The organism is Cryptosporangium japonicum, from assembly GCF_039524755.1.
GTDB classification, from domain to species: domain Bacteria; phylum Actinomycetota; class Actinomycetes; order Mycobacteriales; family Cryptosporangiaceae; genus Cryptosporangium; species Cryptosporangium japonicum.
Map to the genome: position 1 here is coordinate 209349 of NZ_BAAAGX010000009.1, position 50403 is coordinate 259751.

A 50403-nucleotide genomic window follows, 5' to 3' on the forward strand; every position below is an offset into this window, starting at 1 on the left:
CGAGCAGGTGGCCCGGGTTGACCGGTTGGATGTCCATGATCGCCAGCACCTGCTCGTCGGCGTGCACGACGCTGGCCGGGCTCGCGCCGGCCACGATCTCGCAGAAGACGCACCTGTCGGCCATCACCCCGTACTACCAGGGGACGACACCGTTGTCGTCGAAAAAGCCGCCGGTCGGGCCGTCGTCGGGCAGCGTCGCGAGATGGATGCCGATGGCCGCGCCCTGCGTCGGTGTGCGGTGGCCCCGGAAGCCGTTCAGATCGGTCGCGGTGAAGCCGGGGCAGCCGAGGTTGATCAGGATGTTCGTGTCGGCCAGCGCCTTGGCGTACTGGACGGTGACGGCGTTGAGGAACGTCTTGGACGGCGCGTAGGCCATCGACAGCGGCCCGGTCGCGTCGGTGCCCTGGCTCTGCCGCGCCAGCGAGCCCACGCTGCTGGACATGTTGACGATCCGCGGTGACGCGGACGCACGCAGCAGGGGCAGGAACGCGTCGGTGACACGGATGACGCCGAGCACGTTGGTCTCCACAGCCGTCCGCACGGTGTCGAGGTCCGCTCGTCCGGGTTCCTGGGCCATGCCGCCGGTGATGCCGGCGTTGTTGATCAGCACGTCCAGTCGCTCGAACTGCGCGACCGCGGCGGCGACGCTCGAATCCGACGTCACGTCCAGCGCGACGCCGAACGCGTCCGCGCCGCCGGCCCGCAACTTCTCGACGGCTTCCTCGCGGCGGGCGTCGTCGCGCGCACCGACGCCGACGCGCCAACCGAGGGCTCCGAGCCCGACCGCGATCTCGTAACCGATCCCCTTGTTCGCGCCGGTGACCAGCGCAATTGTCTGCTCGCTCATGCTTTTGATCGTCGCGCCGACCCGGCGGGGGCGGCCAACACCGATCAGGTGCCCGGCGATACCCGTAAGGTATGGATATGGAGACCCGGGAGCTCCGCTACTTCGTCGCGGTGGCCGAGGAACTGCACTTCGGCCGCGCCGCCGAGCGGCTCGGCATCGCCCAGCCGCCGCTGTCCCGCGCGATCCAGCAGATCGAGCGGCGTCTCGGCGTCACCCTGCTGGAACGCTCGAGCCGCGCCGTGGCGCTGACCGAGGCCGGATCGGTTCTGCTCCGGGAAGGCCGGGCCGCACTCGATTCGGTCGACGCCGCCGAGCGGCGCACCCGGCGCGCGGCGTCGAGCCGCGCCGGGTTGGTGCTGGTCACCAAGGCCGGGGCGTCGAGCGAGCTGCTCGCGAAGTTGCTCGACGCGTACGCCGCCGAGCCCGATTCGGTGGACGTCGAGGTCGTGCTGTGCGCGGTGACCGAGCAGGAGCACTACCTGCGTGACGGCCGGGCCGACGTGGCGCTGCTGCACCGCCCGTTCGACTCGACGGTGGGGCTGGACACCGAGGAGCTGTCCACCGAGGGGCAGGTGGTGCTGCTGCCCGCCGGCCATCCGCTGAGCACACGCCCGCACGTCCGGCTGGAGGAGATCAGCGCGTTGCCCGGCCTGCCGTTGCCTCGCTGGCCGCGCGCCGACGGCACCTGCCCGGACGGCGAGGGCCCGGTCGTGCACGACTCCGTGCAGCTCCAGCAGCTGATCGAGCTCGGGCGCGCGATCGCGGTGCTGCCCGAGTCCGTCCGCACGCACCTGCGTGGCGGCATCTCGATCGTGCCCGTGCTCGACGCCCCGCATGTGACGACCGTCATCGCCTGGCCGCCGCACAGCCGCTCCCGCCACCTCGCTCACTTCATCCGCGTCGCGACCCAGCTCTGAGGTAGGCCTCCCGGCTGGCCTCGATGTGCGGCACGTGCTCGATGGCCCACCCGGCCAGCGCGAGCGCGGGTGCGATCAGGCTCTTGCCCACCGCGGTCAGCGCGTACTCCACCCGCGGCGGCACTTCCGCGTGCACGGTCCGGGCCACCAGCCCGTCCCGCTCGAGGTTGCGCAAGGTCAGCGTCAGCATGCGCTGGGAGATGCCCGGTATCTGATGGTGCAGGTCGGTGAAGCGCACGGTGCCCTGATCGAGGGTCGCGACGACGAGCAGCGTCCACTTGTTGCAGATCTGGTCGAGGATCGCGCGGAGCGTCTTGCCGCCGTCGCCGCGGATCATGCAGGTGTGTTCGTACTCGGACACCGCTCCCCCTTGGGCACACGCCTGTGCCTTTTGTAAGCCCTCCAATAGTGACGCATGATTCGGCTACTTACTGCTCGTAACCATCGAGGTCACCATGGAAATCGCCTACTGGATCGTCGCCGGCTTACTCGCGCTGTTCTACGCCTACGGCGGCGGCGTCAAGGTCGTACGCAGCAAGGAAGCACTCCAGCCGATGATGGGCTGGGTCGACACGATTCCGATGCCGCTGGTCCGCACGATCGGCGTCCTCGAAGTGCTCGGGGCGATCGGCCTGATCCTTCCGCCGCTGACCGGCATCGCGCCCGCGCTGGCCGTCGCGGCCGCGATCGGGCTGGTGCTCGTGCAGCTCGGCGCGATCGTCGTGCATTCCTCGCGCGGCGAGTACCGGGACCTCTGGCTGAACGGCGTCCTGCTGGTGCTCGCCGCCGTCGCCGCCTGGCTCGCCACCACCTGGCTCTAGGCCTGTTTCACAAGCCGCCGAGCAGATCCCAGCGGTTGCCGGCGATGTCGAGGAACACCACCACCCGGCCGTAGGGCTCGGCGCGCGGCTCCCCCACGAACCGCACGCCGGCGTCACGCATCCGCTGGTAGTGCGCGTCGAAGTCGTCCACCCGCAGGAAGAAGCCGACGCGCCCGGCCAGCTGGTCCCCCACGGCTGCGGCCTGGCGTTCACCGTCGGCGCGAGCGAGCAGGATCCCGGTGCGCGCACCGGGCGGGCGCACCACGACCCACCGCTTCGGTGTGCCGTGGTGCGTCGACACCGCCGGCGAGTCCTCGGTCAGCTCGAACCCCAACACCTCGGTGAAGAACTCGATCGCCGGGTCGTACTCGTCGACGATGATCGTCGTCAGTTCCAAGTGCATGCGGTGGAAGCTATCCGGGCCCGCGCCGCCGCCACCAACGCGGGATCGGCGGCCAGCAGCGGCAGCCGCACGTCGGGCGTCGGGATCCGCCCCTCCGCGTGCAGCACCCCCTTGATCACGGTGGGGTTCGGCGCGGCGAACAGGGCCGCCGACAACCGGCTCAACGGGCGGCCCAGCGTCCGCGCCTCGTCCACCAGACCGTCCCGCCACGCCGACACGAGCCGCGCGTAGTCGCCGGTCAGGCAGTGCGCCGACGCCGTGATCGCACCGGTGGCCCCCATCGCCAGCAGCGGCCCCAGGAAAGCGTCGTCGCCGCCGAGCACCGCGAAGTCCGGCGGCGGGTCGGCCAGCAGGCCGACGGTGTCCGCGGTGATCCCGCCCGGAGCGTGCTTCACGCCCACCACGCCCGGGATCGTCGCGAGCTCGCGCAGCGTCGCCGCCGAGAGCGGCTGACCGGTCCGGGCCGGCACGTCGTAGACCACCAGCGGCACCGGGCTCGCCGACGCGAGCGCCCGGAAATGAGCGATCACGCCCGCCTCACCCGGCCGGACGAACGGCGGCACGACGGTCAGCGCGGCCCGGACGTCCGTCCCGCCGAGCGCGGCCAGCGACGCCGCCGAGTCGGCGCCCACCAGCAGCGGGCACCCCACGCCGGCGACCACCTCCACCACGAATCGCCGCTCGGCCCCGGTCAACGCCGAGACCTCCGACGTCGTCCCCAACGCGACGAGGCCGCTCGCCCCGGCGTCGACACAGGAGTGGGCGAGCCGCTCGAGCGCGGCACCGTCCACCGAGCCCGAGCCGTCGAACGGCGTGATCAACGGGACGAAGAGACCGGTGAGCGTCATGACCTCAGCCTGGAACCCCAGGAACCCTTAGCGCCAGTTCCGATTCCTACCCCAATACCTAAGCTGAGCTGATGCTTGACGTCCGGCGACTGCGCCTGCTCCGCGACCTCGCGCACCTCGGCACGATCTCGGCCGTCGCCGAGGCGCACACCTACACCGCGTCGGCGGTGTCCCAGCAGCTCGCGGCTCTGCAACGGGAGGCCGGCGTGCCACTGCTCGAACGCTTCGGCCGACGCGTGCGGCTGACCGCCGCCGGCGTCGCACTGGTCGAGCACACCGAGGTGCTGCTCGGCGCCCTCGAGGCCGCCGACGCCACGCTCGCGGCCGCGCGCGGTGGCCTCACCGGTCCGCTGCGCATCGGCGCGTTCCCCAGCGCCGTCCGGACATTGCTGCCGGCCGCGCTCGCCGCACTCGGCCGCGACCACCCGCACCTGGACCTGCACGTCTCCGAGCTCGACCCGGTCGACGTGCCGGCCGCACTGCGGAAGCGGCGCCTGGACGTCGCGCTCGTCCACGACTACGACCTCGTGCCGGCCGACCCCGACCCCACGGCCGAGTCGCTGCGGCTGCTCGACGAGCCGGTGTTCCTCGCGGTCGCCGACGAACACCCCGGGACCCTCGCGGACGCCGCCGACTCGCACTGGATCGTCGGCAGCCCGGGAACGCTCTGTCACACGCTGGCGCTACGGCTGTGTCACGACGCCGGGTTCAGCCCCCGAGTACGCCACCACGCCGACGATTTCACCGCTGTGCTCGCGCTCGTCGCCGCTGGTCAGGGCGTCGCGGTGGTGCCACAGCTGGGGGTCGAGCACCTGCCGGCGCCGGTGCGACTGCGTACGTTGCCGATCCGTCGCCGCACGAGCATCGCGTTCCGACGCGGTTCCGGCTCGCACCCGGCCGTCGCCGCCTGTGTGACCGCCCTCAGTTCAGCTGCGTCTGGTAGCGGACTTCGGCCAGATTGAAGTTCTCGCGTTCGACGCGCCGGCCGCCGTCGGCCTTCCAGCCGTAGCGCTCGTAGAACAGCCGGGCCCGAACGTTCGCCTCGAACACCCACAACACCGCGCTCCGACGACCGGCACGCGCCAGTTCCGCGCTCGCCTCGCCCAGCAACCGGCCGCCGGTGCCGCGTCCCCACATCCGGGGATCGACGTACAGCGCGTAGACCTCGCCGGTGAGGACCGGTAACTCCCGATCGATCGCGGGCCCGAACGCGATGAAGCCCTGTGCGCACGGCCCCTCCTCGGCCAGCAGCACCCGGCCGGCTCCACCGGCGAGGATCCGCCGCCAGACCTCGTAGCGCGCGTCGACCGACAACGCGTTGAGGTACGCGTCGTCGATCAGGTCCCGGTAGCCCGCGCGCCAGCCAGCGACGTGAATCTCCGCGATGGAACGAGCGTCGCTGTCCGCGGCGGGGCGTAGTGCAAGACTCACCTTGCCGGTTCTACCCCGTGGCACCGTCTCGACACAGTGCTTTCGATAAGTCGCTCAGGGTGATTACCGGGCACCGTACCGATGCGACGCTTGACCTGAAGTCGGCTTCAGTTCCTACGGTCGGCGGCATGAACACCGACATCGAAGCGATCCAGCAGGTCGTCGCCACCGTCGAGCGGTCCCAGAACAACGAGGACGTCGACGAGTTCCTCACGCTCTTCCGCGACGACGCGATCTGGACGACGGGCCACGGCAAGCGCCTGTTCGGCCTCGACGAGATCGCCGCGTTCACGCGCCAGGTGCTTCCCGGCGGGATGAAGGACGCGACCGTGACGTTCGAACTCGAACACGTTCTCTTCATCCGGCCGGACGTCGCCGCGGTCAAAGTGCGCCAGCTCTACCGCACGGCCGAGGGCCCCGACGTCGGCACTCCGCTGTGGGTGCTGGCCAAGGAAGACGGGCGCTGGTTACTGACCGCCTGCCAGAATACGGGCGCGCCCAACGACGATCCGGCCCGCCCGATCTTCGCGCCCAGTACAACCAGTGGTCACTCGGACCTCACAACGGAGGCTTAGCGTCTGGCGCGCTGGATCCGCCCGGGAAAGGACGACGTCATGCGCACGGCCGCTCTGCTCACGTCCGCACTGACCGCGGCCGCGCTGGTCACGGTCGCCCCGCCGGCCCGGGCCACCGAGCCCGTCGCGCTCGACTTCCTGGGCGCGACCGTCCTGCCCAACGCCGAGCAGTTCCAGGGCACGACGGTCGGCGGGCTGTCGGCGATTAGCTACGACGCCCGCTCCGGCCAGTACTACGTGATCAGCGACGACCGGTCGGCGAAGAACCCGGCGCGGTTCTACACCGCACGCATCAAGGTCTCGACGACTGGCGCACCGGAAGTGACCCTGACCGGCACGAAACCCTGGCTCCGGCCGGACGGCACGGTGTTCCCGCCGACCGCGGGAACCACCGTCGCCCCCGACCCCGAGGGCCTCGCGGTGGACCCACGCAGCGGACAGCTCTTCTGGAGCAGTGAGGGCGAGCGCGCCCTGCCGAGCACGATCGGCGACCCGTGGATCCGCATCGCGTCCCGGGACGGTGCCTACCGCGGTGAGGTGACGCTGCCGCCGCACTTCACAATGAGCACCGAGCCCACCGGCCCGCGACAGAACCAGGTGCTCGAGGGCCTGTCGTTCACGCCGGACGGTCGCCGCCTCTACGCCGGCACCGAGGACCCGCTCTTCCAGGACGGCCCGGTGCCCTCCCCCGCCGCGGGCGCGCTGACCCGCGTCACCGAGTTCGACCCGCGGACGCGCAGGGCGGTCGCCGAGTACGCGTATCCGCTGGAGAAGCTGTTCGCGACGCCGCCGAACGCGGGCTCGACCGACACCAACGGCCTCACCGACGTGCTCGCGCTCGGCCACGGCAAGCTGCTGATCACCGAGCGGGCGTCGATTTTCTCGACGAACACCTGGAAAGTGCGCCTGTACCTCGCCGATACGCACGGCGCGACGAACGTCCTGCACCGTAAGGCGTCAGCAGGCACGCCGATGCGCAAGAAGCTGCTGCTCGACCTCTCCGACGTCCCCGGGCTGAAGCTCGACAACTTCGAGGGCGCGACGCTCGGCCCGCGCCTGCCCGACGGGCGCCGCAGCCTGATCCTGGTCACCGACGACAACTTCAACGCCGCCGAGGTCACCGAATTCGCGACGTTTGCGATCTCCGGTGTCTGACGTCCCGCTGCCGATCCGCCCCCGGGGCCCGGTGAACCTGACCATCGCCGCGTGCCTGGTCGGCGCCGCCGCACCGCTGGTACTGCTCGCCTGGTCGCCGACCGGTGCGATCGTCGCCGCGCTGGTGGTCTTCGCAGCCCTGCTGCTCGGGCCCGACCTGCTCGACCGGCGCTTGGCCGACTTCGACCGCGCCGACCGGCTCGCCGCCGCCTGGGTGCGCGCCGAGCCGGACCCGGACGAGGTCGAGCTGCTGGTCCACGGCCCGGAGCGGGTCGCCGATCCGGCTCGGGTCTGGCGGTCACTGGCCCGGGCCGGGCTGTTACGCCCCCGTTCCTCCCACGCCGAACTGCCCGCGGTCTACGCCGGTGCGCTCCTGGGCGTCGGGTTCGGGCTGGTCAGCGTCGTCGGTGTCGTGGTGATCGACGCGGTTCAGGCGCAGTCGCCGACGCTGGCGGCGTTATCGGTCGCCGGGGTCATGCTGGTCTTCGCCGGGGTGCAGTTGGTCGCACGCTGGGGCGCGGCCCGGGCCGGCGAGCGGCTGGCCTGGCTGGACGTCGGCGACCCCCGGACGCTCGCCGGCCGCCGTGCGCTGCACCTGCTCCCCGCCGATCAACGCGGCCCGCACTGACCGGCGATCCCGTCCAGGACGCAGGTGAGCCCGCGTTCGAACCGGTCGTCCGGCCCGAAGTCCTCGGCCTCACGCATCATCCGACGCAGGCGCGGATAACCGTCGATGACCTCCGCGAGGTACGGGGCCACCTCGGCGCGCCACTCGGACTCGCCGAGGCCCGCGCGCTGGGTCTCGGCCGTCTCCCGTGCGGCCGCGCCGAGCACGTAGGCCAGTAGCGTCTCGACCGCGCTGCTCGCCGACGTGGGGTCCTCGGTGAGCCCGGCGACGGCGGCGAGCGCGTGCTCGTGGTGGCTGAGCGCGTTCGGCCCGATCGCGGGGCGCCCGGCGAGTTCGGCCCCCAGCCAGGGGTGGCGGCGAAACAGCGCGCGCCGGTTGCGTGCGAGCGCGCTCAGGTCCGCCCGCCAGTCGCCGCCGGCCGGTGCCGGGATCGCCTCGCCGAGAACGGCGTCGACCATCCGCTCGACGATCTCCTCCCGGCTCTCGACGATCCGGTAGAGCGACGCCGTCCCGGATCGCAGCGCGGTGGCGACCCGGCGCATCGAGACCGCTGGGAGCCCTTCGGCGTCGGCGATTCCGATGCCGACGTCGACGACCTCGCGCAGGCCGGGCGCGCGGGTCGGGGTCGGCTTGGACCAGGTGATCATGGCTACAGTGTAGCCAACCTGGTTACAGTGTATCCATGGACACTCTCATCAGCCGGTACTTCGCCGCGGTGGACGACAAACGCCTGGACGCCGCCACGGTGGCCGCGACCTTCGCCCCCGACGGCCTGATCCGCCGTCCGGACGGCTTCGAGCTCGTCGGCCACGACGTGATCCTCGAGGAGCAGAACGCCAGCTTCGCCCGCTTCCGGGCGACCCATCACATGTTCACGAACGTCCTGGTGGAGCCGGACGGCGACACCGCCCGGATCCGCGCGAACATGCAGGCCGTGCACATCTGGGACCCCGAGCGGAACGATCCGCTCGAGCTGAACACGCACTTCGTCGGCGGTGGTGTGCTGACCGGGATCGGTGTCCGCACCCCGGACGGCTGGCGCCTGCGCGAGATGGGCATGCGCCTGGTCTGGCGCACCGGTTCGGTGCTGCCGATGCTCAAGGGCCTACGGCGCTGACCGGACGCGCCGCCTGAGCGTCGCGTCCGCGCTCCGGTAGTCCATCGTCTTGTCCATGGTCACGTTCTCCCTCCATCCCGCCGTCGCCGAAGCCTTCCCGGACGCCGTCATCGCGGTGCTCACCGCGACCGAGCTGCGCAACCACGGGCCGTGGGCCGCCACCGACGGGGCCGTCGCCGCGCTGCAGCGCGCGCTGGCCGACGGCACCTGGCGCCCCGCCGACGAGACCGACCCGCGCATCGCGGCCTGGCACACGGCCTACCGGGCCTTCGGCACCAACCCGCGTCGCATCCGCCCGAGCGTCGACGCGCTCGGGCGGCGGCTGGCCAAGCAGGGCTCGCTGCCGCGCATCAACCCGGCGGTCGACTCGTACAACGTCGTCTCGGTCCGCCACGCGCTGCCCGCCGGCGCGTTCGACCTGCGCCACGTCACCGGCGACGTGGAGATCCGCTTCGCGGTCGGCGACGAGTCGTTCACGCCGCTCGGCGAGCCCGACGTCGTCGAGCACCCCAAGCCGGGCGAGGTCATCTACACCGACAGCACCGGTGTGCTGACCCGGCACTGGAACCACCGCGACGCGCACCGCACGCGGGTCACCGAGGACTCCACCGACGTCGCCTTCCTGCTCGAATCCCTGCACGGCCCGGTGCAACCGGCCGTCGAGGAGCTCGAAGCCCTCCTCCAGCGGCCGGTTTCACAAACGATCATTTGCGCAAAGGATCTTTTGGGTTAGGGTGGTGCCCGTGATCTCGCACCGCGTGGGGGTGCTGCGGCGGGCCGGGCTGGTCGAGCAGCGGCGCAGCTGGGACGACCGGCTCGACGCTCTCGAAGGGCACCTGCGGTGACCGCGGACGAGTTGATCGCCCGGCGTCAGCTGCGGGCGGCCGCCGAGCGGGTCTGGACCGCCTTCACGACCCCGGACGGCATCGCGGCGTTCTGGGGCGGCTCGCACGCCACCGTGCCACCCGCGTCGGTGCGTGTCGATCTGCGCCGGGGCGGCGAGTTCTCGCTCGACACCCGCGGCCCGGACGGGGCGTCCCGCCGGCTGCGCTTCGTGTACGTCAGCATCACCGCCCCGCACGAGCTCGTGTTCGACGAGCCCGTCACCGGCCTGCGCACCACCGTCACCATCCGCCCGAACGGCGAGGGCACGGACCTGACCGTGCACCAGCGCCGGGTTCCCCCCGAGCTGCGCACCACGCAGGCCGCGAACGGGCTCGCCGCGATTCTCGACGCACTCGCCCACCACCTGGAGAGATCATGAGCAGCCAGCGCGAACTCGTCGCCGGGTACTTCGAGGGCTTCCGCCGCAGCGACCACCAGCGGATCCTCGCGACGCTCACCGACGACGACCTTTCACCTCCCGCGACGGCCTCGTCGCCCGCGTCGACTCCTACGTGGTTCCGCTGCCCTAGGGCGCGACCCGGCGGTAGCACCGGGTGGCCCAGGTCAGCGTCAGCACCGTCAGCGCGCCGATCACCAGCACGCCGACCCCCACCCGGGAGAGGTCCACCACGCCGTCCGACAGCGCCCGCGCCGCCTGCACGGCGTAGTACAGCGGGTCGGCGTACGCGAGCCCGCGCAGCCAGCCGGGCGCCAGCGAGAGCGGCAACAGCACGCCGGAGAGCAGCGTCAACGGCAACTGCAGGCCGGTGACGACGGCCGCGAGCCCGCCGATATCGCGGAAGATCAGCCCGAGCGCGCTCGACCACGCCGACGTCGTCGCGGTCACCAGGCACAGCAACCCCAGCAGCCCGAGCACGCCCGGGACCGAGGGGTCGTACCCGAACGGCACCGCGATCAGCACGACGATCGTCGCCGGCACCAGGAACGCGACGACGTCACGCAGCACCCCGCCGAACAGCAGCGCGAACCGGCTCGCCGGCGTGACGCGCAGCCGCTCCACCACGCCGGTCTGCAGCTCGGCGATCACACCCCAGCCGGCGCCCATCCCGGAGCTGAACGCCAGCAGCGCCAGCAATCCGGGCAGGAACACGTCGAGCACCTCGCCGCGCGGGAACGCCGCGCTGCCGGCCAGCCGATCCAGCAACGGCGCGAACAGGAGCAGGTAGAGCAGCGGCGTGGTCAGCCCGCTGATCACCCAGACCGGCTGCCGGATCGTCTCGAGCATCTTGCGCCACCACAGCAGTCCGACGTCACTCATGCGACATCACGTAGCGCGCGCCCGGTGACCCGCAGGAACACCTCGTCCAACGACGGCTCCACCAGCGTCAGCGCCGCCAGTTCGACCCCGGCGCCGCCCAGCACGTCGAGCAGCTCGGGCAACGCGTCCGGCCCGTCCGGCACCGCCAGCCGCAACGCGTCCCCGTCGAGGACCACGTTCCGCACGAACGGCTGCGCATCGAGCAACGTGCGGACGGCCGGGACGTCACCGCGCGGCCGCAGCGTCACGGTGTCACCGGCCAGTTGCGCCTTCAACGCCCGGGGCGCGCCCTCGGCGACCACCCGCCCGGCGTCGACGATCGCCAGCCGGTCGGCGAGCGCGTCCGCCTCCTCCAGGTAATGCGTGGTCAGCACGATCGTCGTGCCGTCGGAACGCAGCGCACGCAGCTGGTCCCACAGGTTCGCCCGGTTCTGCGGGTCCAGGCCGGTCGTCGGCTCGTCCAGGAACAGCACCCGCGGACGATGAGCGAGTCCCAACGCGATCTCGAGGCGCCGGCGCTGGCCACCCGAGTACGTGCCGACCCGGCGATCGACGAACGCACCGAGCGCCAGCGCCTCGATCAGCTCGTCGGCGCGCCGCCGCGCGTCGGACCGGGACGCCCCGTACAGCCGGCCCTGGAGCAGCAGGTTCTCCCGCCCGGTGGCCGGTAGGTCGGCCCCGCCGATCTGTCCGACGTACCCGATCCGGCGGCGCACGGTACGCGGGTCACGAGCGACGTCGGCACCGGCGACGACGGCGGTGCCGGCGTCGATCGGCAGCAGCGTGGTGAGCATGCGCAGCGTCGTGGTCTTGCCGGCGCCGTTCGGGCCGAGCAACCCGAACAACTCGCCAGCGGCGACGCGGAGGTCGAGCCCACGAACGGCCTCCACGCCCGGGAACGACTTGCGTAAGTCCTGAACTTCGATGACGTCAGCCATGCGAGCCACTATCAATCGTCTATTGAACTTTGTCAATCAAATGGTTGATTAGACGCCGCCTAAGATGGCGGGGTGCCTCGCCGTGCGCCCGACCCCGAAGAGCGGCAACGCGACGCCGACCGGTCGCGTGAACGCCTGCTCGCCGCCGCGGCCGACGAGTTCGCCGCCGCCGGGTACGCCGGCGCCCGGGTGAGCTCGATCGCTTCGCGCGCCGGACTGAACCCGCAGCTGATCAGCTATTACTTCGGTGGCAAGGCCGGGCTCTATCGGGCGCTGAGCGAGCGCTGGCTGGCGTTCGAGCAGGAACTCGAGCCCGAGTCGAAGGACCTGCCGGAACTCATCTCCGCCTACACCCGCACGGCGCTCGAGGACCCGCGTGGCGCGCGGCTACTGCTGTGGAACGGCCTCACCGACACCGAGGAGTCCGCTGCCGGCGACGAGCCGTCCACGCAGCCCGACGACGCGGTGGCGATGACCAGACGGCAGCACGACGGCGAGATCGCCGACGACCTGGACCCCCGCCTCGTCCAGCTGGCGCTGATGGGTGCGAGCCTGGCCCCGGTCGCGCTCCCCCAGGTGCTCCGCCGCCTGACCGGCGAGAACGCGGACGACCCGGAGTTCATCGAGCGCTACCTGGACGTGATCCGCCGCCTCACCGAGCGTCTGCGCTGAACCCGGCTCACGCTCGGACGGCGAAGATGTCGGCCACGGCGTGGCCGCGGGCTACGCCCCGGGCCTCGTACTTCGTCACCGGCCGCCACGCCGGACGCTCGACCGGCCCGCCGTGCTCCAGCTCGAGGCCGGGCTCGGCGGACAGCACCGCCACCATCTGCTCGGCGTAGTGCTCCCAGTCGGTGGCGCAGTGCAGCCGCCCGCCCGGCGCGAGCCGATCCGCCACCAGCGCCGCGAACTCGGCGTCGACCAGACGCCGTTTGTGGTGGCGCGCTTTGGGCCACGGATCGGGGAAGTACACCCGGATCCCGGCCAGGCTGCCCGACGGGATGCGTTGACGCAGCAGCGCACCCCCGTCGCCGTTGAGCACCCGGACGTTCTCGAGCTCACGCTCGTGCAAACCACGCAGCAGCGCGCCGACGCCGGGAGTGTGCACGTCCGCGGCGATCAGACCGGTGCCCTGGTCCGCCTCGGCCATCTCCAGAGTGGTGCCGCCCATGCCGAACCCGATCTCCAGCACCACCGGCACGTCCGCGCCGAACAGCGCGCCCAGATCGAGCGGGCCGTCCCCCTCGGGCACCGCGAACCGGTCGGCCAGTGTGCCCAGAGCGAGCCGCTGACCAGGCGTGATCCGCCCCCGCCGGAGCTTGTAGGTCTGGGGGGCAGAGTTGACGGTCACGCCCCATTGTGCGACACGGCACCGAGGAGGAACTGGCGGAAGGTGGTGGGGGTGGTGTTCTCCGGCGTCCGGACGACGCCGTTGTCCAGCCCGTCGTTCTTGGCCAGCGACATGTCGATCCGCGCCTGCCCGATGGCCGTGTCGGCCGCACCGGGCACCTGCTGCTCGTAGCGCACCGGCCGGCCGAGCACCTCGGAGAGGATCGCGGCCATCCGGTCGTAGGTGAGGTCCTCGGGGCCGAGTACCGGCACCTCGGCGAACCCGGTCCACTCGCCGTCGCGCAGGACGCGTGCGGCGACCGCGGCGATGTCCCTGGTCGCGACCAGAGGGGCCGGGTTGTCGGGCCGGTACGGGCCCTGGAAGACGCCGCGTTCCCGGATCGAGTCGAGCTGACGCAGCGTGTTCTCCATGAACGACGGCGCGGTCAACGCCCGGTACGGCACCCCGGTGGAGGCGATCAGGTCGTCCATGGCCAGGGTCGCGGTGACGTGACCGGCCCGCCCGGCCACTGGCGTTCCACGGCCCAGCGCCGACACCGCGACCACCCGACCGGCCGCGCGCAGGGCCCCGAGCACCGGGCGCGCGAAGCCCGAGTACGCCTCGTCGGCGCTCGTCGCCGCCACGACCGGCGGCACCAGCCAGAACACGGCGTCGGCGCCGTCGAACGCGGTCGCCGCGACGTCGGGATCGCCGTGCGACCCCGCCACCACCTCGACGCGCTCGGCCACACCCGGTGCGAGCCGGGCCGGATCACGCACCACGACACGCACCGGCGCACCGGCCGCGAGCAAGTCCTGAACCACCTGGCTGCCGATCTGGCCGGTCGGCGCGGTCACCACGATTGTCATGCGTCCGAGTCAATGCCGGTACGCGCCGAACGAGAAGGACCGATGCCGTCCCGATTGATACCGTGGCGATATGAGTGACCTCGAGACCAGGCAGCTGCGGTACTTCGTGGCGGTGGCCGAGGAGCGCCATTTCGGGCGGGCGGCCACCCGGCTGGGGATGGCGCAGCCGCCTCTGTCCCGCGCGATCCGCGACCTGGAGCGTCAGCTCGGTGTGCAGTTGCTGGTCCGCACCACCCGCCAGGTCTCGCTCACCCCGGCCGGCGAGACGCTGCTGACCGATGCACGCACCGCACTCGACGCGGTGGCCGCCGCGGAGCACCGCGCCCGCAGTGCCGGCCGGCCGCAGCCCACGCTCCGGCTGGCCCTCAAAGCGGATTACGACGGCGGGCTGCTGCCCACGATCCTCGACGCGTACCAGGCCCGGCCGGTCGAGCTGCTGCTCGGCGGCCGCGGCGAGCAGGTACCGGCGTTGCGCGAGGGGCGGGCCGACGTCGCGATCCTGCCCGAGCCGCACGACGACCGCGGGCTGGACCTCGAACCGCTGCTCAGCGGACCGATGCTGGTGGCGCTGTCGGCGACCGACCCGCTCGCGGCGCGGACGTCGCTACGACTGTCGGACCTCGCCGGGCGCGAGCTGCCCGACGGCCGGCCGGCCGGGAACGGCGGAGCCGAGCCGCCGCGCTCCCGGAGCCGGGACCTTTCGCAGATCTTCAACCTGGTCGAGGTCGGCAGCTGCGTCTGGTTCCTGCCGGAGTGGGTGGCCCGGCGCTTTCCCCGGCCGCACCTGGCGTTCCTCCCGGTGGAGGACCTGCCCCCGACGACGCTCGTGGTGGCGTGGCCGGCCGACTCCCGCTCCGCCGCGGTGGCCGAGTTCGTTCGCGTGGCGAAGGAGATCTCCGGCGAGGGTCCAGCGGAGCCCGGCGTTCTCGCCGGCGGGGCCCCGGCCGGAGACCGACCGGGGTGAGCCCGCGTCAGAGGCTGTGCGCCTCGATGTCGCCGTAGGCGGTCGTCGCGCGGATCGCGAGCCCGATCGCGCCGTCGTTCTTGAGCGAGTTCACGATCCGGCCGGAGGACGTGCCGGCGTCCAGGGAGGCCGAGACGCCGCCGGCCACGCCGACCGTGATCCCGCCGGCCTCGGTACGCAGCTCGACCTGGCCACTCACCGCCTCGGCGACCCGGAGGTCACCCTTCGAGGTGCGGATCTCGCCGGAGCCGTTGAGGCGGCCGACCTCGACGTCACCGGCCTGCGTGGTCAGGCGCACGTTCGCGGCCTCGTCGATCGTGATCGAGCCGTGCGAGCCCTGGTAGGTCACGTCGCCGACCCGGCCGACGACCCGGAAGTCCGCGCTGGCCGCCGTCGCCTCGACCCGGGAGTCGGCGGGCAGCTGGACGGTGACCTCGATCGACCCGGACGGGCCGAACAACTGCTTCTCGGCCGCGGTCCGGATCCGCAGCACCCCGTCGACGAACTCCACCGACGTCTGCTCGGCGACCTGCACGTCGCGGTCCTTGGCCGCGTTCGTGGGCCGGACCTCCACCGCGGTGTCGCTGCGGTCGGTCGCGATGAACTGCACCCGACCAGCGGGGATGGTGAGGACGGCGGCGATCGGGGCGGGGGTGTCGAAGGTGTGCATGATGCTCTCCCGTGGTTGTTTGCTCCGTTGTTTCGAACACCGCAAACGCTACGTTGCGTTCCAGATTTGAACAACGCATTCGTTGCACTAGAACCGTAAAAGTGCAGTTCACAGCGTTTAAATCGTTGCATTGATCGTGAATTCAACGCAACAGGCGTTGCAATGGATAACGGGTAAACGCTATCGTCGGACGAGACGGAGGAGGTCGTCGTGCCGGGTGGCAGGCTCAATCAGCAGGAACGTCAGCAGATCGCCGCGGGTCTGGCCGACGGTCTCGCGTACGCGGAGATCGCGCGTGGCCTCGGCCGCCCGACCTCGACGATCACCCGCGAGGTGACGCGGAACGGCGGCCCCACCGGCTACCGCGCCGATCTGGCCCACCTCGCCACCGAGCGCCGGACGCACCAGCGTCGCCGGGCCAAACCACGCAGCACGCCGTCGCCCACCCAGCCCGACGGGCGGGACGCCGACGCCGTGCGCGACTACGCGGAGATGTGGACCGCCGTCCTCGTGCAGCAGGGCCTGCCCAAGATGATGTCCAGGGTGCTGGCCTGCCTCTACACCACCGATTCCGGCAGCCTCACCGCGGCTGAACTCGTCCAGCGGCTGGGGGTCAGCCCGGCGTCGATCTCGAAGGCGATCACGTTCCTGGAGAGCCAGCAGCTCGTCCGCCGGGAACGCGACGACCGGCGGCGGGAACGGTACGTGGTCGACCCGGAGCTCTGGCACCAGTCGACGATCGCCAGCGCACGCGCGAACGACCAGCTGATCGAGGTGGCGCGGCAGGGCGCCGCCGTGCTCGGCCCCGGCACCCCGGCCGCGGTGCGGCTCGAGAACACCGCCCGGTACCTCCGCTTCGTCAGCGAGGGCCTGCTCCGCGCCGCCGAGCAGGCGCGCGAGGTGCTGCACATGACGTCGGTCACCGGAGAAAAAGCGTGAGCGATCCTCCGTGCAGCCGCCACGCCCGCCGTGTCGGTTCCGGTCAGCCGAGCGAGGCCAGCTTCAACGCGAGCAGGCTCTCGGCCGTCTCCACGATCGTGGTCCCGACCGGCCGCGGGCGCCAGCCGAGCTCGTCGCGGGCCCGGTCGTTGTGGATGATCGGGCGCGGCAGATCGTCGCCCGGCGCCTCCTCGGTCGGCGCCTTCTCCGCACCCAGCCGCGCACGCAGCACGGCGGCCACCTCGAGGAAGCTCGTCGTCGGCCCGTCGGCGACGGCCAGGAACCGCCGCCCCGCGGCCGCGGGCGCCGCCATCGCGCGAACGTGCAGGTCGGCGACGTCACGAACGTCGACCACTCCCATCCGGGCCCGCGGCGCAACCGGCATCGTGCCCTCCATCAGCCCTTTGATCAGGTACGCCGAGGAGCCCAGCCGAGTCGTCAGCGTGGGTCCCAGGACGAAGGTCGGGTTGACGACGACCAGCTCGGTGTCGCCGCCCTCCTTCTCGACGAAATCCCAGGCCGCCCGCTCGGCGACCACCTTGGAGCGCGGATAGGGAGCCAGGCCGGGCATGTCGGGGTCGGTCCAGTCCGCCTCGCTGAACTCGGCGCCCGGCTTGGGGGTGTAGCCGATCGCGGCGAACGACGACGTCAACACCACCCGTCGGGCGCCGGCGTTCCGGGCGGCCCGGAGCACCCGGAGCGTGCCCTCCCGGGCCGGGACGATCAGGTCGTCCGGATCGTCGGGCTGCGCCACCGGGATCGGCGAGGCCACGTGGTGGATCTCCTCGCATCCGGCCACGGCGGCGCCCCACCCGTCGTCGGCATCCAGCGAAGCCCTGACGATCCGCAGGCGCGCGTCGTCGGCGCCACCCCGACGCATGGCGGCGCGCAGTTCCGCTTCGCCGGCCGACGAGCGCACGGTCGCCCGCACGTCCCGGCCGGAGCGCAACAGCGCCGCGACCAGCTGCGTACCGACATATCCGGATCCACCGGTAATCAGAACAGTGCTCATGGACCGAATGCTGCGCCGCCGCCCGGAGCCCGGCGAGAGGCCCGCTTTTCCTAGGACTGCCGGGGCACTGCTCGCAGCGCGATGTCGATCACGGCGTTCAACCCGGCGCGATCGACGCCGGCCGCCGCGTGCACGGCATTTCCCTCGCTGACGACCATCACGTACCGGGCCAGCCCGGCCGCATCCGTACCGGCCGGCAGGTCGCCGTCGGCCACCGCCCGCTCGAGGCGCTCGGCCAGCGCGTTCTCCCCCGCGAGCCGGCTGGCGGCCAGGAACTGGGCGACGTGCCCGTCGTCGCTGCCCGCCGCCAGGCCGCCCTGGATCGAGAGACACCCGGCGGGCCGGTCGGTGCGGGTGAGCGCGTCGGCGTTCGCGCGCAGGAAGCGCTCGATCACTTCGTAGCCGGTGGGCCGGGCCAGCGCGTCGCGGGCGTAGGCCATGTCGATCTCCGCGTAGCGGGCGACCGCCCGGCGGAACAACTCGTCCTTGTTGCCGTAGGCGGCGTACATGCTCGGCCGGTTGATGCCCATCGCCGCGGTGAGATCGGTGAGCGACGTGCCCTCGTAACCCTGCCGCCAGAACACCTCGACGGCCCGGTCGAGCGCGGCGTCGGCGTCGAAGCTGCGGGGTCGGCCGCGTTCCCGTGTCGTGGTCGTCACACAAATCATCATACCGATCGGTACAGAAATCGAGTAGCGTCCTCAATTACATACCGAGCAGTACAGAAATGGAGACCCCGATCATGGGACAGCTCGACGGCAAGACCGCCCTCGTCACCGGCGCCACCTCGGGTATCGGCCTGGCCGCCGCCCGCCGCCTGGCCGCCGAAGGGGCGCACGTCCACCTCACCGGCCGACGCCAGGACGCGCTGGACGCCGCGGTGGCCTCGATCGGTGACCGCGCGACCGGCATCCGCGCCGACGTCAGCGACCTCGCCGACCTCGACCGCGTGATGGCGTCGATCGACGAGCTCGACGTGTTGTTCGCCAACGCCGGTGGCGGCGAGTTCGCCGCGCTCGGCGACATCACCTGGGCGCACTACGCCGACACGTTCAACACCAACGTCGGCGGCACGATCTTCACCGTCCAGAAGGCCCTGCCGCGGCTCAAGCGAGGCGCCTCGGTGATCGTCACCAGCTCGAACATCGACACGAAGGGCGCCGCGGCCTTCAGCGTCTACGCCGCGAGCAAGGCGGCGCTGCGCTCGCTGACCCGCAGCTGGGCGGCCGAGCTGGTCGACCGCGGCATCCGGGTGAACAGCATCGCGCCCGGTCCGATCGCGACACCGGGGCTCTCCGGTCTGGCTCCCGACCCGGAGGGCGCCGAGCAGCTGCTCAAGGGCCTGGCCGCGGGCGTGCCGATGAACCGGCTCGGCCGGCCGGAGGAGATCGCCGACGCGGTGCTGTTCCTCGCGTCCGACAGCAGCACGTTCATGACCGGCGCCGAGATCTACGTCGACGGTGGCGCCAGTCAGGTGTGAACGGCCGGGCGCTGTGACACCGTTGAGCGATGCCGGATCCGATCTTCGATCACCCTCGGCTGGTCGGCGTCTACGACGCCCTGGAAGGCGAACGGCACGATCTGGACGCCTACGAGCGGCTCGTCGCGGAGCTGGGCACGACGCGGATCCTCGACGTTGGCTGCGGCACCGGTGTCTTCGCGACCCGGCTCGCCGCAGCCGGTCTGGGCGTCACCGGTGTCGACCCGGCGCCGGGCTCGATCCGGTACGCGCGGGACCGCCCCTCCGGGGAGCTCGTCAACTGGATCCGCGGCGACATCCAGGACGTCCACGACAGCGGCTTCGACCTGGCGACGATGACCGGCAACGTGGCCCAGGCCATCGTCGATCCGAACAAGTGGAACCGGACGCTCACCGGCGTGCGTCGGGTGCTCCGGCCGGGCGGGCACCTGGTGTTCGAGACCCGCGACCCGGCGCACCGGGCCTGGGAGCTGTGGACCGCGGAGCTGACCGACCGCACCGTCGACGTCGAGGGCGTCGGCCCGGTGCGGACGTGGACCGAGGTGGTGGACCTGGCCGGGCCGCTGCTCACGTTCCGCACGACCTGGGTGTTCCCCGATCGGGCCGTCCTGACCTCGCACTCGACGCTGCGTTTCCGCACCCGCCGCGAGATCGAGTCGTCGCTGCGCACCCACGGTTACGACCTGCTCGAGGTCCGGAACGCCCCCGACCGCCCCGGCCTCGAGTGGGTGTTCCTGGCCCGCAAGCGCTAGTCGGTCGCGGCCATGCCGTTACGCAGGGCACGCAACGCGTAGTGCGCCCGGGACTTCACGGTGCCCACCGGCACGTCCAACCGCTGCGCGACCTCCTCGGCCGGGATCCCACGCATGTGCAGATCCACCAGCACGTTGCGGTGCGCGTCGCTCAACCGCCCGAAGGCGTCGCGCATCGCGTCGTTGACGAGTGCCGCCTCGGTCGTGTCCTCGACCCGGGCGATGTGTTCGAAGTCGACGATCGCCGTCTCCACCGGCCGGATCTGCCGGGCCCTGACCGTGTCGATGAACAGCCGGCGGGCCACCGCGAACAGCCACCGCCGCTGGTTGCTCTCCTGCTCCGGCAAGCTGTCGGCGTGCTGCCACGCACGCAGCATCGTCTCCTGCAGCATGTCCTCCGCGGTCTGCCGATCGCCCCGGTTGAGCTTGAGCAGATAGCGCATCAGGCTGCCCGCGTGTACGGAGTGTAATGAATCGATCTGGGGCATGTGCCCGACGCTAGAAAGGCTTACTGCGTTCTAACTGACACAGAACTGACACGGCGATCTGGGGATCCGGTCGGCCGACGAACGCGAAATCGTTACGCTGAGCAACGTGCCGGCCGAGACGAGACCAACGGTGTACTTCACCGTTCTCGGTCCCGTCCGTGTTTTCCGCAACGGCGAGGAGCTCACCGTCGGGCCGGGCCAGGAGCAGGCCGTGCTCGCTCTGCTGCTCGCTCGCGCCGGACACCCCATCTCGGTAGGCACTTTGATCGATGCATTGTGGGGGGACGCCCCGCCGGCGAGCGCGATGAACGTCATCCAGCGGTCGGTCGGACGGATCCGCCGCCTGCTGGAACCGGAGCTCCCGCATCGGGCGAGCGGGCAGTGGCTGCTGCGTACCGGCAACGCGTACCGGCTCGTTCTCACCGAGAACGAGTGCGATCTCCTGCACTTTCGGGCACTCGTTCGGCGCGCGAGGGAAACCACGCATCCCTTACGGGCCACCGTGCTGCGCACCGAGGCGCTCGCGCTCTGGGACGGCCGGGCCGCCGCGGGCATCGAGACGTCGGTGGAGGCGGCGACGGTGTTCCGGGCCATCGACGCCGAACGCTCCCAGGTGGCGATCCAGGCCGCCGAGGTGGCCGCCGCGTACACCGGCGCCGAGCCCTCCTACGAACTGCTCCGGGTGCTGCGTGCCACGGTCGCGGCCGACCCGCTGAACGAGCTGCTGCACGCCGCGCTCACCCGCTGTCTCACCGCGGCCGGCCACCGCGCCGAGGCGCTCGGCACGATCCGGGCTCTCCGGCAGCGGCTGGCCGACGAGCTCGGCATCGGCCCCGGTCCGGCCCTGCGCCAGGCCCACCTCGAGATACTCCGGTCCGACGACCAGGCGATGCAGGTGGCCCCGGCGGTCCGCCCCGCGATGGTGCCCGCCGAGCTGACCACGTTCTCCGGTCGCGCCGCCGAGATCGAGCACATCGACACGTTCGCCGCCGACCGGCCGGACGCGGCGATCGTCGTCATCCACGGCATGGGCGGGGTGGGCAAGACGACGCTCGCGGTGCGCTGGGCGCGCGCCAACGCCTACCGGTTCCCCGACGGGGAGCTCTTCGTCGACCTGCGCGGTTTCGGCCCGGAGGGGCGGCCGATCCCGGCCGGGGAGGCGCTGTTGCCGCTGCTGACCGCGCTCGGTGTTCCCGCCGACGAGATGCCGGCGAGCGCGGACGAACGGGTGGCGCTCTACCGGTCGCTGCTCGATCGCCGGCGGGTGCTGCTGATCGTCGACAACGCCCGCGACGAGGAGCACGTCCGCCCGCTGCTGCCGCCCGGCCCCGGTTCGCTGACCGTGGTGACCAGCCGGAGCCGGCTGACCGGGCTGGTCGTGGCCCAGGGTGCGACCCCGGTCGCGTTGAACGTTCTGTCCGACGCCGAGGCGCGCGCCATGCTGCTGCGCCGGATCCGTCCGCCGGTCGACCGGTCGGCGGTCGACGAGATCCTCGGCTACTGCGGGGGGTTGCCGCTGGCGCTCAGCATCGTCGCCGCGCGCCTGCTGACCGATCTGTCGCTCACTCCCCGGACGGTGGCCGACCAGATGCGCGCGTGCGCGTCCCGCCCGGCCGCTCTCGAAGGCGGTGACGTGGGGGTTCGCGCGACGTTGCGCTGGTCGTACGAGGCGCTGTCGCCGCCGGCCCAGCGGGCGGTGCGGCTGGCCGGAGTGCACCGCGGCTACGAGGGCTCGATGCAGCTGACCGCGAGCGTGTGCGGCGTCTCGATGGCGGAGGCTCAGCGGGTCACCGACGAGTTGATGGACGTCCGGCTGCTGGACCAGCCCAGCCCCGGCCGGTACCGGGCCCACGACCTCATCTGTCTGTTCTCCTACGAAGTGTGCATGGAGGGCGAGACCGAGGCTTCGAGGCGGGAAGCACGCGGTCGCCTTCTCGGCTGTTACCGGGCGAGCCTGGCCGCCGCGGCGGCGGTGATCAGCGGCGACGTCCGCGTGGTGGAGGCGCCCGGGGCGGGAGTCACCCCGATGACCTTCGACGACGCGGTGCAGGCGCGGAACTGGCTCGCCGTTGAGCGTCCCCAACTGCTGTTGACCTTGGACGACCTGGGCAAGCACCCGCCGGGCGCGTGGGAAGCCGACCAGTACGACGCGTTGGCAGCTTCGCTGTCGGACGTCGAGTCACTCGTCAAATGACCGGGATCTCGTGGTTGGCGCGGAACACCGCGAACGGGTCCTTCTTCCGGCGGATGCGCCGCAACGACTGCCAGGCGCCGGGATCGAATCCGGTGGCGGGGTCGACCAGCTGCTGGGTGAAGTTGAGGTAGTTGCGGTCGCTGGACCACGGCCTCATCGCCTCGATCGTGCGGTGGGCCTGGCCGCCGACGTTCACCCCGCCGGCCAGCAGCAGGAACTGCTCGTCGATCCGGTTGAGCACACCGCCGGACGGCGCCGGACGCCGCAGCGCACCGCCGAGCTGACGTAGTTCGGTGGTGAGGACGAGCGAGTCGTCGATCGAGACGTCGAGCAGCCGCTCCACGCCCTCCGGCGGCAGGTCCCACAGCAGGGCCGAGCGCACGCCGCCGAACGACGGTTCCTCCGACTCGAGGTGCAGCCGCGCGAGCGACCGGGCGGGTACCCGGGCGAACGTGTCCCACTTCGGCTTGAGCGCCCGGAGCAGCATCAGCATGCGGGTGGCTTCCTCGTCGCTGCCGAGCACCGCACCGTCGACGATCACCAGCCGGCGACCACGCAACTGCTCCGGCAGCTGGGGGATCAGCGGGTACTGCACCTGCCGGTACGCGGTGGTGACGAGGTCGGGCGCGTCCTCGGCCCAGTTCGCCCACACCGGGAGCACCCGCTCGGCGTCGCGCAGATCCCACACCAGCATTCCGGCGTAGGCGCTGCGGATCGGCTGCAGCTGCAGTTCGATGGCGGTGACCAGGCCGAAGTTGCCAGCACCGCCGCCACGCAGGGCCCAGAAGAGCTCGTCCTCGTGGTCTTCGTCGGCGCGGACCAGGCTGCCGTCGGGGGTGATCAGCTCGACGGCCCTGACCGAGTTCGCGGCCAGGCCCAGCGCCCGGCTGTACCACCCGATGCCGCCGCCGAGCGTGTGGCCGATGATCCCGGTGCCCGGCGCCGACCCGTGCAGCGCGGCCAGCCCGTGCTCGCCGATCATGTCGACGAGCGGCCCCCAGATCGCTCCGGCGCCGACCCGGGCGATGCCGGCCTCGGGATCGAGTTGGTAGGAGTTGAGGTGGTCGGTGCGGACGATCACCGTGTCGCTGAGGTCCTGGCCGTCGAACGGGTACGCGTTGTGGCCGGTGCCGATCGGCGCCACCCGAAGCCCTTCGCTCGTGGCCAGCCGCACCACGACGGCGGCCTCGGCGGCCGAGCGGGGGAACGCCACGGCGGCGGGTTTGAGGTCGGCGGTCAGCGCCCAGGTCTTGCACGCCACCTCGTACTCGAGGTCGACGGGTCGGTAGATGTATCGCTCGAGCACGTCTCTCATCAGCTGTTCACCTGCAGTCGGACGAGTCTGGCCGGGATGGTTTCGGTGCCGGCGGCCGTCACCCAGACGAAGTCGGAGTTCGCCGGGTCGATCGCCACCGCCGTGGTGGTCGCCAGGTTCCGCACGACGTCGCGCCGGCTCCCGTCCGGGCGCACCTGGACGACGCTGTCGTGGAAGAGCGTGGCGACGTAGAAGCTGCCGTCGGGGTGCCGGTCGAGGTCGTCCCCGACGATCTGGTCGGCGACGACCGAGAGGTTCGGGAAGACGAGCGGCGTGTGCAGGATCAGCGAGCGCGCGGTGTTGGTGAGGTAGACGTCGTCCTGCTCGACGACGATGCCGTTGACGCCGGGAAGCGAGTCGTGCGGGCTCGTGAGCAACTCGTCCTCGATCCAGACCGCGTAGGCACCGTTCTCCGGGTTGATCCGCGTGACCGTGCCCTCGGCGGAATCGACGACCAGGAGATGTCGGCCGCTCGCGGCCAGGCCGTTGCCCAGTCGCAGGTCCGGAAGCTCGCAGACGAGCTCGGCGCCGGTGTGGGCCAGCGAGATGCGGTAGAGCCGCCAGTTGTCCCGGCCGTTGCTGCCGGCGACGACGTAGGCGTCGTCCTGGACGACCGCGATCCCGCGGGGCATCGCCGGCAGGGTCGCGAAGACCGTGATGGTTCCGTCCGGGTGGACGCGGTCGATGCGGTTGTGGCTGAGAAAAGTGACGAGCCAACTGCCGTCAGGAGCCGCGGCCAGGTTCTCCGGGTACGTGCCCGGTGGCCACTCGGCGACCGTCGTCACCGGTAGCTGTTGTTGCTTGTTCAACCATGTCACACCTGCGACGACGGGTGATCAGAGGCGGAGTTCATTCGCTGCGCGATGCGAACATTGATCGCATTGGTCACTGTCCACTGTGTTAGGAGTGAAACGTTCCAACCGTTGGGTCACTGATCAAGCGGAACGTTGATCCAGGCGACTCTTGTGGTGCACGCAGCAACACCAACAACAGGAGGAACACCGTGAGCCACCACCGGGACGACCACGGTCACTGGGACCACCACGACGACCACAACAAGCACCGTCGGCGTCGTCGCCATCACCGCAAGCACCGCGACGAGAACTGGGGCTGGAGCCACCACGGCTGAGCCGCCCGTCGAACCGGCCCGGAGCGCGATCGCGCTCCGGGCCGGAGTGGTTTTTCAGCCGGTCGGCGGCGCAACCAGAAGTTCGGCGCCCGGCGGGCCGGCGACGACGAGCGTCGCCCGTGCCCACGGTTGTTCGCGCCGCAGGAACGGCAGCTCTTCGTCGAGCCAGCGTGCGACGTGCTCGCGGTGCTCGGGTGAGTCGCCGTCGCGGGCGACCAGCAGCCGCTCCTGCTCGTCGAGGTCACCCTGGACGTAGATCGACGCGTCGAGCCACGGCGCGAGCTCGCTCCGCACGATGCCGGTGCCTTCGATCCACACGAAGTCCAGCCCGGCCGGAACCGTGATCTCCCCGGGACGGCCGTGAACGGACCAGGCGTCCGGACGGAAGTGCACCGCCTCGCCCCGGTGCAGCGGTTTCAGGACGTGCTCGAGCAGCAGCCCGCCCCAGTCGAAACAGGCGTGGTTCCAGACGACGTCGTCGGTGTGCACGATCGCGGAGCCGCCCGCCGCGTCAGCCAACCGCTCGGCGAGCGTCGTCTTGCCCGCACCGCCCCGCCCGTCGATCCCGATCAGCCGCGGCCGCCCGTCGACCCCGGGCGAGGCGGCACGCAACCGCGCCACCACCTCGGCCGCGGCGACGCCCCGCCAACCGGCGGCCTCGACCTCTCCCGGGTGCAGTCGCATGAACCATTTACGCAAAACGAAGGGCCGGCCGCATCTCTGCGGCCGGCCCTTCTGCCAACCCACCCAGGGGTGGTTCGCGACGCGTTCGTCAGTGAACGCGGTGCCCGCGACGGCCGTAGAAGCCGGCGGTCAGGCTCACGCCCACCGCGGCCAGCACGACCTGGAAGATCAGCTCGATCCAGTCGAAACCACGGGTGTCGGCGACACCGATCCCGCGTGCGAGCGCCGTTCCGAGCAGCGCAGCCACGATGCCGATGACGATCGTGAGCCAGATCGGGATGTTCTGCTTGCCGGGGACGACGAGACGCCCGAGCGCCCCGATGATCAGACCCACGAGCAGCGCAGAAATGATGCCGGCGATGGTCACGGCGCACTACCTTCCTTGTCTCCCGCCGCAGTGGTTCGCGGCGACCCGGACACTGAGTCCCCCCGAAGACAAAGACATCAAACAGGTTGTGACGTAGCAGCAAATCCGTTTAAGGGCGCCTCGCTCCGGTCATTCCGCGCGGCGCGTCAACCGGATCACCGGCAACTCCCGATCCGTCTTCACCTGGTAGTCGGCGAATCCCGGTGCGCTGGCCGTAATGCTCTGCCAGGCCGCGTCCCGCTCGGCTCCGTGCAGCTGCTCGGCCGTCACCGGCACCGTCTGCCCGTCGACGTCGATGCTGACCCGATCGGGGTGTGCCGCCAGGTTGTAGTACCAGGCCGGATTCTTCGCCGCACCGGCCGCGGACGCGCAGATCAGCCAGCTGTCACCCTCGCCGGGGAACCAGGCGAGCGGCGACTCGCGCTCGGCCCCGCTCTTGGCGCCGACCGTCTTCAGGACGAGCGCCTGACCCCCGCGCATCCCACCCTTTCCGCGCCGGATCCGCCGCATCATCATCCGGTTCGCCCAGATCAACAGGCGCCCGCGGGGCTGACGGGCACCACGCGTGCCGTTCCGGGTGTCAAAGACCACGAGATCCTCCAGCGTCGATACTTCGCGTCGCGAACAAACTATTTCGCGGCGCGAACTTTCGCAAGCTAAAGTTCGGGGATGCACGAGCTAGGAGCCGGAGTCGCGCTGGCGGGCCTCGCGGCGCTGATCCACCGTCGTTACAGCGAGATCTGCGCCGCCCACGACCTCACCCCGGCGCAGGCCCAGTTGCTGTGCATGCTCAAGGACCGGCCACGGGGGCTGACCGAACTCTCGCGTCTGCTCGGGCTGGCCCGGCCCGGCCTCAGCGGCCTCGTCGACCGCATCGAGCGGCGCGGTCTGGTGCAGCGGGACAACGCGGCGCACGATCGTCGGGCCGTCCTGCTCAGCACCACGGCGCTGGGCCAGAAGACCGTCGACGCGCTCTACGCCGACATCTCGTCGCGCCTGCCCGACCTGCTGGAGGGTGTCGCACCGGAGGACCGGCGCGTCTTCGAGCGCGTCGCCGCCGAGATCGCCACCGGGGGTGGTTTCCCCGGGGCGTTCGGCGGCTCGTGCTCGACGGCCGCCGGCTGAGGCCTCGATCAGCGCGACGCGCGATCAGCGCGGGGGTCCAACGATGACGCTGCCGTACCGCTCCGCCGCGGCGGGATCTGGTTTGATCGCGAACCCTTCCGGCCGCGGTGTCGACAAATCACGCCCGGCTTCCCGGAACATCCCCTCGATCCCGGCCGGGGTGTTGATCATCAGCAGGTCGGCCTTCTTCGAGGTGATCCGGTACGAGTGCGCGACGTTCTTCGGGAGGAACACGATCCCACCCTCGGCGAGCTCGTACTCCTGATCGTCGTACCAGACCAGGGCCGTGCCTTTGAGCAGCAGGAAGACCTCGTCCTCCCGCGTGTGCAGGTGATAGGGCGGCGCTTCGCCCTCGGAGACGTCGAAGCGCCCGATCATCAGTTGGCCGTCGCTGGCCTTGCCGTCGAGCAGCAGGCCGAGCGTGCCACCGTTGAGCCATTCGAGTTGCTGCTGTTGTTCGGGCTGCGCGAGATAGAGCTGACTCATGCCCTGATCATCAGCAGCGGAACGGCTCCGTACCTGGGCCGGATTGGCCCACTCAAGCCCGGCCGCAGCCCGGCAGGGTGGGCCCGTACCCGGGCGCCGCCGCCGCGCTCCGTTCCGCGGCCCCGAACGTGAACGCCGTGCCGTTCCAGGTAGCCGTCTGCTTCACCACGAGACTGGGCCGATCAGCGGGGTCGCCGTCAGCACGCACCCGGCCGATCACGGTCACCGTCCGACCGTCCGGATGAACACACCCACCGCGCTGCAGATGCACCGGTACCGCAGTGGTCACCGCACCGAGGTATCCGGCGCTGTCCGGGTCCCAGTAGTCGACGACCAGCACGTTGTCCGCCCCGTCGAGGCCGCCGCAGTGGAGCGTCACGAAGTACTCGAGCGCCCCGTCCCCGGTCACGTCCTGCGCGAACGGATGCTCCGCCACCCGAGCATCAGTGCACCCCGGCACCAGCTCAGCACCCCGCTCGGCCCAGAGCGCCTCCACCGGAACGTTGTCGGGCCCCGCGCCGGCAAGCTCTTCGGCCGATCCGACCAGCCAAAACCCGCCAATGACGACGACGAGCACGAGCAGAAACACACCGGCTGGACTGTGGGCCGTCCGTCCACTCTGGATCAACGCTCTGCTCCCTATTGACGACCCAGTGCTACAGGCGCAACAACCTAGTACTGCGCGTCGGGGAGTCGTTCAGCGGCCTGCCTCCGCAGTGTTGGGAACCGAACGTTCCGGTCGTTGTGCGGCCGATCGAGCATGCCTGGCTTCCCGGCGAAGCTAGTGGCACAGCAGGAACACACACTTTCTTCTTGGAGGCTGGACGACATGAGCGGCTGCTACGACTACTCGTACAACGAGTGCAACGACTACTCCTACGAGGAGTGCAAGCCGCGTCGTCGTCGCCACCACAAGAAGCGCTACAACGACTGCTGGGACTACAACCCCTGCAGCTGATCTTCAACTTTCGAAACCCGGAACGCTCATCGCGTTCCGGGTTTTTTCATGCCGGTAGCACGGCGATCGCTTCGATCTCGACGAGTTGGTCGGGGTAGCCGAGAACGGTGACGCCCAGCAGGGTGCTGGGTGGCTGGGGATCGAAGTAGGTGGTGATCGCGCTCCAGGCGGCGCTCAGGTCTTCTCGCTGGTTCGACGCCACGTAGATGGTGGTTTTGACGACGTCGGTGAAGTCGGCGCCGGCTGCTCGCAGAGCGGTTCGAAGGTTGTCGACGGTTTGACGGCACTGGCCGAGCAGGTCGCCAACCGGCGTGGTGCGGCCGGCGGAGTCGAGCGGGCATGCTCCGGCGGCGAAGACCAGCTGCCCGGCCGCGGCGAGCGCGGCGTAGGCGTAGGGCGCAGTCGGGGCGAGGCTGGGCGGGTTGATCAGCTGGTGGGCCATGGGCCACACAGTCGCGCTTCGAGCGGTGAGAAGTCATCTCAATTGCGCGGCTGTGTTGGGAACCGAACGTTCCGGTCGTTGTGCGGCCGATCGAGCGTTCCTGGCTTTCCGGTGAAGCTAGTGGCACAGCAGGAACACACACTTTCTTCTTGGAGGCTGGACGACATGAGCGGCTGCTACGACTACAACGAGTGCAACGACTACTCCTACGAGGAGTGCAAGCCGCGCCGTCGCCGTCACCACAAGAAGCGCTACAACGACTGCTGGGACTACAACCCCTGCAGCTGATCTTTTACCGCTGAGGCCCGGAGTGCACGACGCGCTCCGGGCCTCTTCGCGTGCACGAAGCCTCGGACAGCCGGTCCGCAGAGCCATTCGTCGATCACGGCGATGTGCAGCTCGACGTTCGTCAGAGTGGTCACCGGCGATTCAGCGGATTCTTCGTCGCGTGACCACAGTGTTGGCAACCGAACGTTCCCGCCGTCATCCAGCCGATCGAGCCGACCCCGAATCCACGCGAAGCTGATGGCACAGCAGGGGGAACACACACAAACTTTCTGGAGGCTGGACGACATGAGCGGCTGCTACGACTACGACTACAACCAGTGCAACGACTGGGACTACAACGAGTGCAAGCCGCGCCGTCGTCGCCACCACAAGAAGCGCTACAACGACTGCTGGGACTACAACCCCTGCAGCTGACCCACCTGAACAGCAAAGCCCGGAGCGCACACCGCGCTCCGGGTTTTTGTCGTACCGCCTCTCTACGCTTCGCGCCATGAAGCTTCTGCTGACGTCGGGCGGAATCACCAACTCCAGCATCCACTCGGCGCTGCTCCACCTGCTCGGCAAGCCGATCGAGGAATGCCACGCGCTCTGCATCCCCACCGCTCAGTGGGGTCATCCGATGTGCGGGCCGACGTCGGTGCGACGTTTCCTCGCCGATCGCGATCAGCCTTCTCTGTCCAATCTGGGCTGGGCGTCGGTCGGCGTCCTCGAGCTCACCGCACTGCCCACGATGGGCTCGGATCGGTGGGTGTCCTGGGTCCGGGAGGCCGACGCGCTCCTGGTCGACGGCGGCGACGCAACCTATCTGGCCCACTGGATGCGCGAGTCCACGCTCGTCGACCTGTTGCCTTCGCTACCGGAGACGGTCTGGGTGGGCGTGAGCGCGGGCAGCATGGTGATGACGCCCCGGATCGGGTCGTACTTCGTCGAGTGGCCCTCCGCGCCGGACGATCGTGCGCTCGGGCTCGTCGACTTCTCGATCTTCCCGCACTTGAACCTTTTCCCCACGAACACACCCGCGGACGCGGAGCGGTGGGCCGCCGACATCGGCGGTCCGGCGTACGCCATCGACGAGCAGACCGCCATCCAGGTCGTCGGCGGCACGGTCGACATGATCTCCGAGGGCGAGTGGTCAAAATTCGGGCCCTGATGACAGCGACCGCTCAGGGCTGACAGCGTCAGGACAGCGCCGTCTCAGCGCCGACCACCAACGTGTTGAGCATGACAACCGACCTGGTGATCGAGGCCGAGGGCCTCGTCAAGCATTTCGGCTCCACGAAGGCCCTCCAAGGCGTCGACATCGCCGTGGAACGCGGCACCATTCTCGGTGTTCTGGGGCCGAACGGCGCCGGCAAGACGACTGCCGTGCGCATCCTGTCCACGCTCCTCCGCCCCGACGGCGGCCAGGCCCGCATCGCCGGCTTCGACGTCGTCCGCGACGCCGAGCGCGTCCGTGAGGCGATCGGCCTCACCGGCCAGTACGCCTCGGTCGACGAGGACCTGACCGGGCGTCAGAATCTGGAGCTGTTCGGCGTCCTGCTCGATCTCGGTAAGGCCGGTGCCCGCCGACGTGCCACCGAGCTGCTCGAGTGGTTCGACCTCACCGACGCCGCCAACCGGGCCGCCAAGACCTACTCCGGCGGTATGCGCCGCCGCCTCGACCTGGCCGCGAGCCTCGTCGGCCGCCCCGACGTGATCTTCCTCGACGAGCCCACGACCGGGCTCGACCCGAGCAAACGCGAAGACATGTGGAACGTGGTGCGCACACTCGTCCGCGACGGATCCACCGTCCTGCTCACCACCCAGTACCTGGAAGAGGCCGAGGCGCTCGCCGACCAGATCACCGTGATCGACCACGGCGTCGTCATCGCGCACGACACCCCCGAGGCGTTGAAGCGCGTGGTCGGCGGCTCGACGCTCGAAGTCCGCCCCTCCAACGCCGCCGATCTGCCGGCCGCCGCCGAGATCCTGAACGAGATCTCCGCGGGCACCCCCGCCGATCAGATCCGCAAGGGCGTGTTGGCCGTCCCGGTCGCGTCCGACGAGGCGATGACCGCCGCCGTCGCTCGCCTGGCCGCCGCGCGCATCCCCGTCACCGAGCTCTCGCTCCACCTGCCGAGCCTCGACGAAGTGTTCTTCACCCTCACCGGCCGCACGGCCGTCGACACCCCGGAGGCCGCGGCATGACTACGACCCTCACCAGCCCCGACGTCACCCGCTCCGCGCCGGCGCCCCGCGCGCGTCGACCGTTCCGCCTGGTACGACACTCGCTGGCGCTCACAAAACGCAGTTTGATCAAGACCTGGCACACACCAGAAGCATTGATCGACGTGACGATTCAGCCGGCGATCTTCCTCGTCATCTTCGTCTACATCTTCGGCAAGTCGGTCTCCGGCTCCACCGAGCAGTATCTGCATTTCCTCCTGCCCGGCATCCTGGCCCAGAGCATCGCCACCGGCGCGATAGCGATCGGCGTCAACCTCAACACCGACCTGGAGAAGGGCCTGTTCGACCGGTTCCGGTCGCTGCCGATTCCGCGGTCGGCGCCACTGATCGGCGCCGTTCTCGGTGACGTCGTGCGGTACGTGATCGTCGCGGTGTCGACGTTGACCGTCGGCTACATCATGGGTTTCCGGATCGAGTCGAACCCTCTCGCCGCGGTCGCGGCCTGCCTGCTGGCTGTGCTCTTCGCGCTGTCGCTCAGCTGGGCGTCGGTATTCGTCGGGATGGTGGCCCGCACCAGCGGTGCGGTGCAGGGAATCATGTTCCTCGCCGTGCTGCCGCTGAGCTTCGCCTCGAGCATGTTCGTCGGCGTCTCGGCGCTGCCCGGCTGGATGCAGAGCTTCGTGAAGGTCAACCCGATCACGCACCTGGTCGACTCGATGCGTGCGTTGTTCGAGGGGACGCCGGTCGGCAACCACGTCTGGTGGACGCTGGCCTGGTGCGTCGGCCTGGTCGCGGTGTTCATGCCGCTGGCCCTGCGGGCCTACCGCAAGAAGGTGTGAGCCGCGAAGTGTTCGCACGCGAACGGTGACGACGTCAGGGGGCCAATCGATCGCGACGTTGATTCGCGGCAATCTATTGGCACCGCAGGAACAACCCGAATTCGTGGAGGAACGGCGACATGAGCGACTGCTACGGCTGGGACTACAACCAGGGCAACAACTGGGACTACAACGAGTGCAAGCCGCGCCGTCGCCGTCACCACAAGAAGCGCTACAACGACTGCTGGGACTACAACCCCTGCAGCTGAACCACCCGACGACGAAGCCCGGAGCGCGACGAGCGTTCCGGGCTTCGTCGTGTGCGGATCACGGGCGCTCGTGACAGACCGCCTCGAGGTTGATGCCGTGCGGGTCGAGCACGAACCCGCCGAAATAGTCGGCGTGGTATTCCTCGTGCACGGCGGGTGGGAGAAGTTCCGAGGCGCCCGCCGCCAGCGCCGCTTCATGGAACGTGACGACGTCGTCGCGGGTGTCGACGGTGAACGCAAGGTGCATGTTCGTGCCGACCGTGCCGCCGTCGATGAGCCAGAAGTACGGCTTCACGTCGGCGAGGCCGAAACCGGTCATGGCCGTCGGCTGGTTCGGCGTCGCGTTCGGCGGGATCTCCAGCATCTTGCTGATGCCGACGCTGGCCAGCACCGGCTCGTAGAACGCCACCGCGGCGGCCAGGTCGGGCACGGCGAGGTTGAGATGGTCGATCCGGGAACCGGCTCTGCTCTTCGGTGTGGTCACCCGCTCATCCTGAAGACCTAAGCGGACATCGAGTGGCCGCAATAACCCCGAGACGCGCCGCGCCCAGTGCGCCTACTGTGGATGACATGACGAGCACGAACCCCTGGCGTTTCTAGCAACCGTCGGCTGATCCGAGGCAACGCCCGCGGCCGGCGACGTGGAGCGGCGATGCGCCGCGCCATCCGCTGACGAAGGGTTCCTTCACCGTGCTCCCGCTCCTCTCCGGCGCTCGTGGCGTCGGTCAATCGCTCCCACTGTTCGATTCGCGCTGGCGTCGGCAGACGGCTGTGCTCGCTGCGCAACGCGCTCGCGAGCTGGCCGTGTGGGCGGCTCCCGCGCCGAGCCGGCGGCCCGGCCGGGCCCGGACGGATCGTCGCCGGGTACCGCTGCCACGGCACCGGCGGCGTACCGCGTCGGCGCGGCGTCGGCGGCGTCACCCGGACTGAAACTCGACGTCCGTTTGACGCCAGCATCCGGCGGCGTCGCTCGCCAGGCTGTTCGCATGAACGAGTTGACGAACAAGGTCGCGCTGGTCACCGGCGGGTCTCGTGGCATCGGCGCCGCGATCGCCCGCCGGCTCGCGGAGCGCGGGGCCGACGTGGCGGTGACCTACGCGCGGGGCCACGACCAGGCCCACGCGGTGGCCTGCGAAATCAAGGACACCGGACGCCGAGCGATCGCGATCGAGGCCGACAGCCGGAATCCCGACGAGGTGACGGGCGCGGTGGATCGGACGGCCGAGATGTTCGGCCGTCTGGACATCGTGGTCAACAACGCGGGTGTCTTCACCGTGGGCCCGATCGGCGAGCTCGGCGACGAGGAATTCGCCCACACGATGGCAGTGAACGTCCACGCGCCGTACGCGGCCTCGCGGGCGGCGCTGCGCCACCTGAAACCGGGCGGCCGGATCGTGAACATCGGCAGCAACGTCGCCGAGCGGACGGTTTTCCCCGGTTTCACGCTCTACGCGATGAGCAAGACGGCGCTGATCGGCATGACCAAAGGGCTCGCGCGGGAGCTCGGCTCGCGCGAGATCACGGTCAACCTGGTGCACCCGGGTCCGACGGACACGGACGCGAACCCGGCCGCCGGACCCAACGCCGACGGCATCCGAGCGTTCACCGCTCTGGAGCGCTATGCCGACGCAGGCGAGATCGCGAACGTGGTCTCGTTCCTGGCCAGCGACGAGGCGCGGTACGTGACCGGGGCGTCGATCTCCGTCGACGGTGGCTTCACGATCTGACCCGGACGCAACGAGGCCCGGAGCGCGGGGTGTGCGCTCCGGGTCTCGCTGTTCAGGTGGTTCAGCTGCAGGGGTTGTAGTCCCAGCAGTCGTTGTAGCGCTTCTTGTGGTGGCGACGACGGCGCGGCTTGCACTCGTTGTAGTCCCAGTCGTTGCACTGGTTGTAGTCGTAGTCGTAGCAGCCGCTCATGTCGTCCAGCCTCCAGAAAGTGTGTGTGTTCCCCCTGCTGTGCCATTAGCTTCGCGTGGATTCGGGGTCGGCTCGATCGGCCGGATGACGGCGGGAACGTTCGGTTGCCAACACTGTGGTCACGCGACGAAGAATCCACTGAATCGCCGGTGACCATTCTGACGAACGTCGAGCTGCACATCGCCGTGATCGACGAATGGCTCTGCGGACCGGCTGTCCGAGGCTTCGTGCACGCGAAGAGACCCGGAGCGCGTCATGCGCTCCGGGCCTCAGCGGGAAAGGATCAGCTGCAGAGGTTGTAGTCCCAGCAGTCGTTGTAGCGCTTCTTGTGGTGGCGGCGACGGCGCGGCTTGCACTCGTTGTAGTCCCAGTCGTTGCACGAGTCGTACGAGTAGTCGTAGCAGCCGCTCATGTCGTCCAGCCTCCAAGAAGAAAGTGTGTGTTCCTGCTGTGCCACTAGCTTCACCGGAAAGCCAGGAACGCTCGATCGGCCGCACAACGACCGGAACGTTCGGTTTGCAACACTCAGCGGCGCCAAGCGATCGTCGCGCGGCCGGCCGCTAATTCACGTAAGGCTTCGAGCGCCTCGTCCTGGCTCACCCCGAACTCGTACGAGGTCACCACCGACAGGCCGGGTCCGAACAGCAGCTGGGACGCCTCCGCTTTGAGCCACTCCACCCCCTCGGCGCGAACCCGCACGGTCACGACCCGACCGAACAACCGCCGCCCCGGGGATATCCGATCGACCGACTCCCACGGCACGAACAGCGGCGGGGCGAGAGCCACTCGTTTCCGGTGCAGAGGACCGATCCACACGCCGCTCGCATCGGCCGCGAACGTCGGGCCGGCCCGCACCGCCCGGGCCGTGGCCTCCACGGTCGCCACCACGGCAGCGACGAACGGCACCACCGCCAGCACGGCGAACAGCACCACCAGGTACCCGGACAGCGAGTCGGGCGCGACGATCAACAAAGCCGCGAAGGGCACGGAGAGCGCACCCGGCATCACCAACGCAGTGCCGCCGGCCACCGCCGCGTACCGCCAGCGTCGAGCCCGGACCACCAGGGCCGCGTTCTCCGGCACCCGGTCGACCACCGACATCGGCACCCCGGCACTCTAAGCCTCTCCGGGTTGGACAGTCGCGCCCAACGGGCACACCCGGATCATGGCTACCTTCGTCTTCATCCACGGCGCTGGTGACGTCGGCTGGTACTGGCACCTCGTGGAGGCCGAGTTGCGGGCACGCGGTCACGACACCGTCGCGCCCGATCTTCCCTGCGAGGACGATTCCGCCGGCCTCCCCGAGTACACCGACACCGTGGTGGCGGCGATCGGGAACCGAACGGATCCGGTCGTCGTCGGGCAGTCGCTCGGAGGGTTCGTCGCTCCGCTCGTCGGCCAGGAAGTTGCCGTGAAGTCGTTGGTGTTGGTGGCGCCGATGATCCCGGCGCCCCAGGAGGCTCCGGCCGACTTCTGGGTCAACACGCGCTACGACGAGCAGGCGAGCTACGACGACCTCTTCTACCACGACGTGCCCCCGCAGCTGGCCGCCGAGGCGCGGAAGCGGGGGCGTTCGCAGTCGGAGACCCGCCTGGCGGAACCGTCGCCGCTGAAGGCTTGGCCCGACGTCCCCACCAGGGTCGTGATCGGCCGGCACGACCGTCTGCTGCCGGTGGGCTTCATCAGCCGCGTGGCGCAGGAGCGGCTCGGCCTCACCCCGGACGTGATCGACAGCGGTCACACCCCGGCCCTGAGCCGCCCGACCGAGCTGGCGGACTACCTCGCCGGCCGCTGAGGCAGCGGCATCGGCACCGCCGGGAGGCCGTCGATGCTCTCGACGTTCGTCTCCTTGCTCTCGCAGTACGCCGCGAACCCGTCCTCCCCCTTACGGCCGAAGTACTCGGCGTGCAGCGTCCGCTCTTCGCGGTAGTCCATGAACGGCACCGCGAAACCACAGCTGTCGCTGACCCGCTCGGCCGTCACCAGGATGACCGCGCGGACCCCGACGTCGTCGGCCTCGGCCATCGTCGCGACGAGCTCGGCGAAGCGGGGGTCGTCGCGGAAGACCGGCTCGCCGCGCCCGTGGACACGCAGCACGGTCGGTGGGCCCTCGAACGCGCACCACATGAGCGTGATGCGACCGTTCTCGCGCAGGTGGGCGATGGTCTCGGCGTGGCTGCCACCGAAGTCCAGGTAGGCCAGCCGCTGGTCGTCGAGCACGGCCAGCGAACCGGACCGGCCCTTGGGCGAGAGGTTGACGTGCCCGTCGGCGCTCAGCGGCGCGGTGGCCACGAAGAACACCGGCTGGGCTTCGATGAAGGCGCGGAGACGGTCGGTGAGACGTTCGTACTGCTTCCCCATGCCTCGATCATGCCCGCGTAGCCTCGCGGATGTGGAGATCGAACGGCCCGACGGCCGGAAACTCGAGTACCTCGTAGCGGGTCCCGACGATGGCGTCCCCCTGGTCATGCACACCGGCACACCGTCGGCCGCGTTGCTCTACCAACCGATGGCCGACGCGGCCGCGCGCCACGGTCTGCGTCTGGTCCTCTACAGCCGCCCGGGGTACGCGAACTCCACACCTCAGCCCGGCCGGACCGTCGGCGACGTGGTCCCGGAGATCGTCGCTCTCCTCGACCACCTGGGCGCGAGCCGTTTCGTCACCGCCGGCTGGTCCGGTGGCGGCCCGCACGCGCTGGCCTGCGCGACGTTGCTCCCGAACTGGTGCGCGGCCGCCGCGGTCATCGCCGGCCCCACGCCGTTCGGTGCCGACGGCATCGACTGGCTCGGCGGCATGGGCGCGGAGAACATCGAGGAATTCGGTGCCGCCGTCGAGGGCGAGGCGAAGCTGACCCCGTACCTCGAGGCCGCCGCGGCCGAACTGGCCACGGTCACCGCCGACGAGGTCGCGACCGCCCTGGGCGACCTGGTCGACGCCGTCGACCGGAACGCGCTCACCGACGACTTCGCCGCCTACAACGCCGCGTCGTTCCGAGCCTCCGTGTCCACCGGCATCAGCGGGTGGCGCGACGACGACCTGGCGTTCGTCAAGGAGTGGGGCTTCGACCTCGCCACCATCAAGATCCCGGTCTCGATCTGGCAGGGCGGCCACGACCGCATGGTTCCCTTCGCCCACGGCCAGTGGCTCGCCGCGCACGTGCCCGGCGCCACCGCGCACCTCGACCCGGCCGAAGGTCACCTGTCGATCGTGCTCACTCGCTTCGACGCAATTGTCGAGGAACTCGCGGGATACCTTCGCTGATCCGTTTCAGCTCGTCCCGCTCCGCGGCCAAGGCCGCGGCCCGCTGCCGCAGCTCGGCGTCAACCTGCCGCTCCGTCGGCGTTCGGTCGTTCTTGATCGACGCCACGCGGCGAGCCCTCACCGGTTTGGTGCCGAGCACGGCCACGGCCTCCGAGCGCTCGCCGGGAAGCCCGAGCAGTGGCACGGTCCGTCCGTCGACGAGGCGGATGTGCACGTGAGTGCGTGAGTGGTCGAACTTCTCGACGCTCTCGACCTGATCCCAGGGGACGAGGCGAGCAGGGAGCTTGAGCCGGCGCTGTTCGAACCACGAGAGCCGGATGCCGTCCGCGTTCACGACGACCTCTCTCCAGGCCCAGATCAGGAGTAACCCGATCGTCCACACGGCCGTGTACACCAGCGTGGACCAGTCCTGCCGGTACACGAGCGCGGCGATACCGCCCACGGCGAGGGCGAGGTAGAGCGCCACCAGCCACCACCGCGGGAGCCGACACCCACGTACCTGATCCGGCATGCGGTGTGCGGTACCCGTTCACCGTTCCCCGGGAAACAATCGGTAGCGTCGGGGTCATGCAGGGCAACCATGTTCGCCTGCGCGAGGCGACCGAAGCCGACCTTCCGCGACTGGGCGAGATCCGCGCCGAACCCGAGGTCTTCGCGCGGTGGGGCGGTGAGCCCGACGATCTCACCGACGACGACCTGCACCTTTACGTCATCGAGTACGAGGACCGGGTCGTCGGCGCCATCCAGTGGTCGGAAGAGGACGATCCGGACTACCGCCACGCCGGCATCGACATCTACCTCGACCCCGCGGTGCACGGCCGCGGCCTGGGCACCGACGCGGTCCGCACGCTCGCCGCGCACCTGATCGCGCGCGGGCACCACCGCTTGGTCATCGACCCGGCCGCGGACAACGAGGCCGCGATCCGCTGTTACGCCAAGGTCGGTTTCCGGCCGGTCGGCATCATGCGCCGCTACGAGCGGGGGCCCGACGGCACGTGGCACGACGGTCTCCTCATGGATCTGCTCGCCGACGAGCTGACCTGAATCCATCGGGATTGACGATGGATTGGCGCTGACCGATCGTAAGCGCGTGCACGAAACCGCAGTTCGGTTCGAGGAGCTGTTCCAGGCCGTCTACCTCACCTTTCACCGCCGTGACGAGAAGCGATCCGAGCTCTCGGGGGCGTCCCGAGCGGTGCTGAACCACCTCGCACGCACCGGCCCGCTCACCGTGGGTGAGGCCGCGCTCCACCTCGACCGAGCCCAGTCGGTGGTCAGCGACATCGTCAGCCAGTTGGAACGCAACGGCCTGCTGCAGCGCGAACGCGACCCGGCCGACCGGCGCCGGACCCTCGTCTGGCTGACGCCGCGGGGCCACGACCGCCTGGCCCGCGACCGAGAAGTACTGGACACCACCCGCCTGGCCACGGCGCTCGACGCCATGCCCGCCGACGCCCGCGAGGCCCTGCTGACCGGGATGCACGCCCTGCTCACGTCCAAGGAGAAATCATGAACTGCGAAAGCTGCGGAATGCCGATCGAGAGCGGCCAGTACTGCGAACACTGCACCGACGCCAGCGGCGCCCTCCAGCCGTTCGACGAACGCTTCGAGCGCATGACCGCCTGGCAGGCCCGCCGCAACCCGACCGCCCCACGCGAACAAATCGAAGCCGAGACGTTGGCGTACCTGGCCACCATGCCCGCCTGGCGGAACCACCCCCGCGTGGTCGCGCGGTGAACCGCATCGGAGAGGTTCGTCGCCGAGTGGCCGCCGAGGGCCCACCGCGAACCGTCGCGCACGATTTCGAGACCGTGGCTCTCCCGGCCCGTGACTGCGACCTCGTCCGTGACCTACTGGTCCGCGAGGGCGCGCGCTCCGTCGTCGAAATCGGTCTGGCTTTCGGGAGTTCGGCCCTAGCCGTCGCCGAAGCGCTGGCCGACGTGGCCGGTTCCCGCCACGTGATCATCGATCCGTTCCAGCGGCAGGCCTTCGACGACATCGGCCGGGAACTGCTGTCCGAGGCCGGTGCCGCGTTCGAGCTCGTCGAGTCCCCGTCCTCGGTAGCGCTCCCCCAACTGCTCGGCACCACGCTGGATGCGGCCTTCGTCGACGGCAGCCACCGCTTCCACGAGGTGTTCGTCGACCTCTACTACCTCCGCAAAATCGTCCGGCCCGGTGGCCTGGTGATCCTGGACGACGATTGGGCGCCGAGCGTCCGGTCCGCGGTGCGCTACTACGAGCGCAACCTCGGGTGGACGCCGATTCCCGATGCGTTCGCCGACGGCACCTTCCGACACCTCGACGACGACCCCGCTGCCGAGCAGGTGCCCCGCTGCCGAGCGCTGCGCCTACCCGACGTGCCCTCGGAACCGCGCTTCGAGGACTTCATCCCGTTCTAGGTGCACGACCGCGCGCAATGTGCGTGGATGGTCACGCAGAGTCCGCCCTAACCCGATCCGCGACTGTTTGGACGGTTGCGGCAGGATGGCGCCCGTGCCGACAGCTGTCCTCGAAGGACTTGCCCTTAATCGTGCGGCTCCGGCTGACGTCCTCATCCGGCTGATCGACCGGCACGGTAAGGATCTGGGCAGCGAACTCACGTCCCGGCCGCTACCGGCGCCCGTTGTCGACGTGATGTTGCGTCACCCCGAGCCCGAGGTGCGTGGGGGCCTGGCCGGCAACCTCGACGTCGACCTGCGCATCCGCGTCCGTATGGTCGACGACCCGGATCCGCTGGTGATCGCGCGCGTGCGTCACGATCGGCGGAAGCCGTTACCGGCCGAGGCGGTCGGCCGGTACCTCGAGGGCTTCGACCGGGTCGCGGCCGGCGGTCTGCTCAACCCGCGGGAGGCGCGCCAGGAGCTCTGCCTCGCGCTGGCCGACGACCGGCGGCTGGTGGCGCCGGCGGCACGTCATTCGAACCCGAACGTCCGGGCCGCCGCGGTCTTCTTCGAGCAGCAGCTCTCCCCGGCCGATCGCACCGCGCTGCACAACGACCCCGCGCGAGCCGTCCGGCAGGCGTTCGAGGACCGCGTGGAACGCGCCACCGAACTCGACGAGCTCGTCGCCGAACCCGGGTTCGGGCGTTGGATGCAGCTGGGCCGCCCGCTCACCCGCGCGGTCGTCGACCACGTGCTGGCCTGGAGCGACCCGAACGACCTCACGGTTCTGGCCACCAACCCGCACGTACCCGCGGATGCGGTCTCGGCGCTGATCGGCCATCCCGCGCCGGAGGTCCGGGGCGCGATCGCTCACCGCGACGACCTCACCGACGGGCAGGTCGCGCAGTTGCTCATCGATCCGCACCCCGTCGTCCGTAACGCGATTTCGGTGCATCCGACGCTCACCGAGGAACAGCGCGCCGCGATCGGCGTCGATCTGCGTCACGTTCCCGGCGAGGGTGACTTCGGGCCGGACTGCGAGCACTCCGGGTCCTGGCGGGTCGATCCGGCCTGGACGCCCGACGAGGTGACGCAGTGGGCCCGCTCGTCGAACGTGCTGCTGCGGCGCCGCGCGGCGCGCTCACCGGAACTGCCGCCCACCCTGGTGCCGGTGCTGGCCGCCGATGGCGACCCCGGCGTCCGGATCCTGCTCGCCTTGCACTCGGCGGACGCTCCGCCGCGACTGTTGCTGGGCAGTTATCTGGAGTACACGGGCTGCGGACGGGAGACCCTGCCCCGCAAACCGGGCTTCCCCGGCGCCGGGCTGGCCCGGTACTGGCGCGATCCCGATCCGGCGCTGCGTGTGCTCGTCGCGTTCGATCCGGACGCCGAACCCGGCATCGTCGACACGTTGCGGTACGACCCGGACCCGGGCGTGCGGCAGGCGATCGCGGCCTCGCCGCGGCTTCCACCGAAGCAGATCGTGGCTCTGCTCGACGACCCCGAACTGGCCCGCGCCGCCGCCTCCAACCCGGCCCTGCCGGTCGAAACGATGCGGCAACTGGTGAACTAGAGTCCTCCCATGCCGGAGCGCACTGCTTACACGTTCGATCCGTCCACCGGTGTGCCGCCCGGCGTCGGGCCGTTCTCGCACGCCGTTCGGTGGGGCGACACGCTCTACGTCACCGGTCAGATGCCCACCGACCCGGCGACCGGCCAGCTCGTGCCCGGTGACGTCGTCGTGCAGACCAAGCAGGTGTTCCGGAACCTCGCCGCGGTGCTCGCGCAGTTCGGTGCGGTGCTCGACGACGCGCTGATGGTGCGCGTGTACCTCACCGACTTCACCGACTACGACCGTTTCAACGCCGAGTACGTCAGCTGGTTCTCCGGCCCGCTGCCGGCCCGCACCTGCGTGGGCTCCACCGGGCTCGCGGTCGGGGCCACCGTGGAGATCGACCTCATCGTGGGTATTCGGTCCTGAGCCGGGCGGCCTGGCGCGTCAGATAGTCGCGTTCGGCCAGGTCGGAGGCCTTGCGTGCGGCCTCGACGTAGAGCTCGGCCGCTTTCGCCGGGTCGCCGTCGCGCTCGTGGAGGTAGGCCGACACCGCGGCGTACCGGGGCAGCGACTCGTCGAGCGCGGCGAGCGCCGCCAAGCCGGCGCGGGCCCCGTCGGCCTCGCCGACCGCGACCGCACGGTTGAGCCGCACGACCGCGCTGTCGGTGAATCGCAGGAGCTCGTCGTACCACTCGACGATCTGCACCCAGTCGGTCTCCGCGGCGGTTCGCGCGTCGGCGTGGAGGGCCGCGATCGCGGCCTGCGCCTGGAACTCGCCCAGGCGGTCGCGGGCCAGCGCGGCCTGCAGGATCCCGACGCCCTCGGCGATCGCCGAGGTGTCCCACCGGCCACGGTCCTGCGCGGCGAGCGGCACCAGGCTGCCGTCGGGCGCGGTCCGGGACGCGCGGCGGGCGTGGTGGAGCAGCATCAGCGCGAGCAGGCCGGTCACCTCGGGATGGTCGATCACGGCCGCGAGCTGCCGGGTGAGCCGGATCGCCTCGGCGGCCAGGTCCACGTCGCCCGAGTAGCCCTCGTTGAAGACCAGGTACAGGACACGAAGCACGGTGGCGACGTCACCGGGCTGATCGAGCCGCACGTCGGACACCGTGCGCTTGGCCCGGCTGATGCGTTGCGCCATCGTCGCCTCGGGCACCAGGTAGGCCCGGGCGATCTGGCGGGTCGTCAGGCCGCCGACCGCACGCAGCGTGAGCGCCACCGCCGACGACGGGCTCAGCGACGGGTGCGCGCACAGGAAGTAGAGCTGGAGCGTGTCGTCGGTCTGCGGAACCGGCCCCGGTGGCGGCTCGTCCGCCTCTTCCCGGCGTCGGCGGGCGGTCTCCGACCGGGCGGCGTCGAGGAACTTGCGCCACGCGACCGTGACCAACCAGCCCTTGGGGTCCGCCGGCGTCCGCTCCGGCCACACCCGGACCGCTTCGATCAGCGCCTCCTGCACGGCGTCCTCGGCCGCCGCGAAGTCAGCTCCGCGGCGGACGAGGACTCCGAGCACGCCCGGGGTGAGGCCCCGGATCAGTGCTTCGTTCATTCGCCCGTGTTCGACGGCAGCGACAGCAGCGGGCGCAACTCGAGCCACTCGTGGAGCGGCTCACCGCCCTTGCCGGGCGCGGCCGACAGCTCCCCGGCCAGCTCCACGGCCCGCTCGTAGGTGTCGACGTCGATGATGAACCAGCCGGCGATGAGGTCCTTGGTCTCGGCGAACGGGCCGTCGGTCACCGGCGGGCGCCCCTCGCCGTCGTAGCGGACGAACGTTCCCTCGGGTGCGAGCGCCTGACCGTCGACGAACTCGCCCGACTTCTCGAGCCGACCCGCGAAGTCCGCCATGAACTGCATGTGCGCCGAGATCTCGTCCGGCGTCCACTGGTCCATCGGAACGTTGTTCACGGGCTCCGGGGCGCCACGGTAGTGCTTGAGCAGCAGGTACTTGGCCATCTCGGCTCTCCTCGGTGCGGGTGTGACCCATCGTGGTCACGTTCGCACCGGGGACGGAGCCGGAAACCGGTTCTCGACATCGTCGGCCGAAGTTTTTTCAGGAAAGATCGCGGCGACGTCGGCTCACGACCTTGGCCCCGACCGCTGCCGCCACGGCGACGCCGGCCAGCGCGATCTTGAAGCCGACCTTGCCGAACGCGAGGAGGCCGAGCGCCTTGACCGCTTCGCTCGTCCACCACGAGCCGTCCGCGAAGCGTCCCCAATCGCCCTGGTACTCGAATCCGACGATCCACCAGCCGAGGACGATCAGAGCCAGCCCGCCGGCCACGGTGAGGACGGCGGCGACGACGTGACGCTTCGGGGTCGATTCGCTCATGGATACGACGTTACGGCCGGGGCGGGACGGTCTCGTCCTCCATGCGGGCGAACCGGGCCTCTACCGATGGGTAGAGGTGCTCACGGACGCAGCATCGGGCCGGATCCCGGCTCGGGCTCCTCGTCCGCACGGCGCACCCCCGTGTAGTCGTTCGCGCGGAGTGCGCGGAACACCTGGCCGGACGGCCGCAGCGGGATGCGGGGCCCGAAAACCTCGGGCCCGTCGTGCTCCGGACCGACGTTCTGCCGACGGGCCGTGATCAGCCAGCGCACTGCCACCGCGGCCAGGATCAGGAGCGCGAGGCCGAGCAGGATCTTCATGAACGAGGGCTACCCGCACCAACGGTGGCCATACACAACTTCATGACAGATCGTGACGGGAAGCGAACGCAGAGAGCTGATCGAGCTGATCCTCGCCGTAGGGGTTCACCACCAGGCGGGTGACGCCCTCGGCAACCAACGCCTCGACGTGCGAAGGATCGGCGTCGATCGAACCCCAACGGGTGTACTCCATCGTGTCGGGGTCGCGGCCGTGCTCCGCCGCGGTGGAGCGCACCAGCTCCCAGCGCGCCGCGCGCTGCTCCGGGGTCAGTGCTCCGCCGGGGAAGTAGCCGCTGCCCCGCCGGCCCGCCCGACGAGCGGCCGCCGCGCTGGAGCCGGCGACGTGGATCGGCAGGAGGTCGGAGCCGAACGGCTTCGGATACACGCACACCGGCACCCCGTTGAAGTCGACGCCGCGCTCGTCACCTCCCCAGAGCAGCCGCAGCGCGTCGATCGTCTCGTCGGCCCGCCGGCCTCGACCGGCGAAGTCGACGCCCATCGCCGCGGCCTCGCCGGGCAACGAGCCCAGCCCCACGGTGAGCAGCCGCATCCGGCCGCGGGAGAGCGCGTCGATCGTCGCGAGGCGCTTCGCGAGCACGATCGGATGCCGGTACGGGATCAGCAGCACGCCGGTGCCGAGCACGATCCGGCTGGTGGCCGCGGCGACGAACGTGAGCAGGTCGAGCGGGTCGGCGAACGGGAGGTCGGTCGGCAGCTCGTGGCCGTAGACCTGAGCACCCGGGTGGAGTACCAGGTGCTCAGGTACGTAGAACGACTCGAATCCGCTGGCCTCGGCGTGCTGCGCGAACCGGATCAGCCGGTCGGGATCCATGCCTTGCGCGGCCGTGCTGTAGCTAACTCCGAACTTCATCGGCCCGACGGTAGGCCTTGACGTCGGCGTCAACGCCAGCCTTCGGCCGCCGGTGCGGGAACCACCAGTTCGCTTTCCCGAGCAGCGTCATCGCGGCCGGCACGAACACCAGGCGCACCAGCGTCGCGTCGAGCAGCACCGCGGTCGCGAGCCCGAGCCCGACCATGCGCGACAGCGGCGACGGGCTGAACACGAACGCCATGAACACCGCGGCCATGATCAACGCCGCGGACGTGATCACGCGCCCGGTCGAGGCGATGCCCCGCGCCACCGATCCGACCGGGTCACCGTCGGCCAGGTACGCCTCGCGGATGCGGGAGAGCAGGAACACCTCGTAGTCCATCGAGAGGCCGAACAGCACCGCGAAGAAGATCGTCGGCAGCGGCGACGCGATCACGATCGTGTCCTCCAGCCCGAACAGGTCCTTCAGCCAACCCCACTGGAACACCGCGACGACCACCCCGTACGCGGCACCGATCGACAGCAGGTTCATCAGCACGGCCTTGAGCGGCACCACGATCGAGCGGAAGACCAGCAACAACAGCACGAACGACGCGACGAGGATGCCGAGGACGAAGATCGGCAGGGTCCGTTCGAGCTGACGCGTCAGGTCGTCGGTCATCGCGGTCAGGCCCGCGATCGCGACGTTGTCGGGCGCCAGGTCGCGTAACCGTTCGAGGGTGTCGGACGTCGCCGCGTCGGACGGCGGGGTGGACGTGAGCACCCGCAGCACCACGGTGTCACCGGCGGGCGACGTCAGCGGCTCCCCGACCGAGGCGACGCCGGGGTCCGCGGCGATGCGCCGCGCCAGTGCGTCGACGTCGGTGTCGGCGCTCCGTTCGTCGACCACCACCAGCAGCGGCCCGTTGATGCCCGGACCGAACCCTTCGGCCAGCAGGTCGTAGGCCCGGCGGTGGCTGAGCGTCGTCGCGTCGTCCCCGGCGTCGGGGAAACCGGTACGCATGCTCAGCGCCGGTGCGGCCAGCGTCAGCAGCACGACGGTGGACGCCACCAGGTACACCACCGGCCGCCGGGACACGTGCCGCGCCACCCGCTCCCACCGGGAGCCCGGTCGCCGGCGCAGGGGCAGGCGGCCGCGATCGATGCGGTCGCCGAGCAGCGACAGGATCGCCGGCAGCAGCGTCAGCGCGGCCAGCACCGCGGTGGATACCACCATCGCGGTCGCGAGCCCGATCGACACCAGGAATCCCAGGCCGGTGAAGACCAGCGCCACCATGGCCACCACCACAGTGCCGCCGGCGAACAGCACCGACGTCCCGGCGGCGCCCATCGCGTCGCCCAGCGCGGTGGGACTGCCCGACGCCCGCGCCTCCCGGTAGCGCGCGACGATGAACAGCGCGTAGTCGATCCCGACACCCAGCCCGATCATCGCCGCGATCGTCGGCGCCGCCGTCGACACGTCCATCGTGTGCGCCAGCAGCGCGATCCCCTCGAACCCGGCCCCGACCGCGGTCAGCGCCAGCACGATCGGGATCAGCGCGGCCACCACGGTGCCGAACGCGACGAGCAACACGATCAGCGCGGCCACGATCCCCACCAGTTCGGCACCTGACGTCGCGTCCTCGGCGTTGATGAAAGCCGCGTCGCCGCCGAGCTCCGTGGTCAACCCGTCGCCGGCCGCCGGTCGCAGGACGTCGGTGATCTCGGCGAACGGTTCGCGGCCGATCTCGGTCGCCGGAACGTCGAACGTGATCTCGGCGTAGCCGATCCGCCCGTCGGGCGAGACCGTGCCCGCGGCGAACGGGTCGGTCACCGCGGTCACGTGCTCGACCGACGCGATCCGGGTCACCGCGTCGGTGATCGCGGCCCGGTGGTCGGCGAGGTCGGACGCGGCGAACACGGCGACGGCGACCCCGTCACCCGCCGCCGGGAACCGTTCCTCGAGCAGCTCCATCGCGCGCTCGCTCTGGCTGCCCGGCGCGACGAAGTCGTCGGCGAACGAACCGCCGGCCGCACCAGCCAGCACGAGTAGGACGGCGGCGGCGACCGCCCAGGTCAGAATCGTGGTCCACGGCCTGCGGGCGCTGGCGGAACCCAGTCGCCGAGTGAAGGAATCCATGGCCGCCAGGGTGGGTTCCGGGGCCCGGCCGGGTCGCCCGGCGCGAGACGGGGTCCGCTCTCCGCCGTGCGACGGAGCACGGCACCGCCGCCAGACGGATGACGCCGCGCCCGTCCGCCCCCTACCGTGCTGTTGACCTCGGAAGGGAGGCGGCGATGCGGCTCTCGTTCCGCGGCCCGTTCGCGCGGTGGCCGCGGGCCTCCGACGCCGTGCTGGCGGTGGTGCTGTTCGCCGGTGCGCTGTCCCTGGAGGACGGCCCGAACGACTCCCTGGTGATGCGGGACCTCACCACGGTTCCGTTCTGGGTGACGCTCGCGCTGGCCATCGCCGGCTGTGCGCTGTACTTCCGGCGCCAGGCGCCGCTGCAGACGCTCGCGACCGTGCTGGTCTGCTCGCTGCTGCTACTGCTGAGCGACGGTTTCGACGTCGGTTTCATCATGGTCGCCGCGCTCTACAGCGTCGGCCGCTACGTGATCGACGCGCGCTTGGCGCTGGCCGGCCTCGCCGCCTCGATGGGTGCGCTCGTGGTCGACGGTCTCACCCCGAGGATGAGCTGGGGCGAGACCACGATCGGCTTCGCGTTCGTGTTCGTCATCTGGTACATCGGGCGTCGTGTGCGGCTGCGCAGCGAACAGGCCGCCCAGCGACGCCGCCAGCGCGACGACGAGCTGCGCCGCATCGTCGCCGAGGAGCGCACGCACATCGCGCGTGAGCTGCACGACGTCGTCGCCCACCAGGTCAGCATGATGACGGTGCAGGCGGGGGCCGCACAGGCGGTGGCCGCGGTCGATCCGGACGGCGCCCGCGAGGCGATGGCCGCGGTCGAACAGGCCGGGCGGCAGACGCTCGAGGAGCTGCGTCACCTGCTGGGCGTGCTCCGGCCCGAGCCCACGGCGAACGGGGTCGGACCGCAGCCGGGGCTCGCCGACGTTCCGCGGCTGATCGAGCAGGTCGGCAACGCCGGTCTGGACGTCACGATCGTCGACGAGCTGCGTGAGCCGCTGCCCACCCGGGTCCAGCTGTCGGCGTACCGCATCGTCCAGGAGGCGTTGACGAACGTGCTCAAACACGGCGGGCCGGGTACCCGCGCCGAGGTGAGCCTTCGCGAGGACGGCGCCGACGTGGTGATCGACGTGACCGATACCGGGGCCTCCGTGGCGTCGCCGCGAACTCCGGGCCACGGCCTGATCGGCATGCGTGAACGCGCCACGCTGCTCGGCGGCACGCTCGAGGCCGGGCCGCGCCCCGAGGGCGGGTTCCGCGTCGTCGCCCGCCTGCCGCGCGACGGGATGACCGCGTGAGCCTCCGCGTCGTCGTGGCCGACGACCAGGCGCTGGTGCGCGGCGGTTTCAGCATGATCCTGCGTGCGCAACCCGACATCGACGTGGTGGCCGAGGCCGGCACCGGTCGGCAGGCCATCGACGCCGCGCACGAGCACCGTCCCGACGTCATCCTGATGGACATCCGGATGCCGGAGCTGGACGGGCTGGAAGCCACCGCACGGATCCTGGCCGACGCCGACTGGCCGGTGCGCGTGCTGATCCTGACCACGTTCGACCCGGACGAGTACGTCTACCAGGCGCTGCGTTCGGGGGCGAGCGGCTTCGTGCTCAAGGACATCCCACCCGCGGAGCTGGCGGTCGCGGTGCGGACGGTGGCCGCGGGCGGCGCGTTGATCGCACCCTCGATCACCCGCCGGCTGATCAGCCGCTTCGCCGCGCGCCCCGGCGTCAACACCGCGGTCGCGGGGAGGCTGGAACGGTTGACCGACCGCGAGCGGGACATCGTGGTCGCGGTGGCCCGTGGCGCGACGAACACCGAGATCGCCCAGGAGCTCTTCGTCGGGCCGGCGACCGTGAAGTCGCACGTGTCGAGCATCCTCACCAAGCTCGGCCTGCGTGACCGGGCGCAGATCGTGGTGTTCGCGTACGAGAGCGCGCTGGTGGAGCCGGGGAACTTCGACATCGGGCATTAGAACGCCCCCGCCCCGGACCGGGACGGGGGCGGTGCGCACCCGGATCAGACGAGCTTCTCCGTGCCGGGAACCGGGCTGGCCAGACCGCGGCGGGCCCGCTCGGCCTTCAGACCGGTGTCGAGGATGTCGTACCCGGTGCCGACGATCACCGACACCAGCACGATCCGGGTGAGCCACATTCCGGGGTTGTCGATGTCACCCCAGTCGAGGCTGTCGACGAACTCCGGGTTGAAGAACTTGTCGTCGGCCAGCAGCCACCCGACCGGGACCGCCGAGGCCAGGGCGAGCACGGTGTTCACCGCGGTCACCGTGCGGTCCCAGGCGGCCTTCCGGTAGACCCAGAGCGCGTAGACGATCTCCAGCACGAACATCACCAGCAGGTACGGCCACCAGAACGACCAGTTCGCCGGGTCCAGCACCGGCTCGTCGGCGAACGTGAACTGCTGCAGGACGAGCGCGGCAATGAGCAGCACCGGCCACACGATTATCGCGGCCAGCTCCGCGACGCCCATCGAGCGCGGCTCGTACCTCGGCAGCGCGTCCGGCGTCCACTCGCCGGTGGTGAGCTCCTCGCGGCCGACGCCGGTGCGCTCCAGGATCCAGAACGCCCCGGTGGTCCAGAACAGCATGTGGGCGGCGATCGTGAGCGTCGCACCGATCGAGGTGCCGATGATCCGGCCGATGTTCGGGTCGGCCACCGCCTGGATGCCGGTGAGGACGACGACCACGATCGGGAGGACGATCGTGTAGAGCATCTTCATGGTGCGCAGCCAGACCGGGTACATCTCCGGCCCGAGCAGGTACTGCGGCCGGTCGGCGTACTGATCCGCCAATCGGCGTGGATCTCCTAACTCCCGCAGGGTGGCATGGACCGCGGCGTCCCGGTCCTCGCCGGCGTCGATGCGGGCGTCGACGGCGTCGTCGATCGAAGCACGCAGTTCGCGGTCGATGTCGGTGCGCTGCTTCTCCGGGACGTGGCGGACGGCGGTGAAGACGTAACGGTCGATGAGCGTGGTCATTCCGGGCTCCCGGGCTTGTCGAGGTCGGTGATGGCGGTGTCGAGGCGGGACCACTCGGCGCGGAGGGTGTCCGCGATCGCGTCGCCGTCGGGGGTAGTGCGGTAGAACTTG

The 50403-nt window shown here is 70.5% G+C and carries 71 protein-coding genes and 2 pseudogenes (2 of these 73 running past the window's edge); 36 read left to right on the forward strand and 37 right to left on the reverse strand.

Annotated features, from left to right (window positions below):
• Together ABD437_RS12260 and ABD437_RS12265 are read right to left on the reverse strand one after the other, a co-directional pair.
• Positions 1-127, reverse strand: the start of a protein-coding gene (locus ABD437_RS12260; protein ID WP_344648895.1) for an HIT family protein. It extends 299 nt beyond the left edge of the window; only the first 127 of its 426 coding nucleotides appear in the window; the start codon lies at positions 125-127; its stop codon lies beyond the left edge, outside the window.
• A gap of 6 nt (positions 128-133) precedes the next feature.
• Positions 134-847 carry an SDR family oxidoreductase gene (locus ABD437_RS12265; protein ID WP_344648896.1) on the reverse strand — a complete coding sequence of 238 codons (714 nt, stop codon included), beginning with the start codon at positions 845-847 and terminating at the stop codon, positions 134-136.
• Positions 848-924: 77 nt separating this feature from the next.
• Between ABD437_RS12265 and ABD437_RS12270 the strand changes: the two genes are divergently transcribed.
• A complete protein-coding gene (locus ABD437_RS12270; RefSeq protein ID WP_344648897.1) occupies positions 925-1764 on the forward strand; it encodes a LysR family transcriptional regulator in 840 nt (279 codons plus the stop codon).
• On the opposite strand, the gene ABD437_RS12275 is transcribed toward ABD437_RS12270, so the two are convergent.
• Positions 1739-2125 carry a winged helix-turn-helix transcriptional regulator gene (locus ABD437_RS12275; RefSeq protein ID WP_344648898.1) on the reverse strand — a complete coding sequence of 129 codons (387 nt, stop codon included), beginning with the start codon at positions 2123-2125 and terminating at the stop codon, positions 1739-1741. The genes ABD437_RS12270 and ABD437_RS12275 overlap by 26 nt on opposite strands.
• A gap of 94 nt (positions 2126-2219) precedes the next feature.
• On the opposite strand from ABD437_RS12275, the gene ABD437_RS12280 reads away from it, so the two are divergent.
• Positions 2220-2585: a DoxX family protein gene (locus ABD437_RS12280; protein WP_344648899.1), complete on the forward strand. Its 366-nt coding sequence runs from the start codon at positions 2220-2222 to the stop codon at positions 2583-2585.
• Positions 2586-2592: 7 nt separating this feature from the next.
• Here ABD437_RS12280 and ABD437_RS12285 read toward each other — a convergent pair whose 3' ends face one another.
• Positions 2593-2988 (reverse strand): VOC family protein, encoded by a 396-nt coding sequence (locus ABD437_RS12285; RefSeq protein ID WP_344648900.1) that lies wholly within the window; start codon positions 2986-2988, stop codon positions 2593-2595.
• Entirely contained in the window at positions 2973-3836 is an 864-nt protein-coding gene (locus ABD437_RS12290; RefSeq protein ID WP_344648901.1) for a dihydrodipicolinate synthase family protein, read from the reverse strand. The genes ABD437_RS12285 and ABD437_RS12290 overlap by 16 nt, the downstream gene beginning before the upstream one ends.
• 71 nt (positions 3837-3907) lie before the next feature.
• Between ABD437_RS12290 and ABD437_RS12295 the strand changes: the two genes are divergently transcribed.
• On the forward strand, positions 3908-4798 hold the full coding sequence (locus tag ABD437_RS12295; protein ID WP_344648902.1) for a LysR family transcriptional regulator: 891 nt from the start codon (positions 3908-3910) through the stop codon (positions 4796-4798).
• On the opposite strand, the gene ABD437_RS12300 is transcribed toward ABD437_RS12295, so the two are convergent.
• The gene (locus tag ABD437_RS12300) at positions 4758-5267 is read right to left on the reverse strand and encodes a GNAT family N-acetyltransferase (protein WP_344648903.1); all 510 of its coding nucleotides are present in this window, start codon (positions 5265-5267) and stop codon (positions 4758-4760) included. The two genes, ABD437_RS12295 and ABD437_RS12300, sit on opposite strands and share 41 nt — an antisense overlap.
• A gap of 128 nt (positions 5268-5395) precedes the next feature.
• On the opposite strand from ABD437_RS12300, the gene ABD437_RS12305 reads away from it, so the two are divergent.
• From ABD437_RS12305 to ABD437_RS12315, 3 genes are read left to right on the forward strand one after another with little or no spacing between them, the layout of a single operon-like run.
• The gene (locus ABD437_RS12305) at positions 5396-5842 is read left to right on the forward strand and encodes an SgcJ/EcaC family oxidoreductase (protein ID WP_344648904.1); all 447 of its coding nucleotides are present in this window, start codon (positions 5396-5398) and stop codon (positions 5840-5842) included.
• Positions 5843-5881: 39 nt separating this feature from the next.
• On the forward strand, positions 5882-6997 hold the full coding sequence (locus ABD437_RS12310; protein ID WP_344648905.1) for an esterase-like activity of phytase family protein: 1116 nt from the start codon (positions 5882-5884) through the stop codon (positions 6995-6997).
• Positions 6990-7625, forward strand: coding sequence for a hypothetical protein (locus tag ABD437_RS12315; protein ID WP_344648906.1), 636 nt, complete (start codon positions 6990-6992; stop codon positions 7623-7625). Before ABD437_RS12310 ends, ABD437_RS12315 begins: the two co-directional genes overlap by 8 nt.
• Here ABD437_RS12315 and ABD437_RS12320 read toward each other — a convergent pair.
• Positions 7607-8272 (reverse strand): TetR/AcrR family transcriptional regulator C-terminal domain-containing protein, encoded by a 666-nt coding sequence (locus ABD437_RS12320; RefSeq protein WP_344648907.1) that lies wholly within the window; start codon positions 8270-8272, stop codon positions 7607-7609. The two genes, ABD437_RS12315 and ABD437_RS12320, sit on opposite strands and share 19 nt — an antisense overlap.
• Positions 8273-8307: 35 nt before the next feature.
• On the opposite strand from ABD437_RS12320, the gene ABD437_RS12325 reads away from it, so the two are divergent.
• From ABD437_RS12325 to ABD437_RS12335, 3 genes are all read left to right on the forward strand, one after another.
• Positions 8308-8742, forward strand: coding sequence for a nuclear transport factor 2 family protein (locus ABD437_RS12325; RefSeq protein WP_344648908.1), 435 nt, complete (start codon positions 8308-8310; stop codon positions 8740-8742).
• Between the two features lie 55 nt (positions 8743-8797).
• Positions 8798-9475, forward strand: a complete 678-nt coding sequence (locus ABD437_RS12330) for a B3/B4 domain-containing protein (protein WP_344648909.1) — start codon at positions 8798-8800, stop codon at positions 9473-9475.
• A gap of 108 nt (positions 9476-9583) precedes the next feature.
• Positions 9584-10006: an SRPBCC family protein gene (locus ABD437_RS12335; RefSeq protein WP_344648910.1), complete on the forward strand. Its 423-nt coding sequence runs from the start codon at positions 9584-9586 to the stop codon at positions 10004-10006.
• 147 nt (positions 10007-10153) lie between these two features.
• On the opposite strand, the gene ABD437_RS12340 is transcribed toward ABD437_RS12335, so the two are convergent.
• A complete protein-coding gene (locus ABD437_RS12340) occupies positions 10154-10906 on the reverse strand; it encodes an ABC transporter permease (RefSeq protein WP_344648911.1) in 753 nt (250 codons plus the stop codon).
• Complete coding sequence (locus tag ABD437_RS12345; protein WP_344648912.1) at positions 10903-11844, reverse strand: ATP-binding cassette domain-containing protein; 942 nt, start codon at positions 11842-11844, stop codon at positions 10903-10905. Before ABD437_RS12345 ends, ABD437_RS12340 begins: the two co-directional genes overlap by 4 nt.
• A gap of 72 nt (positions 11845-11916) precedes the next feature.
• On the opposite strand from ABD437_RS12345, the gene ABD437_RS12350 reads away from it, so the two are divergent.
• Entirely contained in the window at positions 11917-12516 is a 600-nt protein-coding gene (locus ABD437_RS12350; RefSeq protein WP_344648913.1) for a TetR/AcrR family transcriptional regulator, read from the forward strand.
• Between the two features lie 7 nt (positions 12517-12523).
• Here the strand turns inward: ABD437_RS12350 and trmB are convergent, their stop codons facing one another.
• A complete protein-coding gene (gene trmB, locus ABD437_RS12355) occupies positions 12524-13195 on the reverse strand; it encodes a tRNA (guanosine(46)-N7)-methyltransferase TrmB (protein ID WP_344648914.1) in 672 nt (223 codons plus the stop codon).
• Entirely contained in the window at positions 13192-14043 is an 852-nt protein-coding gene (locus ABD437_RS12360) for an NmrA family NAD(P)-binding protein (protein ID WP_344648915.1), read from the reverse strand. Before ABD437_RS12360 ends, trmB begins: the two co-directional genes overlap by 4 nt.
• Before the next feature lie 70 nt (positions 14044-14113).
• On the opposite strand from ABD437_RS12360, the gene ABD437_RS12365 reads away from it, so the two are divergent.
• Complete coding sequence (locus ABD437_RS12365) at positions 14114-15007, forward strand: LysR family transcriptional regulator (RefSeq protein WP_344648916.1); 894 nt, start codon at positions 14114-14116, stop codon at positions 15005-15007.
• A gap of 7 nt (positions 15008-15014) precedes the next feature.
• On the opposite strand, the gene ABD437_RS12370 is transcribed toward ABD437_RS12365, so the two are convergent.
• Positions 15015-15677: a DUF4097 family beta strand repeat-containing protein gene (locus ABD437_RS12370; RefSeq protein ID WP_344648917.1), complete on the reverse strand. Its 663-nt coding sequence runs from the start codon at positions 15675-15677 to the stop codon at positions 15015-15017.
• 210 nt (positions 15678-15887) lie between these two features.
• Here ABD437_RS12370 and ABD437_RS12375 point away from each other — a divergent pair, with 210 nt between their 5' ends.
• Positions 15888-16616, forward strand: a complete 729-nt coding sequence (locus ABD437_RS12375; protein ID WP_344648918.1) for a GbsR/MarR family transcriptional regulator — start codon at positions 15888-15890, stop codon at positions 16614-16616.
• A 43-nt stretch (positions 16617-16659) separates the two neighbouring features.
• Here ABD437_RS12375 and ABD437_RS12380 read toward each other — a convergent pair whose 3' ends face one another.
• Positions 16660-17628, reverse strand: coding sequence for an NAD-dependent epimerase/dehydratase family protein (locus tag ABD437_RS12380; RefSeq protein WP_344648919.1), 969 nt, complete (start codon positions 17626-17628; stop codon positions 16660-16662).
• A 50-nt stretch (positions 17629-17678) separates the two neighbouring features.
• The gene (locus ABD437_RS12385) at positions 17679-18287 is read right to left on the reverse strand and encodes a TetR/AcrR family transcriptional regulator (RefSeq protein WP_344648920.1); all 609 of its coding nucleotides are present in this window, start codon (positions 18285-18287) and stop codon (positions 17679-17681) included.
• An 83-nt stretch (positions 18288-18370) separates the two neighbouring features.
• Between ABD437_RS12385 and ABD437_RS12390 the strand changes: the two genes are divergently transcribed.
• Positions 18371-19108 carry an SDR family NAD(P)-dependent oxidoreductase gene (locus tag ABD437_RS12390; RefSeq protein WP_344649031.1) on the forward strand — a complete coding sequence of 246 codons (738 nt, stop codon included), beginning with the start codon at positions 18371-18373 and terminating at the stop codon, positions 19106-19108.
• A gap of 29 nt (positions 19109-19137) precedes the next feature.
• Entirely contained in the window at positions 19138-19860 is a 723-nt protein-coding gene (locus tag ABD437_RS12395; protein ID WP_344648921.1) for a class I SAM-dependent methyltransferase, read from the forward strand.
• Here ABD437_RS12395 and ABD437_RS12400 read toward each other — a convergent pair.
• Positions 19857-20348: a sigma-70 family RNA polymerase sigma factor gene (locus ABD437_RS12400; RefSeq protein ID WP_344648922.1), complete on the reverse strand. Its 492-nt coding sequence runs from the start codon at positions 20346-20348 to the stop codon at positions 19857-19859. The genes ABD437_RS12395 and ABD437_RS12400 overlap by 4 nt on opposite strands.
• A gap of 130 nt (positions 20349-20478) precedes the next feature.
• Here ABD437_RS12400 and ABD437_RS43010 point away from each other — a divergent pair.
• Together ABD437_RS43010 and ABD437_RS12405 are read left to right on the forward strand one after the other, a co-directional pair.
• A pseudogene (locus tag ABD437_RS43010) lies at positions 20479-20694 on the forward strand (AfsR/SARP family transcriptional regulator); the annotation flags it as partial.
• 99 nt (positions 20695-20793) lie between these two features.
• Positions 20794-22542 (forward strand): annotated as a pseudogene (locus tag ABD437_RS12405) (BTAD domain-containing putative transcriptional regulator); the annotation flags it as partial.
• Here ABD437_RS12405 and ABD437_RS12410 read toward each other — a convergent pair.
• Positions 22535-23857 (reverse strand): FAD-binding oxidoreductase, encoded by a 1323-nt coding sequence (locus ABD437_RS12410; RefSeq protein WP_344648924.1) that lies wholly within the window; start codon positions 23855-23857, stop codon positions 22535-22537. The pseudogene ABD437_RS12405 and the gene ABD437_RS12410 sit on opposite strands and share 8 nt — an antisense overlap.
• Positions 23857-24666, reverse strand: coding sequence for an SMP-30/gluconolactonase/LRE family protein (locus ABD437_RS12415; protein WP_344648925.1), 810 nt, complete (start codon positions 24664-24666; stop codon positions 23857-23859). Before ABD437_RS12415 ends, ABD437_RS12410 begins: the two co-directional genes overlap by 1 nt.
• Positions 24667-24860: 194 nt before the next feature.
• Here ABD437_RS12415 and ABD437_RS12420 point away from each other — a divergent pair, with 194 nt between their 5' ends.
• A complete protein-coding gene (locus tag ABD437_RS12420; RefSeq protein ID WP_344648926.1) occupies positions 24861-24986 on the forward strand; it encodes a hypothetical protein in 126 nt (41 codons plus the stop codon).
• 54 nt (positions 24987-25040) lie between these two features.
• Here ABD437_RS12420 and ABD437_RS12425 read toward each other — a convergent pair whose 3' ends face one another.
• From ABD437_RS12425 to ABD437_RS12435, 3 genes are all read right to left on the reverse strand, one after another.
• Complete coding sequence (locus ABD437_RS12425) at positions 25041-25670, reverse strand: uridine kinase family protein (RefSeq protein ID WP_344648927.1); 630 nt, start codon at positions 25668-25670, stop codon at positions 25041-25043.
• A gap of 88 nt (positions 25671-25758) precedes the next feature.
• Positions 25759-26037 carry a GlsB/YeaQ/YmgE family stress response membrane protein gene (locus ABD437_RS12430; RefSeq protein WP_344648928.1) on the reverse strand — a complete coding sequence of 93 codons (279 nt, stop codon included), beginning with the start codon at positions 26035-26037 and terminating at the stop codon, positions 25759-25761.
• Positions 26038-26166: 129 nt separating this feature from the next.
• Entirely contained in the window at positions 26167-26628 is a 462-nt protein-coding gene (locus tag ABD437_RS12435) for a nitroreductase/quinone reductase family protein (RefSeq protein ID WP_344648929.1), read from the reverse strand.
• 78 nt (positions 26629-26706) lie between these two features.
• Between ABD437_RS12435 and ABD437_RS12440 the strand changes: the two genes are divergently transcribed.
• Positions 26707-27162 (forward strand): MarR family winged helix-turn-helix transcriptional regulator, encoded by a 456-nt coding sequence (locus tag ABD437_RS12440; RefSeq protein WP_344648930.1) that lies wholly within the window; start codon positions 26707-26709, stop codon positions 27160-27162.
• Positions 27163-27186: 24 nt separating this feature from the next.
• Here the strand turns inward: ABD437_RS12440 and ABD437_RS12445 are convergent, their stop codons facing one another.
• Positions 27187-27648 carry a cupin domain-containing protein gene (locus ABD437_RS12445; RefSeq protein WP_344648931.1) on the reverse strand — a complete coding sequence of 154 codons (462 nt, stop codon included), beginning with the start codon at positions 27646-27648 and terminating at the stop codon, positions 27187-27189.
• Positions 27649-27700: 52 nt separating this feature from the next.
• On the reverse strand, positions 27701-28237 hold the full coding sequence (locus ABD437_RS12450; protein WP_344648932.1) for a hypothetical protein: 537 nt from the start codon (positions 28235-28237) through the stop codon (positions 27701-27703).
• A gap of 240 nt (positions 28238-28477) precedes the next feature.
• Between ABD437_RS12450 and ABD437_RS12455 the strand changes: the two genes are divergently transcribed.
• Entirely contained in the window at positions 28478-28606 is a 129-nt protein-coding gene (locus ABD437_RS12455; protein ID WP_281174599.1) for a hypothetical protein, read from the forward strand.
• Positions 28607-28652: 46 nt separating this feature from the next.
• On the opposite strand, the gene ABD437_RS12460 is transcribed toward ABD437_RS12455, so the two are convergent.
• The gene (locus ABD437_RS12460; protein ID WP_344648933.1) at positions 28653-29048 is read right to left on the reverse strand and encodes a RidA family protein; all 396 of its coding nucleotides are present in this window, start codon (positions 29046-29048) and stop codon (positions 28653-28655) included.
• Positions 29049-29213: 165 nt separating this feature from the next.
• Here ABD437_RS12460 and ABD437_RS12465 point away from each other — a divergent pair, with 165 nt between their 5' ends.
• The 6 genes from ABD437_RS12465 (at position 29214) to ABD437_RS12490 (ending at position 32589) form a co-directional block, all read left to right on the forward strand.
• Positions 29214-29336: a hypothetical protein gene (locus ABD437_RS12465; RefSeq protein WP_344648934.1), complete on the forward strand. Its 123-nt coding sequence runs from the start codon at positions 29214-29216 to the stop codon at positions 29334-29336.
• Positions 29337-29621: 285 nt separating this feature from the next.
• Complete coding sequence (locus ABD437_RS12470) at positions 29622-29750, forward strand: hypothetical protein (RefSeq protein ID WP_281174598.1); 129 nt, start codon at positions 29622-29624, stop codon at positions 29748-29750.
• Between the two features lie 76 nt (positions 29751-29826).
• Entirely contained in the window at positions 29827-30486 is a 660-nt protein-coding gene (locus ABD437_RS12475; RefSeq protein WP_344648935.1) for a Type 1 glutamine amidotransferase-like domain-containing protein, read from the forward strand.
• A 71-nt stretch (positions 30487-30557) separates the two neighbouring features.
• Positions 30558-31523, forward strand: a complete 966-nt coding sequence (locus ABD437_RS12480; protein WP_344648936.1) for an ATP-binding cassette domain-containing protein — start codon at positions 30558-30560, stop codon at positions 31521-31523.
• The gene (locus tag ABD437_RS12485) at positions 31520-32341 is read left to right on the forward strand and encodes an ABC transporter permease (RefSeq protein ID WP_344648937.1); all 822 of its coding nucleotides are present in this window, start codon (positions 31520-31522) and stop codon (positions 32339-32341) included. The genes ABD437_RS12480 and ABD437_RS12485 overlap by 4 nt, the downstream gene beginning before the upstream one ends.
• Before the next feature lie 119 nt (positions 32342-32460).
• On the forward strand, positions 32461-32589 hold the full coding sequence (locus tag ABD437_RS12490; protein ID WP_344648938.1) for a hypothetical protein: 129 nt from the start codon (positions 32461-32463) through the stop codon (positions 32587-32589).
• 58 nt (positions 32590-32647) lie between these two features.
• On the opposite strand, the gene ABD437_RS12495 is transcribed toward ABD437_RS12490, so the two are convergent.
• Positions 32648-33073 carry a VOC family protein gene (locus ABD437_RS12495; RefSeq protein ID WP_344648939.1) on the reverse strand — a complete coding sequence of 142 codons (426 nt, stop codon included), beginning with the start codon at positions 33071-33073 and terminating at the stop codon, positions 32648-32650.
• A 502-nt stretch (positions 33074-33575) separates the two neighbouring features.
• Between ABD437_RS12495 and ABD437_RS12500 the strand changes: the two genes are divergently transcribed.
• Positions 33576-34316, forward strand: coding sequence for an SDR family NAD(P)-dependent oxidoreductase (locus tag ABD437_RS12500; protein WP_344648940.1), 741 nt, complete (start codon positions 33576-33578; stop codon positions 34314-34316).
• 61 nt (positions 34317-34377) lie between these two features.
• Here the strand turns inward: ABD437_RS12500 and ABD437_RS12505 are convergent, their stop codons facing one another.
• The 3 genes from ABD437_RS12505 to ABD437_RS12515 form a co-directional block, all read right to left on the reverse strand.
• Positions 34378-34506: a hypothetical protein gene (locus ABD437_RS12505; RefSeq protein WP_281174598.1), complete on the reverse strand. Its 129-nt coding sequence runs from the start codon at positions 34504-34506 to the stop codon at positions 34378-34380.
• 283 nt (positions 34507-34789) lie between these two features.
• On the reverse strand, positions 34790-34918 hold the full coding sequence (locus ABD437_RS12510) for a hypothetical protein (RefSeq protein WP_344648941.1): 129 nt from the start codon (positions 34916-34918) through the stop codon (positions 34790-34792).
• Between the two features lie 113 nt (positions 34919-35031).
• Complete coding sequence (locus tag ABD437_RS12515) at positions 35032-35613, reverse strand: hypothetical protein (RefSeq protein WP_344648942.1); 582 nt, start codon at positions 35611-35613, stop codon at positions 35032-35034.
• Positions 35614-35671: 58 nt separating this feature from the next.
• Between ABD437_RS12515 and ABD437_RS12520 the strand changes: the two genes are divergently transcribed.
• Positions 35672-36301, forward strand: coding sequence for an alpha/beta fold hydrolase (locus ABD437_RS12520; RefSeq protein ID WP_344648943.1), 630 nt, complete (start codon positions 35672-35674; stop codon positions 36299-36301).
• On the opposite strand, the gene ABD437_RS12525 is transcribed toward ABD437_RS12520, so the two are convergent.
• A complete protein-coding gene (locus tag ABD437_RS12525) occupies positions 36283-36867 on the reverse strand; it encodes a pyridoxamine 5'-phosphate oxidase family protein (RefSeq protein WP_344648944.1) in 585 nt (194 codons plus the stop codon). The genes ABD437_RS12520 and ABD437_RS12525 overlap by 19 nt on opposite strands.
• A 31-nt stretch (positions 36868-36898) precedes the next feature.
• On the opposite strand from ABD437_RS12525, the gene ABD437_RS12530 reads away from it, so the two are divergent.
• Positions 36899-37768, forward strand: a complete 870-nt coding sequence (locus tag ABD437_RS12530) for an alpha/beta fold hydrolase (RefSeq protein ID WP_344648945.1) — start codon at positions 36899-36901, stop codon at positions 37766-37768.
• On the opposite strand, the gene ABD437_RS12535 is transcribed toward ABD437_RS12530, so the two are convergent.
• Entirely contained in the window at positions 37719-38279 is a 561-nt protein-coding gene (locus ABD437_RS12535) for a PH domain-containing protein (RefSeq protein ID WP_344648946.1), read from the reverse strand. The two genes, ABD437_RS12530 and ABD437_RS12535, sit on opposite strands and share 50 nt — an antisense overlap.
• A 56-nt stretch (positions 38280-38335) precedes the next feature.
• Between ABD437_RS12535 and ABD437_RS12540 the strand changes: the two genes are divergently transcribed.
• The 6 genes from ABD437_RS12540 (at position 38336) to ABD437_RS12565 (ending at position 42130) form a co-directional block, all read left to right on the forward strand.
• A complete protein-coding gene (locus ABD437_RS12540; RefSeq protein WP_344648947.1) occupies positions 38336-38812 on the forward strand; it encodes a GNAT family N-acetyltransferase in 477 nt (158 codons plus the stop codon).
• Positions 38813-38858: 46 nt separating this feature from the next.
• On the forward strand, positions 38859-39281 hold the full coding sequence (locus ABD437_RS12545; protein ID WP_344648948.1) for a MarR family winged helix-turn-helix transcriptional regulator: 423 nt from the start codon (positions 38859-38861) through the stop codon (positions 39279-39281).
• The gene (locus ABD437_RS12550) at positions 39278-39505 is read left to right on the forward strand and encodes a zinc ribbon domain-containing protein (RefSeq protein WP_344648949.1); all 228 of its coding nucleotides are present in this window, start codon (positions 39278-39280) and stop codon (positions 39503-39505) included. Before ABD437_RS12545 ends, ABD437_RS12550 begins: the two co-directional genes overlap by 4 nt.
• Positions 39502-40167, forward strand: a complete 666-nt coding sequence (locus ABD437_RS12555; protein ID WP_344648950.1) for a class I SAM-dependent methyltransferase — start codon at positions 39502-39504, stop codon at positions 40165-40167. Before ABD437_RS12550 ends, ABD437_RS12555 begins: the two co-directional genes overlap by 4 nt.
• A 94-nt stretch (positions 40168-40261) precedes the next feature.
• Positions 40262-41722: a hypothetical protein gene (locus ABD437_RS12560; RefSeq protein WP_344648951.1), complete on the forward strand. Its 1461-nt coding sequence runs from the start codon at positions 40262-40264 to the stop codon at positions 41720-41722.
• A 9-nt stretch (positions 41723-41731) separates the two neighbouring features.
• Positions 41732-42130, forward strand: a complete 399-nt coding sequence (locus tag ABD437_RS12565) for a RidA family protein (protein WP_344648952.1) — start codon at positions 41732-41734, stop codon at positions 42128-42130.
• On the opposite strand, the gene ABD437_RS12570 is transcribed toward ABD437_RS12565, so the two are convergent.
• From ABD437_RS12570 to ABD437_RS12595, 6 genes are all read right to left on the reverse strand, one after another.
• Positions 42108-43247: an RNA polymerase sigma factor gene (locus ABD437_RS12570; RefSeq protein WP_344648953.1), complete on the reverse strand. Its 1140-nt coding sequence runs from the start codon at positions 43245-43247 to the stop codon at positions 42108-42110. The genes ABD437_RS12565 and ABD437_RS12570 overlap by 23 nt on opposite strands.
• Complete coding sequence (locus tag ABD437_RS12575) at positions 43244-43651, reverse strand: YciI family protein (RefSeq protein WP_344648954.1); 408 nt, start codon at positions 43649-43651, stop codon at positions 43244-43246. The genes ABD437_RS12570 and ABD437_RS12575 overlap by 4 nt, the downstream gene beginning before the upstream one ends.
• 97 nt (positions 43652-43748) lie before the next feature.
• The gene (locus tag ABD437_RS12580; protein WP_344648955.1) at positions 43749-44027 is read right to left on the reverse strand and encodes a hypothetical protein; all 279 of its coding nucleotides are present in this window, start codon (positions 44025-44027) and stop codon (positions 43749-43751) included.
• Positions 44028-44107: 80 nt separating this feature from the next.
• On the reverse strand, positions 44108-44347 hold the full coding sequence (locus ABD437_RS12585) for a hypothetical protein (RefSeq protein ID WP_344648956.1): 240 nt from the start codon (positions 44345-44347) through the stop codon (positions 44108-44110).
• Between the two features lie 40 nt (positions 44348-44387).
• Positions 44388-45218, reverse strand: a complete 831-nt coding sequence (locus tag ABD437_RS12590; protein ID WP_344648957.1) for a TIGR03619 family F420-dependent LLM class oxidoreductase — start codon at positions 45216-45218, stop codon at positions 44388-44390.
• Positions 45202-47298, reverse strand: coding sequence for an MMPL family transporter (locus ABD437_RS12595; RefSeq protein ID WP_344648958.1), 2097 nt, complete (start codon positions 47296-47298; stop codon positions 45202-45204). The genes ABD437_RS12590 and ABD437_RS12595 overlap by 17 nt, the downstream gene beginning before the upstream one ends.
• Before the next feature lie 155 nt (positions 47299-47453).
• On the opposite strand from ABD437_RS12595, the gene ABD437_RS12600 reads away from it, so the two are divergent.
• Positions 47454-48599, forward strand: a complete 1146-nt coding sequence (locus ABD437_RS12600) for a sensor histidine kinase (RefSeq protein WP_344648959.1) — start codon at positions 47454-47456, stop codon at positions 48597-48599.
• Positions 48596-49273: a response regulator transcription factor gene (locus ABD437_RS12605; protein WP_344648960.1), complete on the forward strand. Its 678-nt coding sequence runs from the start codon at positions 48596-48598 to the stop codon at positions 49271-49273. Before ABD437_RS12600 ends, ABD437_RS12605 begins: the two co-directional genes overlap by 4 nt.
• Positions 49274-49317: 44 nt before the next feature.
• On the opposite strand, the gene ABD437_RS12610 is transcribed toward ABD437_RS12605, so the two are convergent.
• Together ABD437_RS12610 and ABD437_RS12615 are read right to left on the reverse strand one after the other, a co-directional pair.
• Complete coding sequence (locus ABD437_RS12610; RefSeq protein ID WP_344648961.1) at positions 49318-50292, reverse strand: permease prefix domain 1-containing protein; 975 nt, start codon at positions 50290-50292, stop codon at positions 49318-49320.
• Positions 50289-50403, reverse strand: the 3' portion of a protein-coding gene (locus tag ABD437_RS12615) for a PadR family transcriptional regulator (protein ID WP_344648962.1). The gene runs 230 nt beyond the window's last position; 115 of the gene's 345 nt are visible here — the last part of the coding sequence; its start codon lies off the right edge, out of view — the gene reads right to left on this strand; it ends in the stop codon at positions 50289-50291. The genes ABD437_RS12610 and ABD437_RS12615 overlap by 4 nt, the downstream gene beginning before the upstream one ends.

What these genes read in the sequence shown, in the direction of transcription:
- ABD437_RS12295 (WP_344648902.1), top strand. Translation starts at nt 3,908, where the DNA reads ATGCTTGACGTCCGGCGACTGCGCCTGCTCCGCGACCTCGCGCACCTC.
- ABD437_RS12320 (WP_344648907.1), bottom strand. Translation starts at nt 8,272, where the DNA reads ATGATCACCTGGTCCAAGCCGACCCCGACCCGCGCGCCCGGCCTGCGC.
- ABD437_RS12550 (WP_344648949.1), top strand. Translation starts at nt 39,278, where the DNA reads ATGAACTGCGAAAGCTGCGGAATGCCGATCGAGAGCGGCCAGTACTGC.
- ABD437_RS12390 (WP_344649031.1), top strand. Translation starts at nt 18,371, where the DNA reads ATGGGACAGCTCGACGGCAAGACCGCCCTCGTCACCGGCGCCACCTCG.
- ABD437_RS12505 (WP_281174598.1), bottom strand. Translation starts at nt 34,506, where the DNA reads ATGAGCGGCTGCTACGACTACGACTACAACCAGTGCAACGACTGGGAC.
- ABD437_RS12580 (WP_344648955.1), bottom strand. Translation starts at nt 44,027, where the DNA reads ATGAGCGAATCGACCCCGAAGCGTCACGTCGTCGCCGCCGTCCTCACC.
- ABD437_RS12340 (WP_344648911.1), bottom strand. Translation starts at nt 10,906, where the DNA reads ATGAGTGACGTCGGACTGCTGTGGTGGCGCAAGATGCTCGAGACGATC.
- ABD437_RS12440 (WP_344648930.1), top strand. Translation starts at nt 26,707, where the DNA reads ATGCACGAGCTAGGAGCCGGAGTCGCGCTGGCGGGCCTCGCGGCGCTG.
- ABD437_RS12470 (WP_281174598.1), top strand. Translation starts at nt 29,622, where the DNA reads ATGAGCGGCTGCTACGACTACGACTACAACCAGTGCAACGACTGGGAC.
- ABD437_RS12455 (WP_281174599.1), top strand. Translation starts at nt 28,478, where the DNA reads ATGAGCGGCTGCTACGACTACTCGTACAACGAGTGCAACGACTACTCC.
- ABD437_RS12520 (WP_344648943.1), top strand. Translation starts at nt 35,672, where the DNA reads ATGGCTACCTTCGTCTTCATCCACGGCGCTGGTGACGTCGGCTGGTAC.
- ABD437_RS12540 (WP_344648947.1), top strand. Translation starts at nt 38,336, where the DNA reads ATGCAGGGCAACCATGTTCGCCTGCGCGAGGCGACCGAAGCCGACCTT.
- ABD437_RS12325 (WP_344648908.1), top strand. Translation starts at nt 8,308, where the DNA reads ATGGACACTCTCATCAGCCGGTACTTCGCCGCGGTGGACGACAAACGC.
- ABD437_RS12370 (WP_344648917.1), bottom strand. Translation starts at nt 15,677, where the DNA reads ATGCACACCTTCGACACCCCCGCCCCGATCGCCGCCGTCCTCACCATC.
- ABD437_RS12270 (WP_344648897.1), top strand. Translation starts at nt 925, where the DNA reads ATGGAGACCCGGGAGCTCCGCTACTTCGTCGCGGTGGCCGAGGAACTG.
- ABD437_RS12285 (WP_344648900.1), bottom strand. Translation starts at nt 2,988, where the DNA reads ATGCACTTGGAACTGACGACGATCATCGTCGACGAGTACGACCCGGCG.
- ABD437_RS12305 (WP_344648904.1), top strand. Translation starts at nt 5,396, where the DNA reads ATGAACACCGACATCGAAGCGATCCAGCAGGTCGTCGCCACCGTCGAG.
- ABD437_RS12475 (WP_344648935.1), top strand. Translation starts at nt 29,827, where the DNA reads ATGAAGCTTCTGCTGACGTCGGGCGGAATCACCAACTCCAGCATCCAC.
- ABD437_RS12400 (WP_344648922.1), bottom strand. Translation starts at nt 20,348, where the DNA reads ATGCCCCAGATCGATTCATTACACTCCGTACACGCGGGCAGCCTGATG.
- ABD437_RS12490 (WP_344648938.1), top strand. Translation starts at nt 32,461, where the DNA reads ATGAGCGACTGCTACGGCTGGGACTACAACCAGGGCAACAACTGGGAC.
- ABD437_RS12610 (WP_344648961.1), bottom strand. Translation starts at nt 50,292, where the DNA reads ATGACCACGCTCATCGACCGTTACGTCTTCACCGCCGTCCGCCACGTC.
- ABD437_RS12395 (WP_344648921.1), top strand. Translation starts at nt 19,138, where the DNA reads ATGCCGGATCCGATCTTCGATCACCCTCGGCTGGTCGGCGTCTACGAC.
- ABD437_RS12290 (WP_344648901.1), bottom strand. Translation starts at nt 3,836, where the DNA reads ATGACGCTCACCGGTCTCTTCGTCCCGTTGATCACGCCGTTCGACGGC.
- ABD437_RS12480 (WP_344648936.1), top strand. Translation starts at nt 30,558, where the DNA reads ATGACAACCGACCTGGTGATCGAGGCCGAGGGCCTCGTCAAGCATTTC.
- ABD437_RS12585 (WP_344648956.1), bottom strand. Translation starts at nt 44,347, where the DNA reads ATGAAGATCCTGCTCGGCCTCGCGCTCCTGATCCTGGCCGCGGTGGCA.
- ABD437_RS12565 (WP_344648952.1), top strand. Translation starts at nt 41,732, where the DNA reads ATGCCGGAGCGCACTGCTTACACGTTCGATCCGTCCACCGGTGTGCCG.
- ABD437_RS12510 (WP_344648941.1), bottom strand. Translation starts at nt 34,918, where the DNA reads ATGAGCGGCTGCTACGACTACTCGTACGACTCGTGCAACGACTGGGAC.
- ABD437_RS12575 (WP_344648954.1), bottom strand. Translation starts at nt 43,651, where the DNA reads ATGGCCAAGTACCTGCTGCTCAAGCACTACCGTGGCGCCCCGGAGCCC.
- ABD437_RS12590 (WP_344648957.1), bottom strand. Translation starts at nt 45,218, where the DNA reads ATGAAGTTCGGAGTTAGCTACAGCACGGCCGCGCAAGGCATGGATCCC.
- ABD437_RS12345 (WP_344648912.1), bottom strand. Translation starts at nt 11,844, where the DNA reads ATGGCTGACGTCATCGAAGTTCAGGACTTACGCAAGTCGTTCCCGGGC.
- ABD437_RS12410 (WP_344648924.1), bottom strand. Translation starts at nt 23,857, where the DNA reads ATGAGAGACGTGCTCGAGCGATACATCTACCGACCCGTCGACCTCGAG.
- ABD437_RS12570 (WP_344648953.1), bottom strand. Translation starts at nt 43,247, where the DNA reads ATGAACGAAGCACTGATCCGGGGCCTCACCCCGGGCGTGCTCGGAGTC.
- ABD437_RS12535 (WP_344648946.1), bottom strand. Translation starts at nt 38,279, where the DNA reads ATGCCGGATCAGGTACGTGGGTGTCGGCTCCCGCGGTGGTGGCTGGTG.
- ABD437_RS12465 (WP_344648934.1), top strand. Translation starts at nt 29,214, where the DNA reads ATGAGCGGCTGCTACGACTACAACGAGTGCAACGACTACTCCTACGAG.
- ABD437_RS12445 (WP_344648931.1), bottom strand. Translation starts at nt 27,648, where the DNA reads ATGAGTCAGCTCTATCTCGCGCAGCCCGAACAACAGCAGCAACTCGAA.
- ABD437_RS12265 (WP_344648896.1), bottom strand. Translation starts at nt 847, where the DNA reads ATGAGCGAGCAGACAATTGCGCTGGTCACCGGCGCGAACAAGGGGATC.
- ABD437_RS12425 (WP_344648927.1), bottom strand. Translation starts at nt 25,670, where the DNA reads ATGCGACTGCACCCGGGAGAGGTCGAGGCCGCCGGTTGGCGGGGCGTC.
- ABD437_RS12595 (WP_344648958.1), bottom strand. Translation starts at nt 47,298, where the DNA reads ATGGATTCCTTCACTCGGCGACTGGGTTCCGCCAGCGCCCGCAGGCCG.
- ABD437_RS12380 (WP_344648919.1), bottom strand. Translation starts at nt 17,628, where the DNA reads ATGAGCACTGTTCTGATTACCGGTGGATCCGGATATGTCGGTACGCAG.
- ABD437_RS12360 (WP_344648915.1), bottom strand. Translation starts at nt 14,043, where the DNA reads ATGACAATCGTGGTGACCGCGCCGACCGGCCAGATCGGCAGCCAGGTG.
- ABD437_RS12500 (WP_344648940.1), top strand. Translation starts at nt 33,576, where the DNA reads ATGAACGAGTTGACGAACAAGGTCGCGCTGGTCACCGGCGGGTCTCGT.
- ABD437_RS12485 (WP_344648937.1), top strand. Translation starts at nt 31,520, where the DNA reads ATGACTACGACCCTCACCAGCCCCGACGTCACCCGCTCCGCGCCGGCG.
- ABD437_RS12330 (WP_344648909.1), top strand. Translation starts at nt 8,798, where the DNA reads ATGGTCACGTTCTCCCTCCATCCCGCCGTCGCCGAAGCCTTCCCGGAC.
- ABD437_RS12310 (WP_344648905.1), top strand. Translation starts at nt 5,882, where the DNA reads ATGCGCACGGCCGCTCTGCTCACGTCCGCACTGACCGCGGCCGCGCTG.
- ABD437_RS12460 (WP_344648933.1), bottom strand. Translation starts at nt 29,048, where the DNA reads ATGGCCCACCAGCTGATCAACCCGCCCAGCCTCGCCCCGACTGCGCCC.
- ABD437_RS12525 (WP_344648944.1), bottom strand. Translation starts at nt 36,867, where the DNA reads ATGGGGAAGCAGTACGAACGTCTCACCGACCGTCTCCGCGCCTTCATC.
- ABD437_RS12365 (WP_344648916.1), top strand. Translation starts at nt 14,114, where the DNA reads ATGAGTGACCTCGAGACCAGGCAGCTGCGGTACTTCGTGGCGGTGGCC.
- ABD437_RS12280 (WP_344648899.1), top strand. Translation starts at nt 2,220, where the DNA reads ATGGAAATCGCCTACTGGATCGTCGCCGGCTTACTCGCGCTGTTCTAC.
- ABD437_RS12600 (WP_344648959.1), top strand. Translation starts at nt 47,454, where the DNA reads ATGCGGCTCTCGTTCCGCGGCCCGTTCGCGCGGTGGCCGCGGGCCTCC.